Annotated in this window: 56 protein-coding genes, 1 tRNA gene and 3 pseudogenes (1 of these 60 only partly in view); 28 read left to right on the forward strand and 32 right to left on the reverse strand. The window is 63.5% G+C overall.

All coding sequences use genetic code 11. The features are described 5' to 3' along the window. Positions 1-143: 143 nt before the first annotated feature. Positions 144-1,223, forward strand: a complete 1,080-nt coding sequence (locus WD767_19300; GenBank protein MEX2618239.1) for a tetratricopeptide repeat protein — start codon at positions 144-146, stop codon at positions 1,221-1,223. Between the two features lie 148 nt (positions 1,224-1,371). Here the strand turns inward: WD767_19300 and WD767_19305 are convergent, their stop codons facing one another. The 7 genes from WD767_19305 to WD767_19335 all read right to left on the reverse strand — a co-directional run bounded on the left by WD767_19305 (position 1,372) and on the right by WD767_19335 (position 8,598). Further along, positions 1,372-2,070, reverse strand: coding sequence for a hypothetical protein (locus WD767_19305; protein MEX2618240.1), 699 nt, complete (start codon positions 2,068-2,070; stop codon positions 1,372-1,374). A 255-nt stretch (positions 2,071-2,325) separates the two neighbouring features. After that, on the reverse strand, positions 2,326-3,468 hold the full coding sequence (locus WD767_19310; GenBank protein ID MEX2618241.1) for a thiolase: 1,143 nt from the start codon (positions 3,466-3,468) through the stop codon (positions 2,326-2,328). A gap of 3 nt (positions 3,469-3,471) precedes the next feature. Then, complete coding sequence (locus WD767_19315; GenBank protein ID MEX2618242.1) at positions 3,472-3,882, reverse strand: Zn-ribbon domain-containing OB-fold protein; 411 nt, start codon at positions 3,880-3,882, stop codon at positions 3,472-3,474. A gap of 25 nt (positions 3,883-3,907) precedes the next feature. Then, positions 3,908-4,759 (reverse strand): MaoC/PaaZ C-terminal domain-containing protein, encoded by an 852-nt coding sequence (locus tag WD767_19320; GenBank protein MEX2618243.1) that lies wholly within the window; start codon positions 4,757-4,759, stop codon positions 3,908-3,910. Between the two features lie 229 nt (positions 4,760-4,988). Continuing rightward, positions 4,989-5,828 carry a TauD/TfdA family dioxygenase gene (locus WD767_19325; GenBank protein ID MEX2618244.1) on the reverse strand — a complete coding sequence of 280 codons (840 nt, stop codon included), beginning with the start codon at positions 5,826-5,828 and terminating at the stop codon, positions 4,989-4,991. Positions 5,829-5,881: 53 nt separating this feature from the next. Next, positions 5,882-7,021 (reverse strand): MaoC family dehydratase N-terminal domain-containing protein, encoded by a 1,140-nt coding sequence (locus tag WD767_19330; GenBank protein ID MEX2618245.1) that lies wholly within the window; start codon positions 7,019-7,021, stop codon positions 5,882-5,884. A 32-nt stretch (positions 7,022-7,053) separates the two neighbouring features. After that, the gene (locus WD767_19335) at positions 7,054-8,598 is read right to left on the reverse strand and encodes an AMP-binding protein (protein MEX2618246.1); all 1,545 of its coding nucleotides are present in this window, start codon (positions 8,596-8,598) and stop codon (positions 7,054-7,056) included. A gap of 129 nt (positions 8,599-8,727) precedes the next feature. Here WD767_19335 and WD767_19340 point away from each other — a divergent pair, with 129 nt between their 5' ends. Next, positions 8,728-9,507, forward strand: coding sequence for an IclR family transcriptional regulator (locus WD767_19340; protein MEX2618247.1), 780 nt, complete (start codon positions 8,728-8,730; stop codon positions 9,505-9,507). 199 nt (positions 9,508-9,706) lie between these two features. On the opposite strand, the gene WD767_19345 is transcribed toward WD767_19340, so the two are convergent. After that, positions 9,707-9,847 (reverse strand): hypothetical protein, encoded by a 141-nt coding sequence (locus WD767_19345; protein MEX2618248.1) that lies wholly within the window; start codon positions 9,845-9,847, stop codon positions 9,707-9,709. 130 nt (positions 9,848-9,977) lie between these two features. Here WD767_19345 and WD767_19350 point away from each other — a divergent pair, with 130 nt between their 5' ends. Together WD767_19350 and WD767_19355 are read left to right on the forward strand one after the other, a co-directional pair. Further along, positions 9,978-11,042 (forward strand): acyl-CoA dehydrogenase family protein, encoded by a 1,065-nt coding sequence (locus tag WD767_19350; GenBank protein MEX2618249.1) that lies wholly within the window; start codon positions 9,978-9,980, stop codon positions 11,040-11,042. A gap of 21 nt (positions 11,043-11,063) precedes the next feature. Next, positions 11,064-12,227, forward strand: a complete 1,164-nt coding sequence (locus WD767_19355; GenBank protein MEX2618250.1) for an acyl-CoA dehydrogenase family protein — start codon at positions 11,064-11,066, stop codon at positions 12,225-12,227. A gap of 18 nt (positions 12,228-12,245) precedes the next feature. Here WD767_19355 and WD767_19360 read toward each other — a convergent pair whose 3' ends face one another. The 3 genes from WD767_19360 to WD767_19370 all read right to left on the reverse strand — a co-directional run bounded on the left by WD767_19360 (position 12,246) and on the right by WD767_19370 (position 13,855). Then, positions 12,246-12,551, reverse strand: coding sequence for a SemiSWEET family transporter (locus WD767_19360; protein ID MEX2618251.1), 306 nt, complete (start codon positions 12,549-12,551; stop codon positions 12,246-12,248). A gap of 186 nt (positions 12,552-12,737) precedes the next feature. Further along, positions 12,738-13,343: a thiamine pyrophosphate-dependent enzyme gene (locus tag WD767_19365; protein ID MEX2618252.1), complete on the reverse strand. Its 606-nt coding sequence runs from the start codon at positions 13,341-13,343 to the stop codon at positions 12,738-12,740. Next, positions 13,343-13,855, reverse strand: a complete 513-nt coding sequence (locus WD767_19370) for a thiamine pyrophosphate-binding protein (protein MEX2618253.1) — start codon at positions 13,853-13,855, stop codon at positions 13,343-13,345. Before WD767_19370 ends, WD767_19365 begins: the two co-directional genes overlap by 1 nt. Before the next feature lie 509 nt (positions 13,856-14,364). On the opposite strand from WD767_19370, the gene WD767_19375 reads away from it, so the two are divergent. The 4 genes from WD767_19375 to WD767_19390 all read left to right on the forward strand — a co-directional run bounded on the left by WD767_19375 (position 14,365) and on the right by WD767_19390 (position 20,589). Then, a complete protein-coding gene (locus WD767_19375) occupies positions 14,365-15,180 on the forward strand; it encodes a flagellin (protein ID MEX2618254.1) in 816 nt (271 codons plus the stop codon). A 172-nt stretch (positions 15,181-15,352) separates the two neighbouring features. After that, positions 15,353-17,710, forward strand: a complete 2,358-nt coding sequence (locus WD767_19380) for an AAA family ATPase (GenBank protein ID MEX2618255.1) — start codon at positions 15,353-15,355, stop codon at positions 17,708-17,710. A 194-nt stretch (positions 17,711-17,904) separates the two neighbouring features. Beyond that, positions 17,905-18,567 (forward strand): DUF4126 domain-containing protein, encoded by a 663-nt coding sequence (locus tag WD767_19385; GenBank protein ID MEX2618256.1) that lies wholly within the window; start codon positions 17,905-17,907, stop codon positions 18,565-18,567. 90 nt (positions 18,568-18,657) lie between these two features. Further along, positions 18,658-20,589 (forward strand): PBP1A family penicillin-binding protein, encoded by a 1,932-nt coding sequence (locus WD767_19390; protein MEX2618257.1) that lies wholly within the window; start codon positions 18,658-18,660, stop codon positions 20,587-20,589. A gap of 24 nt (positions 20,590-20,613) precedes the next feature. Here the strand turns inward: WD767_19390 and WD767_19395 are convergent, their stop codons facing one another. After that, a complete protein-coding gene (locus WD767_19395) occupies positions 20,614-20,865 on the reverse strand; it encodes a DUF6460 domain-containing protein (protein MEX2618258.1) in 252 nt (83 codons plus the stop codon). A gap of 18 nt (positions 20,866-20,883) precedes the next feature. Beyond that, complete coding sequence (locus WD767_19400; GenBank protein ID MEX2618259.1) at positions 20,884-21,075, reverse strand: YqaE/Pmp3 family membrane protein; 192 nt, start codon at positions 21,073-21,075, stop codon at positions 20,884-20,886. A gap of 89 nt (positions 21,076-21,164) precedes the next feature. Here WD767_19400 and WD767_19405 point away from each other — a divergent pair, with 89 nt between their 5' ends. After that, positions 21,165-21,980, forward strand: a complete 816-nt coding sequence (locus tag WD767_19405; protein MEX2618260.1) for a mechanosensitive ion channel family protein — start codon at positions 21,165-21,167, stop codon at positions 21,978-21,980. A 341-nt stretch (positions 21,981-22,321) separates the two neighbouring features. Here WD767_19405 and WD767_19410 read toward each other — a convergent pair. Beyond that, a pseudogene (locus WD767_19410) lies at positions 22,322-22,801 on the reverse strand (transposase). A 226-nt stretch (positions 22,802-23,027) separates the two neighbouring features. On the opposite strand from WD767_19410, the gene WD767_19415 reads away from it, so the two are divergent. Genes WD767_19415 through dgcA form a run of 3 tightly spaced genes read left to right on the forward strand, consistent with a single transcriptional unit; the run spans position 23,028 to position 26,307 of the window. Further along, positions 23,028-24,281: an adenylate/guanylate cyclase domain-containing protein gene (locus tag WD767_19415; protein MEX2618261.1), complete on the forward strand. Its 1,254-nt coding sequence runs from the start codon at positions 23,028-23,030 to the stop codon at positions 24,279-24,281. Positions 24,282-24,324: 43 nt separating this feature from the next. Beyond that, entirely contained in the window at positions 24,325-25,323 is a 999-nt protein-coding gene (dgcN, locus tag WD767_19420; protein MEX2618262.1) for an N-acetyltransferase DgcN, read from the forward strand. A 3-nt stretch (positions 25,324-25,326) separates the two neighbouring features. Further along, the gene (gene dgcA, locus WD767_19425) at positions 25,327-26,307 is read left to right on the forward strand and encodes an N-acetyl-D-Glu racemase DgcA (protein MEX2618263.1); all 981 of its coding nucleotides are present in this window, start codon (positions 25,327-25,329) and stop codon (positions 26,305-26,307) included. 1 nt (position 26,308) lies between these two features. Here dgcA and WD767_19430 read toward each other — a convergent pair whose 3' ends face one another. From WD767_19430 to WD767_19440, 3 genes are all read right to left on the reverse strand, one after another. Beyond that, positions 26,309-27,499 (reverse strand): aminotransferase class V-fold PLP-dependent enzyme, encoded by a 1,191-nt coding sequence (locus WD767_19430; GenBank protein MEX2618264.1) that lies wholly within the window; start codon positions 27,497-27,499, stop codon positions 26,309-26,311. Positions 27,500-27,508: 9 nt separating this feature from the next. Next, positions 27,509-28,603, reverse strand: coding sequence for a HAMP domain-containing sensor histidine kinase (locus WD767_19435; protein ID MEX2618265.1), 1,095 nt, complete (start codon positions 28,601-28,603; stop codon positions 27,509-27,511). A gap of 147 nt (positions 28,604-28,750) precedes the next feature. Then, complete coding sequence (locus WD767_19440; GenBank protein MEX2618266.1) at positions 28,751-29,542, reverse strand: transglycosylase SLT domain-containing protein; 792 nt, start codon at positions 29,540-29,542, stop codon at positions 28,751-28,753. A gap of 176 nt (positions 29,543-29,718) precedes the next feature. Between WD767_19440 and WD767_19445 the strand changes: the two genes are divergently transcribed. The 4 genes and pseudogenes from WD767_19445 (at position 29,719) to WD767_19460 (ending at position 31,715) form a co-directional block, all read left to right on the forward strand. Next, a complete protein-coding gene (locus WD767_19445) occupies positions 29,719-30,108 on the forward strand; it encodes a response regulator (protein MEX2618267.1) in 390 nt (129 codons plus the stop codon). Positions 30,109-30,167: 59 nt separating this feature from the next. Then, positions 30,168-30,242: transfer RNA gene (locus WD767_19450), tRNA-Val, on the forward strand. A gap of 374 nt (positions 30,243-30,616) precedes the next feature. Then, positions 30,617-31,252 carry a glutathione S-transferase family protein gene (locus WD767_19455; GenBank protein MEX2618268.1) on the forward strand — a complete coding sequence of 212 codons (636 nt, stop codon included), beginning with the start codon at positions 30,617-30,619 and terminating at the stop codon, positions 31,250-31,252. A gap of 214 nt (positions 31,253-31,466) precedes the next feature. Beyond that, a pseudogene (locus tag WD767_19460) lies at positions 31,467-31,715 on the forward strand (transposase). Positions 31,716-31,719: 4 nt separating this feature from the next. On the opposite strand, the gene phnE (WD767_19465) reads toward WD767_19460, so the two are convergent. The 5 genes and pseudogenes from phnE (WD767_19465) to WD767_19485 form a co-directional block, all read right to left on the reverse strand. Beyond that, positions 31,720-32,595, reverse strand: coding sequence for a phosphonate ABC transporter, permease protein PhnE (phnE, locus tag WD767_19465; protein MEX2618269.1), 876 nt, complete (start codon positions 32,593-32,595; stop codon positions 31,720-31,722). After that, a complete protein-coding gene (gene phnE / locus WD767_19470; GenBank protein MEX2618270.1) occupies positions 32,592-33,464 on the reverse strand; it encodes a phosphonate ABC transporter, permease protein PhnE in 873 nt (290 codons plus the stop codon). The genes phnE (WD767_19465) and phnE (WD767_19470) overlap by 4 nt, the downstream gene beginning before the upstream one ends. 100 nt (positions 33,465-33,564) lie before the next feature. Next, positions 33,565-34,482, reverse strand: coding sequence for a phosphonate ABC transporter substrate-binding protein (gene phnD / locus WD767_19475; protein ID MEX2618271.1), 918 nt, complete (start codon positions 34,480-34,482; stop codon positions 33,565-33,567). A gap of 51 nt (positions 34,483-34,533) precedes the next feature. Beyond that, positions 34,534-35,364, reverse strand: coding sequence for a phosphonate ABC transporter ATP-binding protein (gene phnC, locus WD767_19480; GenBank protein ID MEX2618272.1), 831 nt, complete (start codon positions 35,362-35,364; stop codon positions 34,534-34,536). Positions 35,365-35,729: 365 nt separating this feature from the next. Then, a pseudogene (locus WD767_19485) lies at positions 35,730-36,101 on the reverse strand (DDE-type integrase/transposase/recombinase). A gap of 204 nt (positions 36,102-36,305) precedes the next feature. On the opposite strand from WD767_19485, the gene phnG reads away from it, so the two are divergent. The 9 genes from phnG to WD767_19530 are packed head-to-tail and all read left to right on the forward strand — an operon-like array spanning position 36,306 to position 43,252. Continuing rightward, the gene (gene phnG, locus WD767_19490; protein ID MEX2618273.1) at positions 36,306-36,764 is read left to right on the forward strand and encodes a phosphonate C-P lyase system protein PhnG; all 459 of its coding nucleotides are present in this window, start codon (positions 36,306-36,308) and stop codon (positions 36,762-36,764) included. 2 nt (positions 36,765-36,766) lie between these two features. Further along, positions 36,767-37,360, forward strand: a complete 594-nt coding sequence (gene phnH / locus WD767_19495) for a phosphonate C-P lyase system protein PhnH (GenBank protein MEX2618274.1) — start codon at positions 36,767-36,769, stop codon at positions 37,358-37,360. A gap of 3 nt (positions 37,361-37,363) precedes the next feature. Beyond that, on the forward strand, positions 37,364-38,482 hold the full coding sequence (locus WD767_19500; GenBank protein ID MEX2618275.1) for a carbon-phosphorus lyase complex subunit PhnI: 1,119 nt from the start codon (positions 37,364-37,366) through the stop codon (positions 38,480-38,482). Next, positions 38,466-39,344, forward strand: a complete 879-nt coding sequence (locus tag WD767_19505) for an alpha-D-ribose 1-methylphosphonate 5-phosphate C-P-lyase PhnJ (protein MEX2618276.1) — start codon at positions 38,466-38,468, stop codon at positions 39,342-39,344. Before WD767_19500 ends, WD767_19505 begins: the two co-directional genes overlap by 17 nt. Then, positions 39,341-40,123, forward strand: coding sequence for a phosphonate C-P lyase system protein PhnK (gene phnK, locus WD767_19510; GenBank protein ID MEX2618277.1), 783 nt, complete (start codon positions 39,341-39,343; stop codon positions 40,121-40,123). Before WD767_19505 ends, phnK begins: the two co-directional genes overlap by 4 nt. Before the next feature lie 7 nt (positions 40,124-40,130). After that, positions 40,131-40,829, forward strand: coding sequence for a phosphonate C-P lyase system protein PhnL (gene phnL, locus WD767_19515; protein MEX2618278.1), 699 nt, complete (start codon positions 40,131-40,133; stop codon positions 40,827-40,829). Then, complete coding sequence (locus tag WD767_19520) at positions 40,826-41,974, forward strand: alpha-D-ribose 1-methylphosphonate 5-triphosphate diphosphatase (GenBank protein MEX2618279.1); 1,149 nt, start codon at positions 40,826-40,828, stop codon at positions 41,972-41,974. The genes phnL and WD767_19520 overlap by 4 nt, the downstream gene beginning before the upstream one ends. A 16-nt stretch (positions 41,975-41,990) precedes the next feature. Next, a complete protein-coding gene (locus WD767_19525; GenBank protein MEX2618280.1) occupies positions 41,991-42,554 on the forward strand; it encodes a phosphonate degradation HD-domain oxygenase in 564 nt (187 codons plus the stop codon). Then, complete coding sequence (locus WD767_19530; protein ID MEX2618281.1) at positions 42,551-43,252, forward strand: DUF1045 domain-containing protein; 702 nt, start codon at positions 42,551-42,553, stop codon at positions 43,250-43,252. The genes WD767_19525 and WD767_19530 overlap by 4 nt, the downstream gene beginning before the upstream one ends. 6 nt (positions 43,253-43,258) lie before the next feature. Here WD767_19530 and phnE (WD767_19535) read toward each other — a convergent pair whose 3' ends face one another. The 7 genes from phnE (WD767_19535) to WD767_19565 all read right to left on the reverse strand — a co-directional run bounded on the left by phnE (WD767_19535) (position 43,259) and on the right by WD767_19565 (position 49,507). After that, entirely contained in the window at positions 43,259-44,062 is an 804-nt protein-coding gene (gene phnE / locus WD767_19535; GenBank protein ID MEX2618282.1) for a phosphonate ABC transporter, permease protein PhnE, read from the reverse strand. 73 nt (positions 44,063-44,135) lie between these two features. Beyond that, positions 44,136-45,140, reverse strand: coding sequence for a phosphonate ABC transporter substrate-binding protein (phnD, locus tag WD767_19540; protein ID MEX2618283.1), 1,005 nt, complete (start codon positions 45,138-45,140; stop codon positions 44,136-44,138). A 54-nt stretch (positions 45,141-45,194) separates the two neighbouring features. Continuing rightward, positions 45,195-46,040, reverse strand: coding sequence for a phosphonate ABC transporter ATP-binding protein (gene phnC / locus WD767_19545; GenBank protein MEX2618284.1), 846 nt, complete (start codon positions 46,038-46,040; stop codon positions 45,195-45,197). 439 nt (positions 46,041-46,479) lie between these two features. Further along, positions 46,480-46,695, reverse strand: a complete 216-nt coding sequence (locus tag WD767_19550; GenBank protein ID MEX2618285.1) for a hypothetical protein — start codon at positions 46,693-46,695, stop codon at positions 46,480-46,482. Between the two features lie 297 nt (positions 46,696-46,992). Beyond that, complete coding sequence (locus WD767_19555) at positions 46,993-48,519, reverse strand: HAMP domain-containing sensor histidine kinase (GenBank protein ID MEX2618286.1); 1,527 nt, start codon at positions 48,517-48,519, stop codon at positions 46,993-46,995. Positions 48,520-48,528: 9 nt separating this feature from the next. Continuing rightward, positions 48,529-49,269: a response regulator transcription factor gene (locus WD767_19560; protein ID MEX2618287.1), complete on the reverse strand. Its 741-nt coding sequence runs from the start codon at positions 49,267-49,269 to the stop codon at positions 48,529-48,531. Continuing rightward, positions 49,250-49,507 (reverse strand): hypothetical protein, encoded by a 258-nt coding sequence (locus WD767_19565; protein ID MEX2618288.1) that lies wholly within the window; start codon positions 49,505-49,507, stop codon positions 49,250-49,252. The genes WD767_19560 and WD767_19565 overlap by 20 nt, the downstream gene beginning before the upstream one ends. Positions 49,508-49,962: 455 nt before the next feature. Between WD767_19565 and WD767_19570 the strand changes: the two genes are divergently transcribed. After that, entirely contained in the window at positions 49,963-52,212 is a 2,250-nt protein-coding gene (locus tag WD767_19570; protein ID MEX2618289.1) for a cyclic nucleotide-binding domain-containing protein, read from the forward strand. A 79-nt stretch (positions 52,213-52,291) separates the two neighbouring features. Here the strand turns inward: WD767_19570 and WD767_19575 are convergent, their stop codons facing one another. The 3 genes from WD767_19575 to WD767_19585 all read right to left on the reverse strand — a co-directional run bounded on the left by WD767_19575 (position 52,292) and on the right by WD767_19585 (position 54,673). After that, positions 52,292-52,822, reverse strand: coding sequence for a helix-turn-helix transcriptional regulator (locus WD767_19575; protein ID MEX2618290.1), 531 nt, complete (start codon positions 52,820-52,822; stop codon positions 52,292-52,294). 177 nt (positions 52,823-52,999) lie between these two features. Next, positions 53,000-53,596: a DJ-1/PfpI family protein gene (locus tag WD767_19580; GenBank protein ID MEX2618291.1), complete on the reverse strand. Its 597-nt coding sequence runs from the start codon at positions 53,594-53,596 to the stop codon at positions 53,000-53,002. 48 nt (positions 53,597-53,644) lie between these two features. After that, positions 53,645-54,673 carry a GlxA family transcriptional regulator gene (locus tag WD767_19585; protein ID MEX2618292.1) on the reverse strand — a complete coding sequence of 343 codons (1,029 nt, stop codon included), beginning with the start codon at positions 54,671-54,673 and terminating at the stop codon, positions 53,645-53,647. 139 nt (positions 54,674-54,812) lie between these two features. Here WD767_19585 and WD767_19590 point away from each other — a divergent pair, with 139 nt between their 5' ends. Together WD767_19590 and WD767_19595 are read left to right on the forward strand one after the other, a co-directional pair. After that, the gene (locus WD767_19590) at positions 54,813-55,715 is read left to right on the forward strand and encodes a cyclase family protein (GenBank protein ID MEX2618293.1); all 903 of its coding nucleotides are present in this window, start codon (positions 54,813-54,815) and stop codon (positions 55,713-55,715) included. Positions 55,716-55,855: 140 nt separating this feature from the next. After that, positions 55,856-56,403, forward strand: the beginning of a protein-coding gene (locus tag WD767_19595) for a S41 family peptidase (protein MEX2618294.1). The gene runs 718 nt beyond the window's last position; 548 of the gene's 1,266 nt are visible here — the first part of the coding sequence; it begins with the start codon at positions 55,856-55,858; the stop codon falls past the right edge of the window.

Consider the following 56,403-nt stretch of genomic DNA (forward strand, 5'->3'; position numbering starts at 1 on the left):
GGCATTCCGCGCCGAAATCCTCGCACGTTAACGATTCATGATTGTACCCTGCCGGCGCCGGCGCTGCCCCTTGCATGAAATCCGGCGGTGCGTATTCTTGACGGGGGAGCGGGCGCAAGACTGGTCGGAAGGATACACAGACAATGCCACGATGCCATGCCCGACTCGCCGCCGCCGTTGCGATCCTGCTGCTGGCGGGCGGCTGCGCCGTCATTCCCAACCCTTTCGCCGCGACCGACGATGCCGGACCGTCGGCCCGGGCCGTCGAGGCGCGTCGTTTCATGGATGGGGACGGCGTCCCCCGGGACGAGGCGCGCGGCGCGGCGCTGCTGCGGCAGGCCGCCGGGGAGGGTGACAGCGAGGCGCAATTCCTCCTGGCGCTTGCGTACCGGTCGGGCCGGGGCGTTCCCGCCGACGACACCCGGGCGGCGCGCTGGTTTGAACGGGCCGCGGCGCAGGGGCACAGCCAGGCGCAATTCCTGCTCGGCCTCGCATATCTGCGCGGGGGCGGCGTGCCCGCCGACCCATCGCGCGCGGCAGGCCTGTTTCGGCAATCGGCGGACCAGGGAAACGCCGGCGCGCAATACAATCTGGGGCTTGCCTATCTGAAGGGCCGCGGCGTGGCGCACGACGACGCGACGGCCCTCGACTGGCTCGAACGCGCGGCGGAACAGGGTCACGCCGAAGCCCAGTACGTATCGGGGTCGATGTACCAGACCGGCCGCGGTACCGTTGAAAACCGGGGCTGGGCGACGCGATGGTTCGCGCGCGCGGCGGCGCAGGGTGTTGCCGATGCCGCTTACATGACCGGGTTGGCCTGGGCCGCCGGGTCGGGGCTCCCGAGGGACCTGGAACGGGCCTATGTCTGGCTGGACCGCGCCGCGCGCAAGGGCAATGACAAGGCGGGGCCGATACGCGACAGGATCGCTGTAAAACTGAATGCCGCCGCCCGGGCCAGGGCAATCGCCGCCGCCGCCGACTGGACGCCGCTGGCCCTGCAGGCGGACCGGGTGCGTCTGGATGATGGCCCCACGGTCATGTTCGTCCAGCATGCGCTGAACACGCGGGGCTTCGAGTCCGGTCCCGTGGACGGCATTGCCGGGCCGCGCACCATGCGCGCCATTGCTGCTTATCGCCGCGCCGCGAAGATTGGGACCGGGACCGGGATCGACCCGGATCTGCTCACGCACCTGCGGGACGAACCGGCTGATTCCCGACGTTAAAGCAAATCGTGATTAATCGGAATCACCCGGGTGATTCCGATTAATCACGTGAATTTGCTTTTAATTTAAAGGGATAGATCAGATCATGGCTGCCGGATCGCCAGAGGCGATTCCCGTAAACTGTGATCTGATCCAGGCCTGGTGGCTTCTATTGTGTCGCGCCGGTCGATTCCGCATCCGGGTCAGTCGTGTCCGTATCGGCGGCCGCGGTATTCTCGCCCGTCGTCGCGTCGTCCTCGGGATCGGTGGTTTCGACACCCAGCAGGGAATTGACTTCGGACACCACGTCCTCGTCAACCGATTTGTTCCCGAACTCACTGAGCGCGGCAACTGCTTCTTCCGTGGTCATGCCGGCCTCGACGTCGGCCGCGTAAGCGCCCAGCAAACCGACAATTGAGTTCGGCGCCGCGTTCGCCAGCGCGGTCGGCGAGGCATGCGCCGCGTTCAGATTGCCGAGGGAACTGGCATGTGCACCTTGTTGGCCGGCGTTCTGACCGGCCCCGGCCGAAGCCGAAAGCCCTTGTCCAGAGGTTTCTCCCGGGCCGGACTGACCCGCGTGACCACTGCTGTTGCCGTGGCCAGATGCGCTGCTGCCGCCGGCGCCGCCGCCACTGTTTCCGCCACCGCCATCACTACCGCCGCCGCCGCCATTGCCGCCGCCATTGCCGCCACCGTTTCCGCCGCCGCCGCCGTTGCCTCCACCGCCGCCGCCGCCTCCGCCTCCTTGGGCCAGGGCCGCATTATCCGCAGGTATCAGGCTGCCATCAATTTGGACGGGCAGCGCCACGAGGCCGAATGCCAGAATTGCCGTGATGGCGGTGGTACGCAGTAAATGATCCTTACGCATGGTTCTGACTCCTTGGGTTGCACGCGGAAGCCTGCCCGTTCCCGGTACCCAGCATACACATTCCCGGTCCCGAAATTGTGACAAATTCATGGCATCGGCATTTCGCATCCCGACAAGGCAAATATGCCTCAATAATCAACCGCTCCAGCTTTTCGCCGCCGTGTGAACCTGATCGGGCGTCCTCGATGCAGCGAAAATACAAGTTCCGTTTCGCAATTGCCTTGTCGTCTCATGCCGCTCCCGCACTCCCTTGCGTCAGGGCGCCTCGTTGGAGAACACGATGGTGCCGCTGGCGGCGAACATGCCGCCGACGCCGTGGCAGACGGACAGCTTCGCGCCCGCCACCTGCGCCGGGGCCGTGCCGCGGATCTGGCGGACGCTTTCCTGCAGCGCGAACATGCCGTACATGCCCGTGTGGCAGTAGCTGAGCCCGCCGCCATTGGTGTTCATCGGCAGCCTGCCGCCGGGGGCGGTGTTGCGCGCGCGGATGAAGCCCGCCGCCTCGCCCGGTTCGCAGAAGCCGAGGTCCTCCAGCCCGAAGACCGGCAGATGCGCGAAGGCGTCATAGATCATCAGGTGATCGACATCGCCGTGCGCGATGCCGGCCTCGTCGAAGGCCTTTTTACCCGCGACCCGGAAGGCGCGCGACGAGGTGAAGCTTTCCATCTGCGACACCATCGGCGTTTCCACGCTTTCCCCGGTGCCGAGGATATAGACCGGCCTGGTCGGGAAATCTTTGGCCCGCTCCGCCGAGGTGAGGATCAGCGCGCCGCCGCCGTCGCTGACCAGGCAGCATTGCAGCAGCCGGAACGGGTAGGCGATCATGCGGCTGTCCAGCACTTCCTGCACGCTGGTGGGCTCGCGGAAGGTCGCGCGCGGGTTCATCGCCGCCCATTCGCGCTGGATCACGGCGACGGTGGCGAAGTCCTCATGCGTCGCGCCCGTTTCCTTCATGTAGCGCATCACCGGCATGGGGAACATGGTCGGCGGGCCCATCGGGCCGTAGGGGAATTCGAACTGGCCGATCAGGCTGGAGGGCGGCGGCACCGGCCGGGCGCGGCCGATCTGCGAGCGCCCGCTTTCCCCGTGCGTGATCAGCACCGTGCTGCACAGCCCCTCGTTGATCGCGGCGGCGGCGTGGCGGACATGCAGCATGAACGAACAGCCGCCGACGGCGGTGCCGTCCACCCAGGTCGGCGTGATGCCCAGGTAATGCGCGACCTCCACCGGCGTCTGCCCGGCGCAGGCGACGCCGTCGATGTCCTTCGCGGTCAGCCCGCAATCGGCCATGGCGTTCAGCGCGCAGTCCGCATGCAGCTGGATCTGCGACATGTCGGGGATCCTGCCCAGCCCGGTGGTTTCGGCGGCGCCGACGACGGCAACGGATTTCTGTTTCATGGATCAGGCTCCCACGGGGCGGAATTGCGGAATGGAGATATCGTCGGTCGCGGTGACGAAGGTGACCTCCAGCGGCATGTCGAGGGTCAGCGCCTCGGGCGTCTGCGGACAGTCGACCAGGTTGGACATCATGCGCGGCCCTTCCTCAAGCTGCACCACGGCGATGATATAGGGCGCCTCGAATCCCTTCGGCGCGCGGTGGTTGATGACATAGCTGAACAGCGTGCCCCTGCCGCTGGCGGTGAACCACGCCACATCGCGCGACGAACAGGCGGGGCAGAACGGCCGCGCCGGGAAATAGACATGGCCGCAGCCGCCGCAGCGCTGCAACCGCAACTCGCCCGCCTTCGCGCCGTCCCAGTAGGGCTGGGTCTCCGGCGTCGGCTGGGGCAGGGGCCGTTCGTATTCGCTCATGGTCGTTTCTCCTGTTTTGGCCGGTTCAGGCCAGCGTGCATTTGCCGTTGCGGATGACCGTGACGTCGCGTTCCTTCAGGCGGCACTGGAAGGACACGATGTTGCCGTCGCGCCACATGTCGGTGACGATGGTTTCTCCGGGATAGACGGGCGCGGAAAAGCGCACGTCCAGCCCGCGGATCATGGTGTGGTCGTAATCGCAAACCGTCTGCAGGATCGCCTTGCAGGCGGTGCCGTAGGTGCACAGCCCGTGCAGGATCGGCACCGGGAAGCCGACGCGTTTCGCCAGCGCCGGGTCGGAATGCAGCGGGTTGCGGTCGCCGTTCAGCCGGTACAGCAGCGCCTGGTCGGGCCTTGTTTCCAGCGCGCAGGTGAAATCCGGCGCGCGGTCGGGCATGGTGTGGGGTTCCGGGGTCGGTGCGGTCGAACCGCCGAACCCGCCATCGCCGCGGCAGAACGAGGCGCTGAGCGTGGTGAACAGCGGCTTATCGTCATCCGCCGTGCGGACCTTCGTTTCGACATAGACCAGCGCGCCGCGCCCTTCGCCCTTGTCATAGGCTTCCACGACGCGCGCATCGGCGATCAGCTCGCCTTCCGGCGGCAGGGGACGGTCGAGGGTAATGCTCATTTCGCCATGCACGACCATCGCGCGGTTATAACCGCTCTCCGCCATGATCGGCACCCGGGCCAGCACGCTGGCCATGGAGGCCACGGTCTTCAGCGGTTCGCGCTCGAACACATAGGCCAGTTCGATCTCGTCCAGCGGATCGCGCCCCATGCCGATGCCCAGCGCGTACAGCATGGTTTCCCGGTCGGTGTAGGAAAACCGGTTGCCCTGCGATGTCAGCGACATCACGTGGTCGTAGTTCATGGCCATGCGGCGTATCCCCCTGTTGTGCGGGTCCGATTGTCGGCGGATGGGGCGGGTCAGCGCAAGGGGCAGAACGCAACCTGTCATCCCGGCCCCCGAGCCGGGATCCATGCTGCGACCACTCCTTCGACGCCAGAGTCGCGGCGCCGTTCATGGATCCCGCATCAAGTGCGGGATGACTGGAGGGTGTGCGGGATTACGGTGGCGGGTTTTTTTGACAGGCGACCCGAAAACGTCAGGACGTTTCCTGGCCGGCGAAGGTGATGCGGTGCAACACGCGCTTGTAGCCGTGGTAGTCGTTGATCGGGTTGTGCAGGGCGCAGCGGTTGTCCCACAGCGCGACCGAACCGACCGCCCAGCGGAAGCGGCAGGTGAATTCGGGCCGGGTCTGGTGTTCGAACAGGTAGTCGAGCAGCGGCCTGCTTTCCGCCTCGGTCCAGCCCTTGAAGCAGGTGGTATGGGCGAAGCTGACATACAGCGCCTTGCGCCCGGTTTCGGGATGGATGCGGACCACCGGGTGTTCGGCCACGCGGGCGACCTTCGCGTCTTCCTTCGGCGAATCCGCGGCGCGCGCGGCGCGCGTGTCCACCACCCGCCCCTTGTGCGACGAGTAGATGCCGGTCAGCGGGTCCAGCACCGCCTTCAACCCGTCCGACAGGGTTTCGTAGGCGCGATAGCAGTTCGCGAACAGGGTGTCGCCGCCATAGGGCGGCAGTTCCAGCGCGTAGAGCATCGAGGCCATGGGCGGGCGCTGCTGGTAGGTCGTGTCGGTGTGCCACAGCCCGCCGAAATTCACCGTTTCATGCGCCAGCTTGACCACCGGGGTGATTTCCGGGAAATCGGGCAGCCCCCGGATGAACGGGTATTCCACCGGCTCGCCGAAACGCTTCGCCAGCGCCAGCTGCTGCGCCGGGGTTATCGTCTGGTCGCGGAAGAAGATCACCAGATTGTCCAGCCAGGCGCGGCGGATTTCGGCGATGGTGTCGTCCGGCAGGTCGCGCGACAGGTCGGCGCCGAAAATCTCCGCGCCGAGCGCGCCGCTGATCGGCCGCACCTCGATTTGCCTGTAGGTCATTCGGACACCCCCTCCTGTTACGGCGTAACGGCGATTTGTGACATTACCCTGGTTTACTGGCGATGCGGCAATTCGACCACGGCGGAACCCATGGCCGACAGTTCATCGTCCTGGTTCACCGCGCGCTGCGAAATCTCGACGAGGTGTTTGCCGCCCTCGACGAATTTGCGGCTGACCGTGCCGTCGATCAGGATGACATCGCCTTCCGGATTGTGGCGGCGGACCTGGCATTTCGCCTTCTGCAGGAAGCCGTCATCGCCCATCCAGTTGGTGATGTGATGGGTCAGCCAGGAGCAGCGTTCCGGCCCGTAATCATAGGCGCCCGGCACGCCGACCTTGTGGGCGAATTCCTCTTCCCAATGGACGCGCTCGGGACAGTCGGGGATGCCGCGGCGGTTCTTGATGCCGAGCCCCGGATGGCTGGAAGCCTGCCGCCAGGCCAGCTTGTTGGCGCGGATATACAGCCCGCCCCAGCCCTGCGCATAGGCGATGAAGCCGGTGACGGTCATCGGGCCCTTGACCATCGTCGGCAGTGCCTCGCCTTCGCGCACGTCGTCCCAGTAGCGGGGTTCGGCGCCGCGGATTTCCTCTTCCTCGTAGTAGCGGTAATAGCTGTCCAGCTCCTCCTGGCTATAGACGCGCAGCGGGCCGGCCTTGACCTCGCTGTATTTCGTGCCTTTCTCGCGGGCGATGTCGCGGTCGGTGCGGAAACACCAGCTGTCGGCCTCGGCCAGCAGGTCGCCGTCATCGCCGTAGAAGTTCACGTGGTAGATCTGCTGGACCGTGCGGCCGGCGAAACGGGTGTCGTGCTCGATCAGATCCTTCAGCCAGGCCTCGGTGCGGATTTCGGTATTGCGCGCGACGGGCTTGCGCCAGTGCCATTCCGCGCCGGCCCACATGGCGTGCACGCCGGGCATGCCGCCGACATAGCCGGAGATGATGCGGTTGGTCGCGAACAGGAAGCTCGGCGGCGCGATCACGTTGCCGTATTTCGTCTGCGCGGCATAGTCCGGATCGCACCACAGCGGGTTGTCGTCGCCGATGCCGTGGGCGTAGTGGCGGATGTTGTCGCGCGTTGCCTCGTAGCACCAGGGCTCGGCGGTTTTCCCGATCTTCACCCCGATGCGTTCGCGCAGCGCCGCCAGCCCTTCCTCGGTGATCTTCGGGAATTCTTCCACTGTATCCGTGCTCATCTGGTGCTCCTTGCAAATAGGGATGGCGGCGTTCAGGCGTCCCGTGCCGCGTCGCGCAGCGCCTTGCGGTTGACCTTGCCGGCCGGGGTTTTGGGCAGGGCGTCGACAAATTCGATCTGCCGGGGATATTCATGGCGGCTCAGGTTCGCGCGGACGAGGTCCTGGATTTCCGCTTCCAGCCCGCTCGCGGGGTCGCCTTTCCGCACGATATAGGCCCGGACGACCTGGCCACGGGTGTCGTCCGGCACGCCGATCACGGCGGCTTCGGCGACCCGGTCATGCTTCAGGATCGCATCCTCGATCTCGACGGCGCTCATGGTCCAGCCGGCGGAGATGATGACATCGTCGGCCCGCCCGGCGTGGTAGAAATAACCGTCGGCATCGGTCCGCCCCAGGTCTTTGGTCGGGAACCAGCCATCGCGCCGGCGCACGACCAACTCGCCCGTCCGTCCCGGCGGCAGCGGTTTGCCGTCCGGCCCGTGCACTTCGACCGCGACGCCAGGCACGGGTTTGCCCAGCGATCCGGCGCGCACTTCCAGGTCCGCGGCGCCAGGGTAATTGGCCAGGATGACGCCGACCTCCGTCGTGCCGTACATGCTGCATACTTTCGCGCCGAACAGGGCTTCGACGAAACCAGCGGTCTCGCTGTCGATCGGCTCGCCGGTGAAGGAAAGCTTCTCGATGCTGTAGGTGTAATCCCCCGCATGGCCCGAATTGCGCATCATCCGGTAATGTGTCGCCGCGGCGGAAAGGTTCGTGATCCCGAAATCCTGCAGCGCCCGCAGCAGGCGCACGGCGTCGAACCTGCCGCTGAACGTGCCGGTGGAAACGCCCAGCGCCAGCGGCGCCAAGGTTCCGTGCCACAGCCCGTGCCCCCAGGCCGGCGATGACGGGCAGAAGAACCGGTCGCCGGGCCGGATGCCGGTCGCGTACAGCGCGGCGATCATCAGGGTCACAATGGACCGGTGCGAATGCCGCACGGCTTCGGGCAGGTTGCGCGTGGTGCCCGATGTATATTGCAGCACGGCCAGGTCGTCGCCGGCGGTCCGCCATTTGAAACTGTCGTCGAACCCATTCAGCGATTGCAGAAAGGCCGCGTCCGCCACGACGATTTCGGGGCCGCCGTCATATAGCGCGTCCTCTGCTTTTTCCACATTCGTGACGATCAGCCTGGGCCGGCAGTCGTCCGCGCGCAGGCGTATGCCGTCCGGCCCGAACAGCGTGAACATCGGCACCGCCACCGCGCCCGCCTTCATCGCGCCGAACATGGCGATATAGAACGCCAGCGACGGTTCCAGCATCACGGCGATGCGGTCGCCATGCTCGATGTTGCGCGATTGCAGGTAATGGGCAAACCGGGCGGAACCGGCGGCGAGTTCGGCGAAGCCGATGATCTCGTCCGCGCCGTCGGCATGGGCGATGCGCAGCGCCGTGCCGCCGGAGGCAACATGCCGGTCGACGCATTCATGCGCGATGTTCAGCCGTTCCCGCGCGCCGTCGAACAGGTCCCACAGCCGCTGGCGGGAAAAATGCGCCTGCGCGTCACTGTAGGACGTGTAATCGGTCAGCCTCGCCACGGATTCCCTCCTTCCGGCGTTGCTGCTCGCCGCCACGCGCCGGATTTTCCCATCCTATGAGGTTGGCATTATCATTGTCAATATGAGTATATTATTGTATATAGACAATAATAGAGACGGACCCCGCCTATGGCAGAACGACAGTCTTCCCCATCGACCCATCGGCGGGTGCCGGCCGTGACCCGGGCTATCGGGATATTGCGGCGGCTTGGAGCCTCATCCGAGCCCGTGGGAGTCAACCAGATGGCGCGGGACCTGGGCCTTGTGCCGAGCACTTGCCTGCATATTCTCCGGGTTCTCGTCGATGAGGGGCTGGTCGCCTTCGACGATCATTCGAAGCGCTATGCCGTCGATATCGGCATCCTGCCCATCGCCCGCAGCGCCATCCAGCGCAACAGCTTCGCGACCGTCATCCAGCCGATGCTCACCGGGCTTTCGACCGGTTTCGGCGTGACGGCGATCGCGACCCAGCTGGTCGACCGGCGCCATATGGTGGTGCTGGCGCTGTCCCAGGCGCGGCAGCCCTTCCGGCTTTCGGTCGACCTTGGCAGCCGGTTTCCCGCGCTGATCAGCGCGACGGGGCGCTGCGTCGCCGCCTTCGGCAGTATCGATGAGGCAACCCTGCGCGGCTGGTTCGACAGGCTGAAATGGGACAACCCGCCGACATTCGAATCCTGGCAGGCGCAGCTGGAACAGACCCGCCGGGACGGCTACGGGATCGACCGGGGGGAGTATATCAGCGGCGTGACGATTGTCGCCGTGCCGTTCTTCGACGCCGAAGGGGCGGTGTCGCGCAGCATGGTCGCCATCGATATCACGGAAAAAATGGACGCGCTCGGCGTGGACAGAATTGCCGGCGAAATGCTCCGCATGCGCGACCGGGCGGCCGGATACCTGATCGGCGACTGAATGTCCTGACAGGTTCCACGTTCGTCTTCACATTCAATACCTGTCATCCCGCACTTGATGCGGGATCCAGAAACGGTGACGCCTGAATGGCATCGAAGGTGCGGTCATGGCATGGATCCCGCATCAAGTGCGGGATGACAGTTGGGGGCGCGGGATGGCTTGGTGGGGGGCAGGATGGCATTGGTCGTCGTTGTATCCGCTACTGGAACGTGATGCCGTAGATCGCGGCGGGCAGCCATGTGGCCAGCGCCGGATACAGCGCGAGGATGCCGAAGACCAGCGAGGAGATCTTCATCGTGCTCTGCATCACCTCAATCAGGATGCCGGTGCGCAACGACATAGAAAAGACAATCCGGATGGTAGTGGCGCAAGGGTATTGTCTCCGATGCTGCGGGATATTATTGCATTACTGTCATTTCCCGGCTGACGAGACAGCAGCCGTGGACCAGGATCAGGGGAACCCAGCGGGCATGGAAGACACCGACTCAATCATTATCGATACCGCGACACGGATATTTCAGGATCTCGGTGCGCCGCGGACGATCCTCAATGCGCGCGATGAAAGCTGGAAGCAGGCGTTGTGGGATACGCTGGAGGAAGCGGGCCTGACCCAGGCCTGGACGCCGGACGACCTCGGCGGCGCCGGCGCGGACATCGCCGATGGCTTCGATGTGTTGCGGGTCGCCGGCGAATACGCGGTTTCGATCCCGCTGGCGGAAACCCTGCTGGCGGGATGGCTTCTGGCGCGGGCGGATATCGTTGTGCCGCAGGGGCCGATGACCGTCGCGCCGGCGCGGCGCGGCGAGCGGATCGAACTGGACGCCGACGGCGCACTGCGCGGCACCGCCCGGAAAATTCCCTTTGCCCGTGATGCCGGGGGCATCGCGGTTCTGGCGCGCCGGGGAAACGATGCCGTGGTCGCGCTGGTGGACTGCGCCGATTGCGCCATCGCCGCCGGGAAGAATCTGGCGGGCGATGCACTGGACACGGTCTGTTTCGACGGGGTCATCCCCCAAATTGTTGAACTCGCGCCGGACGGTATAGACGAGGACGCGCTGTTCCAGATGGGGGCGGCTGCCCGCACGGCGCAGATCGCCGGCGGTTTGCGGGGCATCCTCGACATGTCGGTGGACTATGCGCAGGAACGGGTGGCCTTCGGGCGGCCCATCGGCAAATTCCAGGCGGTGCAGCATAACCTCGCGCGGCTGGGCGGTGAGACCGCCGCCGCCATCGCCGCCGTCGGCGCCGTCGCGGACCGGCTGGGCCGCAGCGCATCGTTCGACGACCAGGTGCTGTTCGAAGTGGCCGCCGCGAAAACCCGCGTAGGCGAAGCCGCCGGCGAAGGGGCGGCAATCGGGCATCAGGTGCATGGCGCCATCGGTTTTACCGACGAGCATATCCTGCACCGCTATACGATGCGGCTGTGGTCGTGGCGCGAGGATTTCGGCAGCGAAAGCGTCTGGGCCGTGCGACTGGGTGAAATGGTGGCGGCGCGCGGCGCGGACGCCCTGTGGCCCATGGTTACGGCGCAGTAGCGGGAAGGGAATCAAGACATCATGGCAAGCGCAATCGAATTCGATCCGATCCGCCTTCCCCCCGAAGCCGAGGCGCTGCGCCTTGAAGTTCGCGCGTTCCTGGACGAACAGATCGCCGAGGGGACATTCGACCCGAACACGGCGCCGAAAACCGACGGCTTCAGCCGCGAATTCAGCCGCAAGCTGGGGGCGAAGGGCTGGATCGGCATGACCTGGCCGAAAAAATACGGCGGCCATGAACGCAGTTTCCTGGAGCGCTACGTCGTGACCGAGGAATTGCGGGCGGTCGCCGCGCCCACAAGAGCGCATTTTACCGCTGACCGGCAGAGCGGCCCGGTGCTGCTGAAATACGCGCCGGAGGAAATCAAGCTGGATGTCCTGCCGCGGATCACGCGCGGCGAATGCTGTTTCTGCATCGGGATGAGCGAGCCGAATACCGGTTCGGACCTGTTCGCCGCCAGCGCGCGGGCCACGAAGGCCGATGGCGGCTGGCTGCTGAACGGCGCGAAGATATGGACGACCAATGCGCATCATGCCGAATACATGATCGGCCTGTTCCGTACATCGCCCGCGACGACGGAAAACCGTCGGCACGGGCTGACGCAGTTTCTGGTCGATATGAAGAACACGCCGGGTATCGCCGTGAACCCGATCCGGTTCATGAACGGCATGCATGATTTCAACGAGGTCGTGTTCGAGGACGCCTTCATTTCCGACAATCATGTGCTCGGCGAAATCGACTCCGCCTGGAAACAGGCGACGACCGAACTGGCCTATGAACGCAGCGGGCCGGAGCGGTTCCTCGAGACCCTGTATACGCTGGTCGAACTGGTACGCGCGCTGGGCGACCGGCCCGATACGCGCGGCGCCGAGGGAGTCGGGCGACTCGTTGCGCAACTGCATACGATGCGGCGTATGTCCGTGTCGGTGAACGGCATGCTGCAGGCCGGCAAGGAGCCGATGCTGGAAGGCTCCATCGTCAAGGAACTCGGCACCAACTGGGAACAGGCATTGCCGGGCAGGGTGCGGGAACTCGCGGCCTTCATCGATGAGGAAACGGGCAACCGCGCGACGCTGGACGACCTGCTGCAGCATGCGATCCTGATCGCGCCGAAACTGACGCTGCAGGGCGGGACGACGGAAATCCTGCGCGGCATCGTCGCCCGCGGCCTCGGCCTCCGATAGAATCAGGGCGAAGCGCCGCTATTCCGGGTCAAGGGCGTCGGCGACGGCTTCGCGCTTCCGGCGCGGCAGCAGGGTCATCAGGAGGATAAAGGCGGACAGGCTGGCGCAGATCGTGTTGGTGACGATGATTGGCCAGGCGCCGATCATTGTCCCGTAGCCTGTCCACAGCATAAAGCCGCTGACGGTCAGGACATACATCCCGATGGAAATATCGGCCGTTTCACGCGTCCGGATGATCTTGACAGCCTGGGGGACGAAACTGGTAACCGACGCCGCCGTCGCCAGCCAGCCCAGAACGGCCGCGAAGCCCGAACCTTCCATCATGCTGCCTCTTTCCAACTGCCATTTGCGTTCCTGACCGGTTTGTGCCCGCGCGGATCCAGCCACGGGATAAACACCGGCCGCCGCAAGCGGTTCCGCCGGCCGGCATTGCAGGACGACCGGGAACCATTCCGCCCGCTAACGCGGTGCGGGGGCGTCGTGCGCCGGCCTGACCTCTGCCGCCGGGCGCTAACCCCGATAGCCCCCGACCGCCGCCTGGTCGCCCAGCAGCGCGATCCGGAACCGGTCCTTGGCATACGCCCCGTCGAGCGGCGGTTTGAGGCTCACCAGTTCTTCATGCATGATCTTGACCGCGTGGCATTGCGGCCCCGTTTCATGATAGATCGACCGGATCAGCGCCTTCAGTTCGGCATCGGTCCGCACCGTTCCCGTTCTGGGGATACCCGTCGCTGCCGCTACGGCGGCAAGGTCGGTCGACCCGGCGGTATGGGTTGGCTGACCGCCGGTTTCGCCGAACATTTCATTGTCCAGCACGACAATGGACAGGTTGCGGGGCGCAACCCGCGCAATCGTCGCCAGCGATCCCATGCCCATCAGCATGTCGCCGTCGCCGGTGATGACCAGCACCTGCTTGTCCGGCTGCGTCGTGGCGAGGCCAAGGCCGATCATCGCCGTCAGGCCCATGCCGCCGATCAGGCTGAAATTGAGCGGATTGTCGCCCGCCGCCGTCACATCCCAGGCGGAGGAACCGAGCCCGGCGACGACCAGTGTATCGGGGGTGCGTGGCGCGAGCAGCACCGCCACGACATCCCGCCTGTGCAATTGCCCCGCCATCAGAACGACTTCGCGCCGATCAGGCGCTGCGACAGCAATACTGCCGTCTGATTGTTCGTGTCGAAAGCGATCCGGGCAGCGGCATCGACGGTGCTGCCGACCTCCTCGGCCGTATCGGCTCGGTACAGTGCGACGCCCATGGCTTCCAGCGCCCTGGGCGCGCCGCGTCCCGCGGGGATCTGCCAGGGATTGCCTTCGCCCCATTCGCCGCGCATCGACACGATGGTCAGCAGCGGCATGCGGCAGGCCGCCGGCAGCGCCAGCGCATTGATGGTGTTGCCGACGCCGCTGCTCTGCATCAGCAGCACGCCCCGCTGCCCGCCAAGCCAGGCGCCGGCCAGCAGGCCGACCCCTTCCTCCTCCGTCGTCAGCGTCGTGACGGACATGTCGTTATGCCCGTTGCAGAGCTTGATCAGCCGGTCGTGTCCCGCATCGGGGACATGGCATACCTGCGTCACGCCCTTTTCGCGCAATACATCGAATATTGCGGTGGGCCAGTCGATTTGCTGCACGTTTGTGGTTTCTCCAAATTTGCTGTTGCAGAGGTGACGATGCCAAATTCTGCCGCCGACGACAAGGAAGCGCGAATTGCGTGATTCGTCCAGACACCAGAAAACGAGTCTCGATCCCTGTTTTAACGCAAGGGTGCCCCGAATTGGGCGCGACTCGAAAGCAGGGTCGATTTCCTGTCGCCAGTTTGACTATGCAGGTAGTGGAATGCCGGTCGGAACAGCCGGGGTCGGGCGGCGATTCGCGGTTTCCGTCCGCCATGTTCTTCCCCGGTTTTCGGAAGCAATGCCAAGGCCTTGGACGGGATCCAATGCATATCGAGGCGCTCGCCGGCGCAAAGGTTTACAGAACCGGATACAATTTTATCGGTATTTGTCCTGTAAAGGTTAACGATTATCTTTAAGTTTCAATAGTTTACAGTTGATTTCCGGCGTGGGGTGTATATATTGTTTCCGCGTGACCGTTAACATTGGGAGCGAGCCGGAGAATACCGGGTCGGGTGCTGACGAAAATGGCAGAACAAATCGGATTATCCAGCGCCGTTCGTGCGAACCTTTTCAGCCTGCAACAGACGTCGCAGCAGGGGGCGCAGACGGACAATCGCCTTTCGTCCGGTCTGCGGGTCCGTGATCCGCTGGACGGGGCGAGCGAGTTTTTCGCCGCGCAGTCGCTCAGCAACCGGGCGCAGGATCTGTCCGGCACCAAGGACGGGGTCGACCAGGCGATCAGCACGATTCAGGCGGCCACCAACGGGCTGGACGCTATCGGCGAACTGACCCGGCAGGCGGAAGGGCTGGCGCGCGCGGCGCGGAACACCGGCAACCCCGATGAGCGCGCGGCGCTGGCCGGCCAGTTCAACGAGTTGCGCAACCAGATCGACGGCCTGGCGCGGGATTCCGGCTTCAACGGGACCAACCTGGTCCAGGAATCCCCGGACGATCTGGAAGTCTCGCTGAATGAAGACGGTTCCAGCAGCCTGACGATCCAGGGCGCGGATTCCTCCAGCGCCGGTCTCGGGATCAATGCAACGACATTCGCCACGGACGCCGACATCGATGCGGCGCTTGCCCAGACACAGGCGGCGCAGGCCAGTGTGCGGACCAGTACGGCTGCCCTGGGGGCCAGCACCTCGGCGCTTCAGACGCGGCTCGATTTCACCCGTGATCTGACCAATACGCTGGAATCGGGCGCGGCCAGGCTGACCGAGGCGGACCTGACCGAGGAAGCGGCGAACCGGCTGGCGATCGATACGCGCCAGCAGATCGGTATCAACGCCCTCAGCCTGGCGGGGCAGAGCCAGACGGCGATCCTCGGCCTGTTCGGCTAGATCAGATCGTGGTTTGTTGGAATCGCCTTTGGCGATCCAACAATCGCGTGAATCTGATCTACCTTATTGAAACTAGAGCACATCAGAAGGCGGTTTCCTGGTATCGTCTTCGGCAATTCCCAGCTTGCCGGATTTGCTTTAAACACGGGTTCCACATGAAGGGGACCCGACCATGCCTGCCAGACAACTCGACGCCGCCGATATCGCATTTCCAGCCATTTCCCTCGGCGGGGCGGCCGTCGGCGATGTCTTTTCCCTGTCGAGTCATTCCCGCGCCCGTCAGGCGCTGGAATTCGGGCTGAATGTCGCCGACCTCGGGTTCAATGTTTTCGTTGTCGGCGAGGACCGCAGCGGCCGCATGACCGCGACGATGAAATATCTTGAATCCTTCGTCGAGGGTACCGGCCCGGCGGGTGACTGGATCTATCTGAACAATTTCCGGCGCAGCTACCGACCGATCCCGCTTTCCCTGCCGGCGGGGGGCGGGCGGCGGTTCCGCGACCGGATCGCCCTGCTGGTGCACCAACTTCAGGAAGGGCTGGCGACGGCGCTTGGCGGCGATGCCTTCCAGGCCGAAGTCAGGGCGGAAGGCGGCCGGCTGCAGCAATCCGTGGGCGCGGAAATGGATACCCTGCGGGCCCAGGCGCGCGCGCAGGGTATCGATATTGTGCAGACGCCCCAGGGACCTTCCATCGTTTCCGTGGATGCCGAGGGCAATCAGGTCCCGCCGGATACATTGAGCGCCGAGGAGCGGGGGCGCCGCCAGGAAGCGGCCCGTGAGATCGGCGAGCGGATGGCGGCCGTCAACCGCCGGGCGGTCCAGCAACAGGCCGCGCTCGGCGCCCGGATGACGGAACTCTATCGGCAGGCCGCGAACAACGCGATTGCGCCGCTGTTCGACGCGGTGCAGGAGGAACTGGGCGGCTATACGGGCGCGGTCCGCTGGCTGGTCCAAATGCATGAGGACGTGCTGGAAAACCTGGCGATCTTCGGTGTCCATGGCGATGAGGAGCAAAGGCGCGAGAACCCGGAAAGCCGGTATGCGGTCAACCTGTTTGTCGATCACAGCGACGACAGCAATTCCGGCGTGCTGCTGGAAGCCAACCCGACCTATGAAAATCTATTCGGTCGGATCGAGTACCGGCCGACGGAGGGCGGTCTCAATACCGATTTTTCGATGATCCGGGCCGGGTCGCTGCACCGCGCCAATGGCGGTATTCTGGTGCTGCGCGCCGATGCGCTGGCGCGTAACCCGATCAGCTGGGATTACCTGAAGGCGGCACTGCGGGACCGGGAGATCAGGATCGAGGAATTGCAGCGTACCGGCAGTACGCCACTTGCGGGCGCGCCGCAGCCAAAGGCGATTCCGCTCGACCTGAAGGTTGTGATCATCGGCGCGCCGCACTGGTATTACAGTTTCTTTTCAGTCGACCCGGATTTTCAGACCTATTTCAAGATCAAGGCGGAAATCGATGCCGACATGGACGTGACGCCGGAGAACGCGGCCAGTTACGCGGCACTGATCCGGAATATCGCGCGGGATCATCGCGGATTCGAGTGCGACGATGTGGCAGTCCAGCGGCTGCTCGGTATCGCATCGCGCTGGGCCGCCAACCGTGGGAAGCTGACGGCGCGGTTCGAGATGGTCGACGACGTGGTCATCGAAGCGGTCGAACTGGCGCACAAGGCCGGGCAGGAACGGCTCACGCTGGAGATGGTCATGCTGGCCCTGGAAAACCGCCGCCGCCGCAACGCGCGGGTGGAGGACCGGATGCAGGAATCGATCCGGGACGGCCATTTAATGATCGCCACCGAGGGTCGGACGACAGGGCAGGTCAACGGGCTGACCGTGCGCCAGATGGGCGACCACGCCTTTGGCGGGCCGTCGCGAATCACGGCGCGGGCCTCGGTCGGGCGCTTGGGGGTGATTAATATCGAACGCAGCGTCGCCATGGGCGGGCCGATCCAGCAGAAGGGCGTCATGGTGCTGCAGGGGTTCCTGTCCGGGCACTTCGCCAGGCGCTTTCCGTTATCCTTCAACTGTTCCATTACCTTCGAGCAGAATTACGGCGGGGTCGAGGGCGACAGCGCCTCCCTGGCGGAACTGCTGGCGATTCTCTCGGACCTGTCGGGCCTGCCGCTGCGACAGGACCTTGCGATTACCGGGTCGATCAACCAGCGCGGCGAGGCGCAGGCCATCGGCGGGGCGCATCACAAGATCGAAGGCTTTTTCCGGACCTGCCGGGAGAACGGCGCGCTGACCGGGACGCAGGGCGTCATCGTGCCCGCATCCAACGAACAGAACCTGATCCTGCGGGACGATGTCGCGGCGGCGGTCGCGGCCGGCGAATTCCATATCTGGAGCGTGCGCACGATCGACGAGGCGTCGGCGCTGTTCATGGATACGCCGGCGGGGGAGGCGGATGCGGAAGGCAGATACCCGCCGGACAGTATCTTCGGCCGGGTCGTGACGCAGTTGGAAAACTTCGACCGCGCCCTGTTCGACCGGGAAAGCCGTATCCGGTCCTGAGCCATTCACGGCCCGAGCGGTGGCGGGCGGGACCGGTAACCGCGATACCGCCGAATCAGGCGTCCCGGGAAACGATATTGCGGCGCCGTAGAAATCGGTTGCCGTTTCATGCGGAATTGCCCATTTATGGGCTATCTGTGTGTCCCGCGCGCCAGCTGCAATGCGGGACAGACGCGGGATCTCGGGGGCCGGTTTTGGACGCACTTTCGATCATCACACTGGCAATGGGGGCCGCCTGGGCCAGCGGGATCAACCTTTATGCGACTGTCCTGGTCCTGGGCCTGCTGGGCTCGACCGGTCTGGTCGACCTGCCCGCCGGGCTGGACCCGCTGAGCAGCCCCGTGGTTCTGGTCATTGCCGGTGCCGTCTACATTATCGAATTCTTTGCGGACAAGATTCCGGGCGTCGATAGCCTGTGGGACGGGGTGCATACCTTTATCCGCATTCCGGCCGGCGCCCTGATGGCCGCGGGCGCCACGGCCGGACTGGGCGAGGATTACATGGTGGCGCTGGCGCTGCTGGGGGGCGCCGCTGTCGCCGCCGGCAGCCACGCCACGAAGGCCGGCAGCCGTGCGGTGATCAATACCTCGCCCGAACCGTTCAGCAACTGGGCCGCGTCGATTTTCGAGGATGTCGCTGTTGTCGCCGGACTGTCGCTCGCGGTATTCCAGCCGACAGTGTTCCTCGGTTTCCTGTTCGTCTTCATTCTGATTGCCATGTGGCTCCTGCCGAAAATATGGCGCGGTATCCGGCAGATTTATCGCCGCTTCGCGGGTGCCGGCGCGGGCAGCGGAAATGACCTGCAGCCCGCATCGAAAGGGTTCACCCTGTCGCCCCTGAAACGCGACGGGGAATGAGCGCCCGGTTTGGCAAAGACACCGAAAAAGAAACCTGCGAAATCTGCGAAAACGAAGCAGAAAGCACCGCCGGTTCGCAAGCGTTCCCTGATGCGCCGCCTTGCCAGCCTGCTGGCGACCGCGTTCATTTCGCTTGGCGTCATCTGGGCGGCGCTGTTCCTGCTCATGGCGCCGGAAATGCCCGAAACCGCCGATCTGTGGCGGGTCAAGCAAAGCCCCGGCATCACCGTGCTGGCCGCCGATGGCGGCGTCCTGGAACAGCGTGGCGCGTTCAACGGGGTGCTGATCGACGTCTCCCAGATGCCGCCCCACCTGCCGCGCGCGGTGATCGCGACGGAAGACCGGCGCTTTTACCATCATTTCGGCATGGATATCATCGGCTTCGGCCGCGCGATGCTGGCCAATTTCCAAGCCGGCCGGGTTGTCCAGGGCGGCAGCACGATCTCACAGCAACTGGCCAAGAACCTGTTCCTGACGCCCGACCGAACGGTGCTGCGCAAGATTCGCGAACTGATGCTGTCGCTGTGGCTCGAGGCGCGGCTGACCAAGGACGATATCCTGACCCTGTATCTTAACCGGGTTTACCTGGGGGCGGGCGCCTATGGCGTCGAAGCCGCGGCGCAGCGGTATTTCGGTAAATCCGCCCGTCAGGTGAACCTGCAGGAAGCGGCGATGCTGGCCGGACTGCTGAAGGCGCCGTCGCGCTATGCGCCCACCAACGACCTGAAACTGTCGCGCGACCGCGCGGCGCAGGTGCTGCAGAACATGGTTGCTGCCGGCTATATCGACGAGAAACAGGCGGCCGCGGCGCGCAAGGCGCCGGCCCGGCTGATGGAGCAGTCCCGCACGGCCAGTTCCCGCTATTTCGTCGACTGGGTGGAGGAACGGCTGCCGCTCCTCATCGGCAATCGCGATGAAGACCTCATCGTGCTGTCGACCTTCGATCCCAGGCTGCAACGCCTGGCGGAAGCATCCGTGAACCGTTTGCTGGCGAAGGAAGGCAAGCGACGGGGCGTGGGGCAGGGCGCCGTGGTCATGCTGGGCCATCGCGGCGCGGTGCGGGTCATGGTCGGCGGCCAGTCCTATGCGGGCAGCCAGTTCAATCGCGCGGTTCAGGCGCAGCGCCAGCCCGGTTCCGCCTTCAAGCCATTTGTCTATCTGGCCGGACTGGAAGCCGGGTTGCGGCCGGATACGGTCCTGCGCGATTCGCCGGTCACGGTGGACGGCTGGACCCCGGGTAATTTCTCTAACAAATATCTGGGGGATATCACGCTGCGCGACGCGCTGGCCAGGTCGGTCAACACGGTCACGGTGAAGGTCGCCAGCAAGGCCGGCCGGAACAGGGTCGTCGATACCGCGCGGCGGCTCGGCATTACCTCGCCGATAACGCCGCATGCGTCGAGTTCCCTGGGTGTGTCGGAGGTCAGCCTGCTGGAGTTGACCTCGGCATATGCGCCCTTTGCCAATGGCGGCCAGGCAATCGTGCCGCATGGCATCCTGGAGGTGCGGACCCGCGACGGTTCGGTCATTTACCGCCGTGATGATACGGATCTGGGGCATGTCATCGCGCCGGCCTATCTGGACGCCATGAACGGGATGCTGCGGGAGGTCGTGACGCGGGGCACCGGCCGCGCCGCGGCGCTGGCCGATCGCCCCGTCGCGGGCAAGACCGGCACCAGCCAGAATCACCGCGACGCCTGGTTTGTCGGCTATTCGGCGGATTTCGTCACCGGCGTCTGGCTCGGTAACGACAACGATTCGCCGACAAAGCGCGTGACCGGCGGGCAGCTGCCCGCGGCGCTGTGGCAGGATATCATGGCGCAGGCATCGAAAGGCCTGCCGGCGCGGCCGATACCGACTGCCCCGGCGGCAATTGCCCGAACGCAGCGCCCGGCGGCGCCCGCGCCCGCCGGAGAAGGGCTGACTATAAAACGCTTCGTTGAAGGCATCGCCGGCATACTGGCGAACCTGCCGTACAAGCCATTGCCGCCGGAAGACTTTATCAATCCGGATTCTGATTAGATCGGGTTTCGATCATGATCTGATCTAGCGGCTGCCGCGCATATACCGCCAGATATAGACGATCAGCCAGATCGGAATGACGACAACCGCGCCGAGCAGGACATAGGTGAAGGCCCAGCCGAACAGGTCCACGCCCATATCGAACAGCTTTATCGCGCCATCGCGCATGGAAACCAGGATATTCTGCGGGTCGATATTGAGCCCTGCCAGAATCAGCCCGACGACGAGGGACAGTACCAGCAGCCTGATGACGGTACCCCCGGTGATTCGCGGCATTGCCATATTCCGGTCCGGTTAGTGGGAAGCCTTCAGCGCGTCTATCTTCCTGTCCGTATTGTACTGGCTGAGCGAATAGACCGCCCAGATCGCCGCGGGAATCCAGCCGATCACGGTCAGCTGGAGGATGAGGCAGATGATCCCGGCAAGGGGCCGTCCGATGGTGAAAAACAGCAGCCATGGCAGCACCAGTGCAATAAGAATCCGCATGAAGTTTCCTCTGTTTCAGCGTCGTTATTATGGCAATCTGCCATAATGTGACAGCGAAGTGAAACACCGAAGCGCAGGGGGGGGGTCGAATGGAGGTGGATATCGAATCGCTGACCGGGCTGATCGAGAAGGGTATGGAATTCGCTATCGCCTACGGGTTCCGGATCCTCGGCGCTCTGGTCGTCCTCGCGGTCGGGCTCATTGTTTCGAACTGGCTCGCGGGGCGGGTCCTGCGGCTGTGCGAACGCAAGGCGATGGACATTACTTTTTCCCGTTTCATCGCCAATCTGGTCCGCATTGTCCTGATTGTCTTCACGATCATCATCACGCTGGGCAATTTCGGCATCACCATCGCCCCGTTCATCGCATTGGCGGGTGCGGGCGCCTTCGGCGCAACCCTGGCGCTGCAGGGATTGCTGTCCAATTACGCCGCCGGACTCGCGATCATCGTTACCCGCCCCTTCGTTGTCGGTAATACCATCGCCGTGAAGGGCGTCAGCGGCGTTGTCGAGGAAGTGAAAATGGCCGCGACCTATCTGCGGGGCGAGGACGGTGAACGCATCACCATTCCGAACAAGGAAATCGTCGGGGAAATCCTGGTCAATTCAGACGCCAATCGCATCGTCGAATCGGTCATTTATGTGGACATCGACGCGGACACAAGCCGGGCGACGGACATCATCCGCCGTGTCATCGCGGAGCATGTGACGATGATCAATGCGTCGGCGCCGCAGGTCGGTATTCACGATTTCGATTATGGCGCCATCGCGCTCGGCCTGCGCTACTGGGTGCCGAGCAAGACCTATTTCCAGAACCGCTACGCGGTAAACGGCGCCATAAAACAGGCGCTGGAGGCGGCCGGGATCAAGCTGCTGGTCCCGGCGTTTCCCGCCCGACCCCGCTAGATCAGATCACGGTTGGTCGGAATCACCTCTGGCGATCCAACCAACCATGTGAAGGTTCTTCCGTAACGGGCGTTCGTTTGTCAATCCCTCGCAACAACGATCTTCTCACCGGGCTCTCTCTTCTGTCCGCAGTCGACACAATGGTCGCTGCATGATGGGGTTGGAAGAACCGGGCCGCCCAATCTATTTTAAACGTGCCTGGCTGTGCTGGCCGCACTTAGCACCTTCCCGATCTGACCCGATCCCGCGTCCCGGTGAAGGGGCCCTGTTTTCCGGGGGCGAACGTCCCGGAAAATCCTTGTTTGCTCCTTTTTTATCTATCCTCCCGCACGGTCATGCCGGCGCGTCGTTTTGCCCACCTTCAGCCCGAAACCCCGAAGGATGCCCCGGATACTCATCTCAACATCGTGCCGCTTCACCTGCGGCAGCTTGCGCGCCGCCAGAAGCGCGCGCGTCTCCTGCGACTTGCAGTGCACCGGACGGAACCAGCCAAGACGCAACAACTGCGCGATACCCCGCGCATCCTTGCGGCCCGTCTTCACCGGCATCGTCTTGAAAGCCGTGCGAACAGGGCGCGTCTCCAGCAACACAACCGCGAAACCGGCGTCCCGGAGCCCCGCATAAAGCCATTGCGACAACGGACCCGCTTCCAGTCCAACGCGAACCACCGAACCCTCAAGGCCGGAAAGCCAGGCGATCAGCGGTTCCGGATCACTAAAAACCTTGCCTTCCTGCAAAACCGCACCCGATCCGTCAACAACACATATACTTGATGCTTCCAGCGAGACGTCTATTCCGACATAATTCTCCATGGTCATCCCTCCCTGGATGCTTGGGGCAGGCCCAATGCCTGACTCCGTTCAACATCATCATTGTGAGGGATGACCACTACGATACTCAAACCTGGCCAGAAGCCCGTTACACCATCTATATCTTCAACAAGATAGATCAGATTCACGTGTTTGTTGGATCGCCAGAGGTGATTCCAAAAAACCATGATCTGATCTACCCGCCGAATAGGACGGGTTTCCGGGAAGGTGGAATGCCGTGCCGTCAGACGAAATCCTCATAGCGCCGGAATGGGAGGCCGACGGTGCGCGGGTCCAGGCGCTGAGCGACTGGCTGGTGCAACAGGGGCTGCGCGGTTCGCCGCTGGAGGATGTTCTTGAGGGGTTCTGCAAAGGTCTGTGCGGCCTCGGCATCCCGCTGTGGCGCTGCTTTATATCCATGCGCACGCTGCATCCCAGCTTCACTTCCATATCGTTCCGCTGGCGCATCGACGAGGGCGTGGTGCGCGAAGCCATCGCCTACTCGCTGCTGGAGACCGATGACTGGATTCAAAGCCCGTTCCACCACATGCTGGAAACCGACAGCTACACGTTGCGGCGGTCCCTGGCAGGTCCCGATGCCGTGATCGATTTTCCGGTTCTTGGAACTTTTCGCGATCAGGGCGCGACGGATTATGTCGCCCGGATCCTGCCGTTCGGCGATGAAGGCGTCATTGACGGTCGGACCGGGCTGGCTATTTCCTGGGCGACAACCCGGGCGGGCGGCTTCTTCGATGTGGAAATCGCGGTCATGGATCGCCTTCTGGCGCGTCTCGCGCTGACCGTGAAGACGATCCTTGGCACCGAAATCACCCGCAACGTTGCCGACACCTATATCGGACGGGATGCCGGAACGCGCATCCTGCGCGGGGAAATCCGGCGCGGCGTCGTCGATGTCATCCATGCGGTGGTCTTCTTCGCCGACCTGCGCGGCTTCACGGCGCTGACCGACACCCTGCCGCGCGACGAACTGGTGCCCATGCTCGACGATTATCTGGATTGCATGGCCAGCCCCATCGTCTCCCATGGTGGGGAAGTCCTGAAATATCTGGGTGACGGGTTGCTGGCGACCTTCGATCTGTCCGCGACGGGGCGGGATTCGATCTGCCGGGTATCGCTGGATGCGGCTGTCGAGGCGCTGCAATGGACCGAGACTCTGAATACGGCCCGGCGTGCGGAAGGCAAGCCAACGACGCAACTCGATATCGCGCTGCATCTCGGCGATGTACTTTACGGTAATGTGGGGGCCAAGGATCGCCTCGACTTCACCGTTATCGGCCCCGCGGTAAACGAGGCAAGCCGAATCGAGAGTCTGTGCGACTCCCTTGACCGGCACCTTCTGGTCTCCGAAAGTTTCGCGCGCGCGGCGACGCAGTGCACCAGGCGTCTTGTTTCGGTGGGATGGCATCGGTTGCGGGGAATTGACCGGGCGCAGGAAATTTTCTCGCTCAACCTGCCAGAAGCGGTAGCATAGGCACCGGGACACCCTTGTAAGCAACAGGCTGGAGTATCGTATCGTGAGTATTGCCAATCCCTATCTCATGTTCCTCGGCGATGCGCCGGATCAGCTCGCGGCGAAAACGGCCGACGGCGTTGCCAAATGGCGCCCCGAATGGTGCCTGGGGCAGTTGCGGCTGGAAGGCTGCAAGGCGGATATCGGGCTGACCGACATGACGCTGGAAGAGGCAGCGGCGGCCGGCGCCAGGACCCTGATCGTCGGGGTGGCCAATCAGGGCGGCTTCCTGCCGGAAAGCTGGGTTGCGACGCTGGAACGCGCGCTCGACCTCGGCATGGATATCGCCAGCGGGCTGCATATGCGCCTGACCGATTTGCCGGGGCTCGGCGCGAAGGCCTCGGCGCTGGGCCGCACCCTGTATGATGCACGCCATCCGACCCGCGAATTCAGCGTCGGCAAGGGAAAGAAGCGATCCGGCAAACGGCTGCTTACCGTCGGCACGGATGTATCGGTCGGCAAGATGTTCACCTCGCTTGCCATCGAAAAGGAAATGCGGGCGCGCGGCATGAAGGCGGATTTCCGTGCGACCGGGCAGACCGGCATCTTCATCGCCGGGACGGGTGTATCGGTCGACGCGGTCGTCGCCGATTTCATTTCCGGCGCCGCGGAGTGGCTGTCGCCGGATAACGATGCGGATCACTGGGATATCGTCGAAGGGCAGGGCTCGCTGTTCCATGTCTCCTATGCCGGGGTGACGCTGGGCCTGCTGCATGGGTCGCAGCCGGATGTCGTCGTGCTGTGCCACGAACCGACACGCCCGCATATGCGCGGCACGCCGCAGATTCCGATGCCGGACCTGCAGGCGGTCATCGACGCCAATATTACCGCCGGCCGGCTGACCAATCCGGATATCCGCTGCATCGGCGTCTCGATGAATACCTTCGGATTGCCGGTCGATGCGGCGGACGCGCTGCTGCGGGAAACCGAGGCCAGGCTCGGCCTCCCCTGTGTCGATGCTTTCCGGCAGGGCGCCGGACGGCTGGTCGATGCGCTGGACTGAACGATGCGCCGCCTGACAATTCGCCATGAATCCTGGCCGCTGGCCAGGGCGCTGACCATTTCGCGCGGCAGCCGGGCCAGTGCGGAAGTCGTCGTGGTGGAAATCGTCGACGGCGATGTCACCGGACGGGGCGAATGCATGCCCTACGCGCATTACGGCGAAACGGTCGAGGGGGTTATTGCCGAAATCGAGGCGCTGCGGGAATACCTGGAAGGCGACCTGAATATCATGACGCTGCAGGTCGCGATGGCGCCGGGTGCGGCCCGCAATGCGGTTGACTGCGCGCTGTGGGACCTGACCGCGAAACAGGCGGGAAAGCCGGCCTGGGCGCTGGCCCGGCTGGACGCGCCGCAGCCGCTGGTCACCGCCTATACGCTGGGGGTCGATACGCCCGACGCCATGGCCGCGGCGGCGCGGGAAATCGCCTGGCGACCGCTGATCAAGCTGAAGGTGACCGGCGAAGGCGATATCGACAGGATCGCGGCGGTGCGCGCGGCGGCGCCGCAATCACGGCTGATCGTCGACGCCAATGAGGGCTGGACCTCCGATATGGTCGAACCGTTCAGTACCGAACTGGCGAAACTGGACGTTGTGCTGATCGAACAGCCGCTGCCGGCGCATGCGGATGGCGCGCTGGCGGACATGCCGCATCCGGTGCCGATCTGCGCCGATGAGTCCTGCCATTCGCGCGACGGGCTGGAAGAACTGGCCGGCCTGTATGACATGGTCAATATCAAGCTGGACAAGACCGGCGGGCTGACCGAGGCGCTGGCGCTGCGGGCGGCGGCGCGCGAACTGGGGCTTGGCGTGATGGTCGGCTGCATGGTCGCGACATCGCTGGCCATGGCGCCGGCCGTTCTGGTCGGGCAGGGGGCGGAAGTCATCGATCTCGACGGCCCGCTGTTGCTGGCTAAGGACAGGCCGGGCGGTCTGGTTTATGACGGCAGCACTGTGATGCCGCCCGATCCGGCGTTATGGGGTTAGGTCAGATTCGTGGGCCGCGCCCCAGCGACTCGATGGCGGCGCAGAAGCGGTCCACTTCCGCATCCGTATTATAGTAATGCACCGAGGCGCGGACGACCGTTTCCAGGCCCCGTTCGGTCATGTCCAGCAGGGTCGAGCCGCGGCTGGAGACCGTGACGTTGATGCGTTGCGCCGCCAAGGCCTGTTTGACGGCCTCGGCTTCGTGTGTCTCCATCGTGAAACTGACGATGCCGCATTTCTCCCGGCCCTTGTCGCGTAGAACGGCGTCGGGGATCGCCGAAAGGCCCGCCCGCAGGCGCGTTGCCCGCGCGTATATTGCGTCGCGGATCGCCGGCAGACCCAGCGCCAGCGCATAGTCGATCGCCGCGCCGAGGCCGAGCCGTCCGGCGACATATGACTCCCAGTTCTCGAAGCGGCGCGCATCCGGCCGGATCGCGTAACTGTCCGGGCCCGTCCATTCCGCGGCATGCAGGTCGAGAAAGGGTGGTTCCAGCCTGTCGATCCAGTTGCGCCGGACCCATAGAAACCCGGTCCCGCGAGGGCCGCGCAGATATTTGCGGCCGGTCGCTGACAGCATATCGCAGCCGATTTCATCCACATTGACGGGAATCTGCCCGATCGACTGGCAGGCATCCAGCAGAAAGGGAATGCCATGCGCCCGGGCGACCCTGCCGACATCCGCCGCCGGGTTCACCAGCCCTCCGTTGGTCGGGATATGGGTAATCGCGATCAGTTTTGTCCGCGCGTCGACAAGGCTTTCCAGCGCGTCTATCGATATCTGCCCGTCCGCATCGTCCGGGACGGGGACGATTTCGGCGCCGTGCCGCCTGGCAACCTGCAGATAGGCGATATAATTGGATACATATTCGGACTGCGCTGTCAGGATTCGGTCTCCCGGTTTCCAGTCGAATCCGTAGAACGCCATATCCCAGGCCCGGGTCGCATTTTCGATGAAGGCGATTTCATCCGCCGCGCCGCCAACCAGCCGTGCCGCCGACACGTAGGCCCGGGACAGGGCGTCCCGCGCTTCCGACGCCGCCTCGTAAGCGCCGGTGGCGGCTTCGCGCCGCAAATGGCCGATCACCGTCTCCAGCACCGGAGCCGGTGAAAGTGCGGCGCCGGCATTGTTGAAATGCAGGACGGATTCGCATCCCGGCGTATCCGTGCGGGCGCGGTGGATATCGACTGGCATGGCGTATCGTTATCCGGCAGCGGGTTTGGATTCAAGGACGGATGCCGGAAACCGGATGGTGATCTTCGTACCCATTCCGGGCGTGCTGTCGATCAGGACTTCGGCATTGTGCATTTCCGCCAGCGACTTCACCAGCGGCAGCCCGAGGCCCGCGCCATTCGCCTGGGAGGGTCTGCCGGTTTCGATCTGCACGAACGGTGTGAATATCCGTTGCAGGTCCGGCTCCGCGATGCCGATACCGGTATCGGTGACGGAAAGATCGAGGCCGCCGGATTGATTGCAGGTCGCGCGGACGGTGATGCAGCCGCCGGGATCGGTAAATTTCACCGCGTTCGACAGCAGGTTCAGGATGATCTGCTTGATGCTGCGTTCCTCGCCGTTCAGCAGCGGCAGGTCGTCATCCGGTTCGAGCCGGAGCGCCAGACCGGCGCTTTCGGCGCGGCGCTCGATCATGCGGGTCGCGGAGACAATGGTATTGGCGATGTCCATGACTTCCGGCTGCAGGTCGCGGCGGCCGACTTCGAGTTTGGACAGGTCCAGTATATCTTCGATGATCGCCAGCAGGTGCCTTCCGCTGTCGTGGATGTCGGTGACGAAGTCCTGATAGCGCGGACTGCCCAGCGGGCCGAACAACTCGTCACGCAATACCTCCGCAAAGCCGATGACCGCGTTCAGCGGGGTCCGCAGTTCGTGGGTCATATTAGCCAGAAATTGCGATTTTGCCCGGTCGGCCAGCAGGGCCATGTCGCGGGCGTTGACCAGCGTGCCCTCGGACTGTTTCAGGTCGGTAATGTCGGTCAACTGAACGATTGTGCATCCGTTCACGTCGCGCTGGACGCCAACCCGAAGCCACCGCGACCTGATCTTGTGATCCGATCTGCCCTCCCCGCCACTGTCGAGATTTGGAAACGTCTTCGCCAGTCCGGTCAGGGTGGCTGGCAATCCGTTCGTCGCCGGCAGGTCGAGCAGGCGTCGGGCCGCGTCATTGCCGTATTCCAGGACGCCGTCCGGACTGAAAATCAGGACACCTGTGGTCAGTATCCCGAGCGCCGCTTCGGCCTGCCGGGCGGGGCTCTCGACGGCCTGTTCCTTGTTGTCGGGCATCGGGGAATCGTCCAGAATATGCCTGCTTCGGAAACTGGCTTCCGATCCGGGTATGAACAAAATACCGTGCGAGATTAGACAGTTTGCCCGGAAATGTATACGCGAAGCGCCGAAACGTCTGTCGGTGTCCCTTCCGTAGCGACGGCGCTACCGGGGACTGAAAGCCCGGGCGCGGGCATCCCTTGCAACCTGCTGCCAGGCGCGATAGCTGCGCGGCGGCCACACGATGTTTTGCGGCAGCGCCGATGGCGGGGACGGTACGGCATTGTTCGCGCTTTCGGCGTTATTCCGGGAGGCGATCCGCTGCGCCTGCCGCGCTTCGGCGAGCTGCCGGTTTTTCGCCAGTTGTATCCGGCGGTCCCGCGCGCGGATGTCCCGCCAGGCGCTGTATACTTTCTTGCCGTAATACGCCTGTCGTTCCGCATCGGACGAATGATAGAAGCGTACGGCCCGCGACCAGGACCGCCGGCTCAAACGAAGTTCGTTCAGGAACGTCGCGGCATAGGCCACATTGCTGGCGGGTTCGAATGCCTCATGCAGCGAATCGAACGCGTCCGGATGGTACCCCATGTTGATCTGCATGCAGCCGATATCGATATTGGTCACGCCGGCGCGGCGCAGCGCCTCGACCGCCTGAATGGCGCTCTGCCGGTCCGGATAGAATTTTCCTTCCCCCTGCGCCATTACCGTCCAGGGCCAGGCAAAGTTTTCCTGTGTTTCCGGGTCCCACCGTCCTGATTCGGTGGTGGCGATGGCGTAAAGCAGGCGCGAGGGGATATTGTGGTGCCGTTCTTCGTCCCGTGTCGCCTGGTCGCAAAGCGCACTGTCGTCGCCGGCTGCGGGGGCGGCGCCCGGCAGAATCAGGAGAATTGCCACCATGGCGGCGCCGGCCATCTGCCGGAAACGGATATTTGCGGGGTATTGATTTGACTGTTTCATGGCCTCCGTTACCTAGCAAATGCCGTGCCATGGAACATCCGGCCCGCCCAGGTGTCCGGAAGGATAAATTTCGCCGTTAACGCCTTTTATTTACGAATTGGCAATTGATCCTTCTGTATCAGAATACTTTCGGACCGTTGCGCAGCAGCGCCTGCGGGGCAGAAAGAGCGAACGGGATGACAGCAGACCCAGACAAGCCGGCGGCCCGTATTCTGATAGCGGAAGACGACGACGCCATGCGCATGTTCCTGATGAGCGCGTTGAGCCGGGCCGGGCACGACGTCAGCGCCCTGCCCAGTGGCGAATCCGCGGTGACCTGCGCGGAACTGGGCAGCTACGACCTGCTGCTGACCGATATCGATATGCCGGGCATGAATGGCGTCGAACTGGCGCGCCTGATGATGGCGGATTCGCCGAAACTGCAGGTGATGTTCGTCACCGGATACGCCGATACGGCGTTACAGGCGACCGATGTCATTTCACGGGGCGCCCGGGTGCTGTCCAAACCGTTTGCCCTTTCGGAACTCGTCAGCCGTGTCCGGAAGATGATCGCGGCGACGGCATGAAAATCGGGCACGGGAACACTTGCAATCGCGGTCTAAATCGATATAACCGCATCAGGATCGGGCGCGTAGCTCAGCGGGAGAGCACTACGGTGACATCGTAGGGGTCGAAGGTTCAATCCCTTCCGCGCCCACCATTCAACCCCTTGGTTTTCCGAGGGGGTTTTCTTTTTCCATCATTGATACTATGGGCTGTTCTATTCAGGGCCCCGATGGGGCACTAATAGTGCAGAATTTTCTGCCCTATTCTGGCCAGAGCGGGGATTTGCGTCACGGATAACGTTCCGTTCTGCCGCGAGTCGTGAGCGAGGTTTAGTGTCCACTTCGGATGTTCAAGAAGAACTTACACCAAGGGTCGTTCCAAGAGGCCGATATAACGGCGGACAATGGGCATCGCGCGGGATACGACGATGAATGAACGGACCCGCTTGCCGCAACGGTCCCAGCGCTGCAATGATGGCCCCGGGCGGTCCGCGCGCCAGACCGAGAGTCCATTGGAGCATCAAGAAACATGAAGGTTGCGACGAACAGAACGCTGAAAATGTGGGGCCATCGCGGGTCGAGTTGCTGCCAGAAGGTGCTGTGGAGTGCCGCCGAGCTGGGGCTGAATGTTGCGCTTACCGATACCGGCGGCGGCTATGGCGGTCTGGGAACGCCGGAATACATCGCACGTAACCCGAACCGGGTGGTACCGACCATCGACGATGACGGCTTTGTGCTGTGGGAATCCTCGGCCATCTTGCTTTATCTCGCAACTGCCTACGGTCGCGGTACGCTGGAACCGGACGATGCCCGCAGCCGCGGCGAGGCCTATCGCTGGACGGTATGGCAGGACAGCACGCTGCGACCGAAGCTGTTGCCGCTGAACCATTCCTGGATCGTGGTAGAGAACCCTATGCACCGGCATCTCGACGAACTGGAGGAGAAGCGCAAGGCAATGCTGCCGACATGGATGATCCTGGAGAAGCATCTCGCCGGACGCGACTTTGTGGCCGGTGACCGGTTTTCCTTCGGCGACATTGCGACCGGCGTCATGGCGTTCTGGTGGTACCGCATGCCAATCGACCCTTTTGATCTTCCGAATATCGAAGCCTGGTATGCTCGCCTGAACGAGCGCCCCGCCTTCCGCGCGCAAGTGTTGCGGTAGCGGTGATCCCATGCAGGTGCGCCCGGTAGAATCAGCCATTGCGCCCCAAGCGTGAACGGGCCTGCCGGCCTCAGCCAATCAGGCCGACGGGTCTTGCACCGACGACAACTGGAGCAGTTGCATGATTGCCGCGAAATTATTCGATAAGCAGCCAGGTGTCTGTGCCAAATACCGGTGCGAGACGGCTCGCATTCGGGGATAGGCCAAACTGCCTTTAGCCAACGCGGCGCTGTCTTCGCTGGATGAGGACTTTGCGGCGCTCTACCCACGCCGGTTTGGCCGGCCCTCGGTCCCGCCGGAGCGGTTGCTGCGGGCGATGCTGTTGCAGGCGTTCTACGGCATCCGTTCGGAGCGCCAGTTGATGGAGCGTATCGAGTTCGACCTTCTGTTCCGCTGGTTTGTCGGATTGGGTGTCGATGAGGCCGTCTGGGACCATTCGAGTTTCAGCACGAACCGGGACCGGCATGCTATTTTCCGAAGCCCGCCGTGTCGGAGCGGACGCCGATCAGGCGCTGGCGCAGCATTTTCGAGAGATGGTCGATTCCGGCGACTGTCACGAGAATGAGGATGAGGATGAAACTGGTCTCCTCCCACTGGTGCGCGCGGATGCGGTCGGAAAGCTGGAACCCGATTCCGCCCGCGCCGACGATGCCGAGGATGGTCGCGGAGCGGACGTTCGATTCGAACATGTACAGCGCGCTCGACAGGAACATCGGCAGGACCTGCGGCAGAACCGCGAAGCGCAGCGTCTGAATCTGTCCCGCGCCGGCGGAGCGCACCCCGTCGAGAGGCTTCCTGTCGACGTTCTCGATGGATTCGGAGAACAGCTTGGAGAGCGTGCCGGTATCGGAAATGAAGATGGCCATGATACCCGCGAGCGGTCCGAGCCCGACCGCGCGTACGAAGATCAGCGCCCAGATGAGCTGGTCGACGCCGCGCAGGCTGTCCATGAAGCGGCGGACGCCGAACCGCGGCACGCGGAATGGAAACGTGTTCCGGGCGGCGAGAATGGACAGTGGCACCGCGACGATCGCCGCCAGCAGCGTTCCGATGAACGCCATGGCGAGCGTTTCAAGAAGCGCCCAGAAGATGTCACCGGGGGCATCGCCGATGCTGGGCGGGAACATCTGGACCACGACAGTACCGAGCCCGCTGGCCCCCTCTGCAAAGCGGGCGGGAGAAAAATCGAAGAGAATCAGGCAATAGAGGGTTAGCGCCCCAAGGCCCAGCCAGATCGCGAAGCTGGTCGCGCGCTGCGAGGGAGACTGTGCGAAGGCGTCGGGAAGGCGTGACTGCTGGCGCGCGATATACCGTTCGTCGACGGTGTCCAGTCGCGGAATCATATGAGGCTCTCCCTTCCGATAAGCCGGTGTCGCATCCTGCCGCAGCCGATGTCGATCAGCGTGACGACTGCGACGATCATGATCACGATCGCACTGATATCCTCGTAGTAGAGCGAGCGGACGGCGATGATCAGTTCGCTCCCGATCCCGCCGGCGCCGACGAATCCGAGTACAGCGGCCGTCCGCACATTGATCTCGAAGCGCCACAGCACGTAGGAGGCGTAGTTCGGCAGAACCTGGGGAAGGACGGCGAAGCGCATCGTCTGCACCCATCCAGCGCCGAGCGAGCGCAGCCCCTCGACCGGGCGCAGGTCGATGTTTTCATTGGCCTCGCTGAACAACTTAACGTGCGCGCCGAGCGAATGGATCGCCATCGCGAGGATGCCGGGCAGCGGCCCGAGACCAAAGGCGAAGACGAAGATGAGGGCGAACACCAGGTCGGGGATGGTGCGGCAGAACTCGCCGATGCGCCGTGCGAGAACGTAGCTCCAGCGGTTGGGCGCCAGATTGCGCGAGGCATGGAAGCAGAGAAACAATGCGCCGACCGATCCCATCGTGGTCGCAATATAGGCCATCATTACGGTTTCGAGGAGCAGGGTCAGCCACTTCCCGATACCGTAAAACCAGACTGCGATATCCTCGCCCAGGCTTTCCCAGCGCAGTAGCGGCAGGGTGCGACCTACATATTCCGCGAGCTTGGGAGCGCCCTGGATGAGGGAGATCGGGTCGAACTGCCCGACATAGGCGGCGCCCGCGGCGACGACGGCGAATAGGATCCCGCCGACCGCGGTCTGGATGCGGCGCTGCCGGCGGAACTCCAGGTACTGGCGTTCGAACAGCGGCAGTGCGTCGCCGGATACTGAAATCATCCCTGTTGGGTCCTCTCCGTTCATTCGGTCTTGCAATAAGGTCGCCCTCCCACCTGCGGCGGGAGGGCGTGTCACGCGGTTTCGGAGAAATGCGTTCGACCTAGTTGAGGCGGCGATTCGCCCGGTTGGCTTCGGCGATGGAGACGAAGGTTTTGTACATGTCGTGACCCACAGCCTCGAAACCGCTGGTCTTGCCCTGCGCGGCTGCCTCGGCCATTTCCATGTTCTCCTTCGTGAGCCCGACGAACATGTCCAGCAGGTCCTTCTTCATGTCCGCCGGAATGTTCTTCGGCACCGCCCAGAGAGGATTGGCGATCAGCGGCGATTCCCAGACGATCCGGACGTCCTCGAGCTTCAGCATCCCGCGGTCCATCATGATGCGGAACTGGCCGGACTGGTGACCGGGAGAGGTCCACGTGAAGGCGGAATCGAAGTTGCCTTTCAGGACGCCGATCACGCTTTGCTCGTGACCGCCGGAAAACAGCGTCCGTCCGAAATATTTCTGCGGGTCGATGCCGGCGTCGCGCAACGACGCGTTCGGAACGAGGAAGCCCGACGTTGAGTTCGGATCCGCCCAGGCCAGCGTCTTGCCCTTCAGATCCTCGATCGACTTGTAGGGACTGTCGGACTTCACGATGAGTACGGAATGGTATCCCTTGCCGCCGTTCGGCTCTACGTTCATCGCCAGCGGTTCGATCCCGCCGTCGCTGTCGATATAGCCGGCGGCGTAGGCAGCGCCGCCCATGCGGGCGAGATGGATGTGCCCGGCGGATAGCGCCTGCACGATCCCGGCATAGTCGGAGGCGGTGAACACCTCGACCTTCACATCGAACTTCTTCTCGAGATAGTCGGCGAACGGCTTGTAGCGCGTTACCGTGGCGCCCTGGCTCTCGACGGTGACCGAGCCGAGCTTGATGGTCTTGTATTCCTTGCGCCAGTCGGCGGCGGCTCCGGTGGCGGTGGCCGCGGCAAGCAGGGCTGCGGCGGCGAGCGGTGCGAGTGTGCGTTTCAGCAACATGGCGTCTGGTTCTCCTGGTGGATTGAAGGCAGGGGTGACTGGTTTGCGGGGTCAGGCGGTGACGTAGGCGGGCGGCAGCGCCGGTTCGGGCCAGCCCGAAACCGAGGTCACGCCCTCGTCGAAGCCGGCCTCGCTGTCGGAAACCTGGTAAATCTCGCGCACCGCCGCGGCGGTCAGGGCGTCCGGCGCCCCGTCGAACACGACGCGCCCGTGCGCCATGCCGACAACGCGGTCGCAATACTGCCGGGCGGTATCGAGGGTGTGCAGGTTGCAGAGGACGGTGATCCCGTCCTCGACATTGATCGACTTGAGCGCGTCCATGACGTGCGCCGCGTTGCGCGGGTCGAGCGACGCGATGGGCTCGTCGGCGAGCATAATCGACGGCTGCTGCATCAGCGCCCGGGCGATGGCCACGCGCTGTTGCTGGCCGCCGGATAGGGTTTCCGCCCGCTGCATCGCATGCGGCAGCAGGTCGAGCCGGTCGAGCGCCTCGACCGCCAGTGCCCGCTCTGCACGGGAGAAGCGCTTGAACAGCGACGGTACGGTACGGTGCATGTTGATGCGCCCGAGAAGCACGTTCGTGAGGACGTCAAGCCGGGGCACAAGATTGAACTGCTGGAAGATCATCGCGCAGCTTGCCCGCCACGCGAGCAGTTCGCGCCCGCGCATCGTGTCGACACGGCGACCGCCGAAGCAGATCTCGCCGCCGGTCGGATCGGTCATCCGGTTGATCAGCCGCAGCAGCGTCGACTTGCCGGCGCCCGAACGGCCGATCACGCCGATCATCTGCCCCTTGGGGACGGTCAGCGACACGGCATCCACCGCGTTCGTCCTGCCGTAGGTTTTTGTCAGTCCGTCAAGTCGAAGCGCTTCGTTCGTCATCCGGAGACCTCTCTGCAATCTGCCTGTTTCCCGGCAAGGCGACATTGCCGCCCAGCAGGATTTATTACTGAGAGTAAATGGCGGCTCCGTGTGACGGCACACTTACGGATGCGTGAACATTTTGTGAATACGTATCCGTTACGCAGCAGGCGCTCGACGTTTCTCGGGCATTTGAAGGACCGAACGGTCGAACGGGAAACCCGGAAGGCGCAACTGGAACAGGCCGCGATCGCTCAACCCGACCCCGCCCCTGCGTATCCATCCCAACCTGCATCGGATCTATGCGGCGAAGGTCGCGAAGCTGGAAAAAAGGGTGCTGTCAGACCAATGCGAACCAGTCTCCAAATTTGCGAGCGATGCCGGCATTATGCCGCGAGTTGCCGCCATTCGGCCAGTACAGCGAAACGGCCCTGCTTATAGGTTTCGCGGGCAGTCAGGTGGCGCTCAAGGTTGAAGTGGTTGTGGATCGAGGCGTGGACGGCGGCTAATTTCTGCAGGGTCCTGATATCCCGGAACCGGGCCATGGCACCCTCCCGTCGTTGGAAAGGCTGGTGTGAATTCTCGGCCCGATTATTGAGCCATCTGCCACATTCCTGGCGGCCTGAAACGCCGATGACTTTCATCGCCGCCCGGTACGATCGAAACCGGTCGGTTACAATTGCCTCGGGGCAACCGTATCGTTTCATCACCCGCTTCAGAAACTTGAGCGCAGCCAACCTTCGGTTTCTACGCCGTGTTGCGGCGTCCTTGGGGATAATTTGTTTCACCATGGTGACGGTGAAATTGCAACGCTACCAATGATCAACGCCGCGACCGTCATAAAAGTTTCATCCAACCGTCAAATACATGACACCCCGCCCCCCCATGGTGCCCATCCTGCTGATCGGGAGCGTCCCCGCGGTTCCGATACGCATCATATCTGACAGCGAGACCGCGCCCGCATGGAGACCCGGAATATTCGCCAGGAATGGCTTGCCGTATTGAGCACGGCCGACCGCGACGACCTGGAGCGGTTCTGGCGGAACCTGGATGCCGGGCATGCCTTCCGCAACCTGCGCAATCCCGAATCCGGCCTGACCATGATCCGGGGCCGCGCCGATGGGTCCGGTCGACCCTTCAACATGGGCGAGGCGACGATCAGCCGCTGCGTGGTCGCCACGGTGGATTCGGCCAGCCGTTCGGAGATCATGGGCGTCGGCTATGTGCTGGGCCGGGACCGCCGCCACGCGGAACTGACCGCCCGCTTCGACGCCCTGTTCCAGGATTCGGCGCAGGGATCGGCTGCCCGTGACAGCGTCCTGCCGGCCCTGAAAGACAAACGCCGCAAGGCCGCAGAGGCCGCGTCCCGCAAGACCGACGCCACCCGCGTTGAATTCTTCACCATGGTGCGCGGAGAATAAAATTGTCCACGGCGCTGCATACACCCCTGCCCGGCCTCGCCGATCCCGTTTTCGACTCCCAGTCGATTTTCCGCACCGTGCTGCAGGCGCTGTCGCGGCCCGGGCGAATCTACCGGATGCCGGTCGATCTTCCTGCGCCGGAAGGACTCGCCGGCGCCGGCATCTGCCTGTGCCTGCTGGACCGGGACACGTCCCTGTGGCTCGATGCGCCATTGCGCACGCCGGCGATTGAATCTTTCCTGCGCTTCCATACCGGCTGCACGATTACCGGGGATCCGGAAACGGCCGGTTTCGCCATCATGGCTTCCCTGCCGGACAGGGCGGAAATCGCCAGGTTCAATGCCGGCACGCCGGAATATCCGGACCGTTCCACAACGATTATCGTCCAGACCGAAGGCCTGCGTGACGACCGGGGCGCCCGGCTGAGCGGCCCCGGAATCGAACGCGAGCACCGGCTGGATGTCGCTGGCGCCGCCCCGGCGTTCTGGGCCGCCGTGCGCGCCAGCAATGCGCAATTTCCCCTGGGTGTCGATTTCCTGTTTGTCGCCGGTGACCGCCTTGCCGGGCTGCCGCGATCCATCCTGGTGGAGGGCTGATTCATGTACGTGGCGGTAAAGGGCGGCGAAAAGGCCATCGACAACGCACACCGGCTGCTGGCCGAGGAACGGCGCGGCGACCCGGCGGTACCGGCGCTTTCCATCGACCAGATCCGCCAGCAGATGACCCTGGCGGTCGACCGGGTGATGACGGAAGGCTCGCTCTACGATCCCGAACTGGCGGCGCTTGCCATCAAGCAGGCGCGCGGCGACCTGATCGAGGCGATCTTCCTGCTGCGCGCCTACCGGACGACCCTGCCGCGTCTGGCGGTCAGCGAACCGGTCGATACCGCCGCGATGGATATACGCCGCCGCATTTCGGCGACCTTCAAGGACGTGCCGGGCGGCCAGGTGCTGGGACCGACCTTCGACTATACCCACCGGCTGCTCGACTTCGCGCTGGCGGCGGAGGGCGAACCGCAGGCATCCGACATCCCGGCGGTCGAACGGGCGGAACGCGGCCCGATGCCGCGCGTGTCCGAATTGCTGGATCGCGACGGGCTGATCGAACCGGCGGAACCCGATGACGGCGCGGCGCCGGTCGGCGACCTGACGCAGGAGCCGCTGACCTTTCCGGCCGGGCGGGACCTGCGATTGCAGGCGCTGGCGCGTGGCGATGAAGGCTTCCTGTTGTCTCTGGGCTATTCGACGCAGCGCGGCTATGGCCGGACCCATCCCTTCGCCGGCGAAATCCGCATGGGCGAGGTCTCGGTCGAAATCATTCCCGACGAGTTGGGCTTTCCGGTCACCGTCGGGGAAATCACGCTGACCGAATGCGAGATGATCAGCCAGTTCCAGGGATCGAAGGAACAGCCGCCGCAATTCACGCGCGGCTACGGGCTGGCCTTCGGGTTCAGCGAACGCAAGACCATGGCCATGGCGCTGGTCGACCGCGCCCTGCGCAGCCGTGAACTGGGCGAGGAATCCGATGACGCCCCGGCGCAGGATATCGAATTCGTGCTGTCGCATGCGGATAATGTGGAAGCTTCCGGCTTCGTCCAGCACCTGAAACTGCCCCATTACGTCGATTTCCAGTCCGAACTGGAACTGGTCCGCAAGCTGCGGCGCGAAATCGCGGAACACCGCGAATCCGAGGAACCCGGCTATGCCGCAGCAGACTGAATCGCCGGATACGGCGCGCGCCGACGGCGCGTATAATTTCGCCTATCTGGACGAACAGACCAAGCGGATGATCCGCCGGGCGATCCTGAAAGCGGTCGCCGTGCCCGGTTACCAGGTTCCCTTCGCCAGCCGCGAAATGCCGATGCCCTACGGCTGGGGCACCGGCGGTATCCAGGTCACCGCCTCGATCATCGGGTCGGACGACACGCTGAAGGTCATCGACCAGGGCGCGGACGACACGACCAATGCGGTCAGCATCCGCAAGTTCTTCGTCCGCACGACGGATGTGGACACGACAGAACGGACGGAAGACGCAACCATCATCCAGACCCGGCACCGCATCCCGGAAACGCCGCTGAAGGAAAACCAGATCCTGGTGTATCAGGTGCCGATTCCCGAACCGCTGCGGTTTCTGGAACCGCGCGAAACGGAAACGCGCCGCATGCATGCGCTGGAGGAATACGGGCTGATGCATGTCAAGCTGTACGAGGATATCGCGCGTTTCGGCCATATCGCGACAACCTATGCCTATCCGGTGCAGGTGAACGGCCGCTATGTCACCGATCCCTCGCCGACGCCGAAATTCGACAATCCGAAGATGGACCGCATGCCGGCGCTGCAGCTGTTCGGCGCCGGGCGCGAGAAACGCATCTACGCCATCCCGCCCTATACCGGGGTGAAGAGCCTCGACTTCGACGATTACCCCTTCGAACTGCCGGAATGGGAGGAGGCCTGCGCGATGTGCGGCTCCCGCCATACCTTCCTGGACGAGGTCATCCTCGACGATGCGGGCGAGCGCATGTTCGTGTGCTCCGATACCGATTACTGCGCGCGCATGCAAATCCCGGGGGCGGCGGAATGAGCGCGCCCGCGGCGCCGATCCTGAAGGTGGCCGATATCGGCGTGTCCTATGGCAGGATCCGCGGCTGCGCGAATGTCGGTTTCGAGCTGTATCCGGGCGAGGTGCTGGGCATCGTCGGCGAATCGGGCTCCGGCAAGACCACCCTGCTGAAATCGCTTTCCGCGCAACTGCCGCCGGATAGCGGCTCGGTCATCTACCAGAACCGACAGGACGACGACGTCGATATCTATGCCATGAGCGAACCGGAACGACGCTTCCTGATGCGCACCGACTGGGCCTTCGTGCACCAGAACCCGCGCGACGGGTTGCGCATGAATGTCAGCGCCGGGGCCAATGTGGGCGAACGGCTGATGGCGATCGGACGGCGGCATTACGGCGAAATCCGCGCGGAGGGCGATGACTGGCTGCGGCGGGTCGAGGTCGATACCGCCCGCATCGACGACCTGCCGCGCACATTTTCCGGCGGCATGCAGCAGCGATTGCAGATCGCGCGGAACCTGGTCACGGGGCCGCGCCTTGCCTTCATGGACGAACCCACCGGCGGGCTGGATGTTTCCGTCCAGGCGCGGCTGCTGGACCTGATCCGCAATCTGGTCACGGATCTGGGGCTGGCGGTCGTGATCGTCACACATGACCTGGCGGTCGCCCGCCTGCTGGCGCACCGGTTGATGGTCATGAAACAGGGGTGCGTGGTGGAAACGGGCCTGACCGACCAGGTCCTGGACGATCCGCAGCATCCCTATTCGCAGCTTCTCGTTTCCTCGATCCTGCAGACGTGAGAACCCCATGACCGCGCTGATCGCCGCCGAGAACATTTCCAAGACCTTTACCCTGCACATGCAGGGCGGGCTGCGGATACCGGTCCTGTCGGGGCTCGATTTCACCATTGACGCCGGCGAATGCGTGGCGCTGGCCGGCCCGTCCGGCAGCGGCAAGAGCACATTCATGCGGATGATCTACGCCAATTACACCTGTTCGCGGGGTAATATCTGGGTCCGGCATGACGGCGCCCGCATCGACATGGCGCATGCCAGCCCGCACCAGGTTATCGATATACGGCGCCGGACGATGGGTTATGTCAGCCAGTTCCTGCGCGTCGTCCCGCGCATCCCGACCATCGACATCGTCGCGGAGCCGCTGGTCGTCACGGGCTGCCCGAAAGCGGAGGCGACGGCGCGGGCCGCCGGGCTGCTGCGCCGGCTGAACATTCCCGAAACCCTGTGGCCGCTGTCGCCGGTGACGTTTTCCGGCGGGGAGCAGCAGCGGGTCAATATCGCGCGCGGCTTTGCCCATCCCTATCCGATCATGCTGCTGGATGAACCGACCGCCAGCCTGGATGCGGATAACCGCGCGGTCGTGCTGCAATTGATCGGCGAGGCCCGCGCCCGCGGCGCCGCGATCATCGGCATTTTCCATGACCTCGAATCTCGCCGCGCCGTCTGTACGCGCAGTTTCGACATTTCCCGATATCAGGTGGCCGCATGATGGAAAACGTCTTCACGAATGCCCGCGTCGTCCTGGCCGACCATGTGCTGGAACCGGGTACCGTGGTCACCGGTCGCGACGGCCGGATCCGCGACGTCGCGCCGGGCAACAGCGCCGCCGCCGGCGCCATCGACTGCAACGGCGATTACCTGATTCCCGGACTGGTCGAGTTGCACACGGACAACCTGGAAAAACACGCGACGCCGCGCCCGAAAACCGAATGGCCCGCGATTGCCGCCGTCATCGCCCATGACAGCCAGCTGGCGGTATCCGGCATCACGACTGTTTTCGACGCCATCGCGCTGGGCTCGGTGCAGCAATCCAACGCGCGGGTCCAGCAATTGGAGCGCATGGTCGACGGCATTTCCGAGGCGCGCGACAAGGGGTTGCTGCGCGCCGATCACCTGCTTCACCTGCGCTGCGAGATTTCCTACCCGAACCTGAAAGAGATTTTCGACCCGCTGGTTTCGCATCCGCTGCTACGGCTGGTTTCGGTCATGGACCATACGCCGGGGCAGCGGCAGTTCGTTTCCGAAGCGCATTACCGGACCTACTATCAGGGGAAGTTCGGCCTGTCCGACCCGGAGATGGACGCCTTTACCGAAGACCGCAAGCGCGACCATGAACGCTATGGCGAAGCGCACCGGCGGCATGTGGTGTCGACCTGCCGGCAACGGCATATCAGCCTGGCCAGCCATGACGACGCCACCCGCGAACATGTCGATGCGGCGGTCGCCGACGGCATGTCCATCGCCGAATTCCCGACCACCATCGAAGCCGCCAGGGCCTCGCACGCCGCGGGCATGAAGGTCATGATGGGCGGCCCGAACCTGGTGCGGGGAAAGTCCCATTCCGGCAATGTATCGGCGGGCGAACTGGCCAAAGCCGGCGTGCTCGACATCGTTTCCAGCGATTATATTCCAAGCAGCATGCTGCATGCCGCGTTCAAGCTGGGCGAGGAAATGTGCAACGCGGACCTGCCCGGGGCGATCCGGACCGTCAGCAGGACCCCCGCGAACGCGGCGGGGTTGACCGATCGGGGCGAAATCGCGGTCGGCAAACGCGCCGATCTTGTCCGCGTCAGGCACACCCCGTATCATCCACTGGTCAACGGCGTGTGGCGGGAAGGACACCGAATTGCCTGACCCCGGAAAATCCTCCGTGTCGCCGGCCCGGGAAATCGGCGCGATCATGGCCGGGAAGGGCGCGAACCGGTATGGCGACGAAGCGATCAGCCAGCTTGACCACGCGCTGCAATGCGCCGCGCTGGCGGAGAATTCCGGCGCCTCGCCGGCGATGATTGCGGCCTGTCTGCTGCACGATATCGGCCACATGGTCGACAATCGTTTCGAAGGCGCCGCCAGGCAGGGAGTCGACCGCCGGCATGAAAAGATCGGCGCCGCCTTTCTGCGCCAGTGGTTCGGCCCCGGCGTCACCGAACCGGTCATCCTGCATGTGCCGGCGAAACGGTATATCTGCGCCGTCGATTCCGACTATGCCGACACCCTGTCGCCGGCGTCCGTCCGGAGCCTCGAACTGCAGGGCGGCCCGTTCGATTGCGACGACGCAAGACGCTTTATCCGTCAGGCCTATGCGCAGGATGCCGTCCAGCTTCGGCGCTGGGACGACGAGGCCAAGACGCCGGAAGCAGCCACGCCGCCGCTGGACCATTTCCTCTGCTATGTTGAGGTGGCCCTGAAGTCCTCCCATCGGGACAATCCGTGACCGCGCGATACGCGATCTATTATATCCCCGGCAGGGACTCGGCGCTGGAACGGTTCGGACGGTCATGGCTCGGCTGGGATGTGTGGCGGGCGGAACCGGTCCCGCTGACCCCGCTGGCCGGGTTCGACGCGGCGGAACGCAGCGCCCTTGTCCGGACACCCCGGCAATACGGCTTTCACGCCACGCTGAAGGCCCCGATGGCGCTGGCCCCCGGGATGGCGGCCGAGGACCTGCTTGCCGCCGCCCGCAGGTTCGCGACCCGGACCGCCCCCGGACCGGCGCTGGACCTGAAACTCGCAACCATCGGACGCTTCCTCGCGCTGACGCCGGCCGCGCCATCCCCGGCGCTGAACGCCCTGGCGGCCACCTGTGTGACGGTGTTCGATGAATTCCGGAAACCGCTGCAACCGGCCGACCGGGGGCGCCGCAGGCCGGAATCCCTGACGGCGCGGCAGCGGGAATACCTGGACCGCTGGGGCTATCCCTATGTGCTGGACGAATTCCGCTTCCACTTGACCCTGTCCGGCGCGGCGGCGCCCGATGTTCTGGACCGCCTGCGCGATGGACTTGCGCCATTGCTGCAACCTGTCCTGGCCGGTCCGTCCGGGCTCGACGCCCTCGCCGTTGCCGTGCAGCCGGCCCGGGACGGCCCGTTTCGGGTGCTCGAATACCTGCCGCTGTCCGGCGACCAGGCCTGAGCGGGGTCAGGTCACCATCTTGCGCAGGCGCTGCGAGAGTATGTCGAGCAGGTTGACGGAAACGACGATTATGATAATCACGGCCGCCGTTTCGGTGTAATAGAATCCCCGGATGTATTCCCACAGCAGGGTGCCGATACCGCCGGCGCCGACGATGCCCAGCACGGTCGCGGAGCGGACATTGGATTCGAAGCGGTATAGCGAGTAGGAAATCCACAGCGGCAGGACCTGCGGGATGACGCCGTAGATCACTTCCTCCAGTTTCGATGCGCCGGTCGCCCGGATGCCTTCGACCGGATGCGGATCGATCGATTCAATCGCCTCGGAAAACAGCTTGGCCAGGACGCCGGTGGTGTGGATCCACAGCGCCAGCACGCCGGCGAATGGCCCCAGCCCGACCGCGACCACGAAGAGCATGGCGAAGACCATTTCATTGATGGCGCGGAAAGCATCCATCATGCGGCGCATCGGCTGGTATATCCACGGCGGCGCGATGTTTTCGGCCGACAGGATTCCGCAGGGAATGGCGCAGACGATGGCGAGCGCCGTTCCCCACACGGCCAGTTGCACCGTGATCAGCATTTCACCCAGATATATCCGCCATTCGGTGAAATCCGGCGGGAAGAATCCCTCTGCGAATTGCAGCATGTTTGCGGAATCGCGGATCAGGTCGAGGGGGCGGATATCGGCGCCTTCCCATGACCCGATCAGGACGAAGGCCAGCACGGCCCATAACAGTATATTGCCGATGCTGCGTTTCAGTTCCCGGCGCGGCGGCGCAAGATCCATGGTCGTGGCGGCTGTGTTCATGTAGTGCATTCCCGTCGTAAAAAAATGGCGGCGTCCGATTATCTCAGACGCCGCCCCAGTCGGTGCTGCGGTCTTAAAATCCTTTGACCATCTGCGCGACGAGATCGAGTTCCCTGTCGATCATCTCAAGCTTCGCGGCCTTGTCGCTGGCATTGCCGGCTTCCACTGTCAGCCTGTCCTTGAACAGCGCAAGCTGGCGGATCGGAAGAAGCTGCGTGTTATTGCTTTCCAGAAAATGGCCGAAGCCATCGCTCATCCCGCCGAGAACCCTGTTCGCTTCCGCGATCTGTTCCGGTGTGCCAAATCGGCCATAACCCAGGAAGAAACCCTTGATTCGGCTTCTCAGTTCCTTGGACAGGTCGCGGCGATAGACTATCGGATCGTTGGGGATCAGCGGCGATGTCCATATCACCTTGATTTTCGCGGCTGCTTCCGGCGCCTTCATCGTCGAGCGGTTGATCTGTTCGGAATTGTTCGCGGCGGCGTCAACCTGACCGTTCGCGACCGCCATCAGGTTGGTTTCGTGGTTGGCGTTGCGGACCGTCTTGAAGCATTTTTTCGGGTCGATGCCGTTCTGCGCGAAGGCGTAATAGCTGGGCACCAGGAAGCCGGAGGTGGAATTGGGATCGCCGATTCCGAAATCGAGGGACTTGTCGCAGGATCCGAACAGGTCCTGCAGATTGTTGATCCTGTCGTTATTCGCCTGGGTGATGATATGCGAATAATAGCCCTCCGTGCCGTCCTGCTGCTTCGACGTCTGGGCGAAGACCTCGCCGCCGGCGCGGTCGACGGCTTCCATGCCGGACTTGTTGCCGTGCCAGGCCACATGCACCTTGCCGAAGCGCATCCCTTCGATGATGCCGGCGTAGTCCGGCGCGAAGAAGGCGTTTACCTTCATGCCGAGCTGATTTTCCATGGCTTCCAGGAAGGGCAGCCACTGCGCCTTCAGGTTGGAGGTGGATTCGGTCGAGATAATGCCGAAATTCAGTTCCTTGGGATCGCCGTCCAGGGGTTTGAAGTCGGCCTGGGCCGTGCCGGCCAGCAGGACCGAGGTCGCCACGATTGCGGCGTGTGCCATCTGTTTCATCATCGTCGGTCAGTTCCTTGTGGTGGTTGGAAAAAGAAAATCCGTTCAGGCGGAAATCGCGATCAGGTCCCTGCCGGATGCCGGCATGGGGACGTGCCGGGGCGCCACTCCGGCGGCTTCCGCATGGCCGAGCAGTTCGTCGCAATCGTCGCCGTAGAGCGTGCGCAGGATGTCCGTCGTCAGCGCGCTGCTGGGCCCGTCATAGACAACGGCGCCGTCACGCAGCGCGACGGTGCGCCGGCAGAACCGCACAGCGTAGTCCACCTGGTGGAGCGATACGAGTATCGTCCGGCCGTCGGTTTCATTGATATCGAGCAGGACCTCCATGACCCGTTTGGAAGAGGCCGGGTCGAGCGACGCGATCGGTTCATCGGCGAGGATGATATCGGCGCCCTGGACCAGCGCCCGCGCAATGGCGGCGCGCTGCTGCTGGCCGCCAGACAGAGTCGATGCCCGCTGCGCGGCGGCGCCGGCGATACCGACCCGGGCCAGCGCCCGCATCGCCGCGCGCTTTTCCCGGTTATTGAACAGGCCCAGCGCGCCGCGCCAGCCCGGCATCTGCCCCAGCACGCCCGTCAGCACATTGGTCAGGACCGACAGGCGGGAGACGAGATTGAACTGCTGAAACACCACGCCGATGCGGACCCGCACCTGCCGCGCGTCCCGGGTGACCCTGCCGCCGGACTGCATATTGGCGCCGAAGACGCGGATATCGCCGCTGTCCGCCGCGATCAGCCCGCCGATATGGCGCAGCAACGTGGATTTCCCCGAACCCGACGCGCCGATCAGGGCAACCATTTCCCCCGCGTGGATTCGCATATCCACGTTCCGCAGCGCCCGGGTTTTCCTGTTGAACGTTTTGTTGAGACCGGAAACTTCAATCGCTGCCATGATACGCTTTGCTCGCCGGAAATCAGTGTCAGGCGCCATCATTGTCGCGGACGGTGACTCTTTCGTGACAGTGGGATGACAATTTTCCTGACATCCGCCCGGAAGGGCAGGGCAGCGGGTTCCGCTTTTGCTACAGCGGGACAGTGATTGCGCTACAGTCGCGGCGTTTGTTTCATCCACGCAACGGGTCGCGAATGTTGAAGCCGGTTCGCCCCGATGCTCGCCGCAGCGTCACACAGGGCCGGTTCGATACGAACGATCCCGGCCTGAGCGGCGCTGGTCTGCCATTGCAACGCATTCAACAACACGAGGTGACCCATGAACGCGACGAAGCTCAGACGTACCCTGAAATCAGGCGGCCATGTGTTCGGCTGCATGCTGTTGCCGGGACACCCCAACATGAACCGCCCCGGGATTGCCGGAGGCCGTTTGGTTTAAGTTATGCGGCCACGGCGGCTCGTCCAGCAAGGCATGGTAGCGTTTTTCGGTTTTGCTTCCCTGTTTTGGTGTCCTGAAATTCGAAAATCGATTCATCAAGCCGGACTTCATCAACTTTCAGCGCCATGATTTCGCTGAGTTGCGCGCCTGTAAGTGCCAAGAGGCGATAGGCGTTTAAAGCAACCGCGGTTTTCCCCTCGGCTTGCATCGCGTCCATTGCGTCTGCAAGGGCCTTGTATTCGTCAGGGCGCAAGTATCGATCTGGCCCGCAAACCCGGACACAACGCCGCATTTCTCTGTGCTCCAGCAATAATTTCAGGTGATTTCGTACCTGGCGGCAACGGGCAGGGTGGGCGACGCTGGGGATCAGTTACCTGTTCGTCGGCCATGACCTGCATGTCGTCCGCCTCCTCTGCGACCGGGTCATCGCGATCGCCGCGGTGCCGACGCCACCGGAACTCAGCTGCAAACCCGCCGCCGAGTAAGGTGTCGCCGAAACGCCGTGGTTTCGGGGTCAGTCCGTTCGCGGCGGTCGGTTGTCACGGGGAAAGCGGGCGATTACCCGTAGTCCGCCGCCGTCGCGGTTCTCCGCTGCCACGCTGCCGCCGATCGCCTCCGCGTTGCGGCGTACGATCCATAGCCCGATTCCGAAATGGGTGTCGTATTTTCGCGTATCTGCGGGCGCGGCATCCGCATCGGGACGGTGCGAATAATAGCGCTCGAAGATGCGTTCCAGGCGGTCGGGCAATACACCGGGGCCCTCGTCCGCGACCGACAGTTCGATGACGTTGTCATCCCGCCGCAATCGCAGCTTCACCATGCCTTCCGGCGGCGTGAAACTTGCCGCGTTCTCGATCAGGTTCTCCACGATGGTTTCAAACAGCTCTATGCTGCCGCTCGACACGAGGGCCGGATCGATATCGGCCTGCAGCACCTGCCCCTGTTCCGTCATCGATGCCGCGAATTCGCGGCAGAGCGACTGGCAGAGAGCCGAGAGGTCCACCGGGTCGCGGGGCGGGTTCAGTAACCCGGCGGCAGCCTGATCCATGCGGCGCGCGGCGATCACCAGCGTATCCAGCCGGTCAACGGAGCGTTCGATCAACTCCAGCGCCCGACGGCTGCGTTCGTCCATGCGGGGAACGTTTCGTTTCAGCGGCTCCAGCGACTGAGAAATAACAGCCAGCGGGGTCTTCAGCGCATGGGCGTTTTCCTCCGCCGCCTGAACGATGGCGCTGGCTATCGCGCGTAGTCCGGACACCAGCCTGTCAAACTCCTCTGCAACGCCATCGAGTTCGGGAATGCGGTTCTGGCGGGCGAAGGACTTGCCATCACCGCCGGAGGTGCGGATTTCCGCTGCGAGCCTGCGAAAGCGCCGCAGGTTGCGCATGACGCGGGCAAACAGCCAGACGACGACGGCCGCCATGAGGGCGTAAACCAGTGCGGCGATCTGAACCTGCGGCGTGGTCCAGAAGGGACGCTGGGCTTGCGCCATGGGCGAGTCGGCCAGCGACTGCGCGGTGATCACGACCCAGCAGCCGGATTCCAGGTTACGGGGCGTGATGGAGGTCGTGATTTCAACCTCGCCGCGCGGGTTCGTGTAGTTCCGGGCCGTCGTGTAATCGGCGGTACAGGAATTGTCCAGCCGGTCGAAGACGCCGCTGCGTGCGAGTTCCGCGCGCTCCGTTTCGAGGTATTCCGGTGGAACGGGCGGCGCCGAGGCGATGTAATAAAAACGCTCCGCCGAGGTGGTGCCGCGCGGCCTGAACAGGATCTTGACTTTTTTTCCCGGCGATGCAAAGCGGGCGAGGACGTCTGATAATGCGCCGGGCGCACCGGGGTCAAACGCTTCCAGCGCGGGCAAAATTGCCTCGCCAACGAGTCGTCCCTGCTCGCGGACGCTTTGCAGCAGCAATTCGGCGCGCTGCCGGTCCGCGAGGCGGAATTGGGTGTACAGGATTATCGGGACCAGCAGAAAGATCGCCGTGAGCAGCGCGAATGTGGCCGTAATGGAACGCCACCTCCGGCGCTGCGAATCTGACATGGCAGCGGCCTATCCGGAATCGCCGCGCCAGCGGTAACCGTTGTCCGGATCATCCTCTATAGCGGTGCATGTCGCGTCCACGTCGCGAAACTTGCTTTGAATGCGCCTGACGCTATTGCGGATGCTGACGCGGAAGCCTTCTTCGATTGTGCGGGAATCTTCATTATGGGCCGCAGCATAAAGTTCGCGGGCCCGGATATTTGTCGATTCATGCTCGACCAGGCAGCGGACGATACCGAATTCCACGGCATCCAGCGCCACCGTCGTACCCTTCCACCGTGCGGTCATTTCACCGAGGTCGAGACGTAACGGGCCGGATTCCACATGGCGCCGGACGGGCTGCGCGCCATCGCCGCCACGCCGGTTGGCCAGGATCAGTTCCATGCGTTTCTGCAGGATAGGGAAGCTCCGCGATTTCTCCACGAAATCGACAGCGCCGGACGACAGCGCCGCCTCCTCGTAAATCTGATCGCTTAGATGGGTCAGGAAAATCACCGGCGTATCCGTGCCGTCTCGCCGAAGCTGGCGTAACACGTCAATGCCGTTCACCTGCGGCATCTTCCAGTCCAGCAGGATCAGGTCCGGCGGCGTTCCGGCTTTGAGATACTCCAGCACGGCAATGCCGCTGTCGAAGTCGGTTACCGAAAAGCCCGCATCCTTCAGGTTCCCGATCAGCGACTCACGGAACAGTTCATCGTCATCGACGACGAAGACCCGCGGCGCGGCGTTGTCAACTGGTGTGTCGCGCATCGCGTTTCGCCTTGAGACGACCGAGACAACCGGCAGCCTCGGAACCGGAAGCCGGTTTGCCGCCGGCCGATACGCCATAGGATAATGCCCGGAAGTCTCGATCCTTCATATCCATATAAAAGAATACCTCCAGCGTACAACCGCCGCCATCGAACAGCCATACCGTGGCGGGAAGTTCGTCGCGCACCATGCTCGGTTCGCCAAGCAGGTCGCGTGTCTGTTCGCGGCTTTTGCCCACCAGGGTGGCGGGGTCGACGGCCCCGGTAGCGGCTGCGCGGGGTTGAGGACGTGCCGGCCTGACTGGCGGCGCTGCCGATGCGACTGGCGGTTCGGGGCGTATGGCAGGTGGACGGGGCATTGGCGCGGTCGGCGGCAATGCGACTGGTTCCGGCGGTACGAGGGCTATTGGCGTTCGCTCTTCTGCGGTGCTGACACATCCGGCCAGCCCCAGAACCAACAGTACAGCGATATTTCGCAACCCTGCGGTATTCATGTCCACCCTGCTTGTCGCGCAACCGGATTTAATTCATCTTATAGCCGTAGTGTCGCAGAATGCGGAACAGACTTCCAACAATATCCCGGCGCCGGGATGTGACGCGGCACGGAATTTTTCGCGGAAAAAGCCACACTCCCATAGTCTTTCAACGTAAACGGCCTAATTTTGTTCCCCCGGCCCGTCGGGCGGAAATCGGAGTGGGAAAAATCGTGGCGCGGATCGAGGTGACGGAAGTGACGCCAGGCGTCAGCTGGATTGAGGTGGCGGAAGCAAATTTGCGACTGCTGTGCGGCTGCCCGGCGGATGTGGTGAAACATTTGATGCGCAAGGACCTGATAAGGTCCTGCCGTATCGGCGCGGTATCAGCGGAAACTGGACCCAACGCCATCCTGTTGTCGGATACCATGCTGCAACAGGGCGAATTTGCCAATCTGGCGGAATTTCCGGTACTGCAGATGCTGTACAAGCAGGGCATGCTGTTGCCGGGACACCCCAACAACACGGGCGCCAAGCCCCTGCTTATAGGCATTGGCAAGCAGCTTCGCGCGCAGCTCAACTACATCTACAGGGGCAATTACGGGCTGGTGTCCGAAACGGAACTGATCGCCGCCGGGCTCGATTCGGCGGCGGCGCATGAAGCGATGCGCATCAAGCTTCATTTTGCCTTCGGCAGTATTCGCGATTCCGGCGAACTGCTGGATTGCATCGAACTCGACAATGACCGCCGGGAAATCCGCAATGGCGTCAGCATCCGGCGCACGGGGCTGAACTGTTACGACATCGATTATGGCGACGAATGTATCACTGTCGACCTGAACCAGACCGATCCCGACGGATATCATTCGCCTTATGCGCTGGGTGCGCACCGCGCGCCCCGGGAATATTTTTCCGTGGTCCATTCGGGTGAAGGCGATGGCTGGGATATCAACCGGCCGTCGATGGGGAGCCTGATCTCGTTTCAGGGGCGCTTCTATCTGGTCGACGCCGGCCCCAATCTGAGCGCCATCCTGCAATCGCTGAGCATCAGCGTGAATGAACTGGAAGGCATTTTTCATACCCATTCCCATGACGACCATTTCGCCGGGCTGACGACGCTTATCCAGGCCGATCACAAGCTTCGCTATTTCGCGGTGCCGGCGGTTCGCGCGGCGGTTACCAAGAAGCTGGCGGCGCTGACCGAAATCGAGGAATGGCAGTTTGAAACCTATTTCGATACGGTCGATCTGAAACCCGATATCTGGAACGATGTGAACGGTCTGGAAGTGATGCCGGTGATGTCGCCGCATCCGGTCGAAACATCGATTTTTCATTTCAGGGCTGAAAGTACCGAGGGATACAAAAGTTATTCCCATCTCGCCGATATCGCCGCTTTCCGCGTGCTCGACAATATGGTGACCGAGGACGCGGACAAGCCGGGACTGACACCGGACCGTAATGCCGCGATCCGCGCCAGTTACCTGTCTTTTGCCCATCTGAAGAAAATCGATATCGGCGGCGGGCTGATCCATGGCGATGCGGTCGATTTTGACCGCGATCCGTCGGACAAGGTGGTGCTGGCCCATCTGGCGCGGCCGCTGAATGTCGACGAGCGGCAGATCGGGTCCGGCGCGGATTTTGGCACCCATGACGTGCTGATCGCCGGTCGTCAGGATTACCTGCGGCGCCAGGCCTTCGGCTATCTGCGCAGTTACTATCCGGAACTGCCCAATTCGCGCCTCGAAGTGCTGATGAACAATGCGCTGATTGCGTTCAACCCGCAGGAAATCCTGATTCGCCGCGACAGGCCGGTGGACGAATTGCTGCTGATCCTGTCCGGAACGGGAGAGGCGTTCGAGGCGGGTGTGCCGCAGCCCACGCGCGTCGCCGCCGGCGAGCTGTTCGGCGAACTGGAAGCGCTTCGGGGCATTCCCTCGACACGCACGCTGCGCGCGAAGAGTTTCCTGCATGCGTTATCGATTCCGCGTGAACAGTACGCCGCCTTCATAGACCGGCACGGCCAGCGCGCCGTGGCCGAGGAACTGGCGGAGAAGCGCGACTGGCTGCGGCGCTGCTGGCTGTTTCGCGACAATCTCGGCTGTGTTGTGCTGAACCGGATCGCCATCGCCCTGTCCCGCGCGGAACTGGAGGACGGCCCCGTGCCCGAAACCGACGCGGATGCCAGCGTATTGCGGCTGGTAAAGGATGGTGTTCTCAAGCGGCTGGTCGGCGGTGCGGTGGTGGAGACATTGCAGGATGGCGATTTTTTCAACGAGGAACGCTGTTTCGCCAAAAAGGCGAACCCGTCGGAGCTCTATGCTATCGGTTCGGTGGATTTATGGGACATCGACGCGCCCTTTATTGCCGATATTCCGATTGTCCGCTGGAAGATCCTTGAACTTTCCCGCCGCCGGTTGCAGCTTACGGGCGATGCTGCGGTAACGGCCAAGGCTGTGCTGGCGGAGGTGTAAGCGCCGCGCTGAAATTCCGCTCGCGGCGCCGGTCTTATGCAATAATCCGTGATTTGCGGGGAATCGTTCTGTTTCCGGACTACTCGATCAGATCGCCGATATCGACATTCAGCGCCGCTGCGAGCAGGCGGTATACGCGCGTCGATCCGCCACGCTTCCGGGTTTCGATCTGCGACAGGTATGTGGCGTTCAGTCCTGTCCGGGCCGCGAGTTCCTTTTGCGACAGGCCCCGGTGGTTCCGGAACACTTTGAGCGGATGGTCGCCGTCGAGCAGCCGGTCCATTACCGCCAGCGGCATGGGGTCGTCGCCGCCGAACTCGCCGTCTTCCGGCATCAGCGAGTCGCCAGCCTCCCTGAACGGCGTATCGTCAAGCCATCCCTGCAGGGACGATATGGTGTCGGAATCGTGAACCCTGATGCCGTCGTTCAAATATGTATCGGTTTGGCGGGTCCCTTCGCGGGCGAGGCGCCGCAACCGGACAAATAGCGGCCAGGGCAGGACTGCGAAAGCAGGCGGGCCTGATGCCGGAACGGGGATGACCCAGTCGCCGGAATGGCCCTGCCCGGCGGTCGTCGCCCCGGATTCCGAATCGGCGTCATCGTCCATCATCACCCGAAACCCTCGCGTTGCGACAGATGTTTTGCCGTTTAATTTAGCACAATGCTATGATTATGTCGCCGGTTCGTTTGCTGGTCCGTCCGGTGGGCGCCAGATCAGGTCATGGCGGTTGGAATCGCCGTTGGCGATCCAGCCACCATGTGAATCTGATAGATCTTATCGTGCCGATCAAACGGCGGCGGTGTAGGGCGGCGCCGGATCATATTCGATGCGCTTCTGGACGGCCCGTGCGAAGGCGGGGCTGTCGGTCTGGCCGATGAGCCACAGTGACATGTCGATCCCGGCCGAGACTCCGGCGGAACTGACGACATTGCCGTCGCGCACGAAACGCATGTCGTCGACGACCTCCGCCGCGCCGCCGCGCTCGCGCAGGGTATCGACAAAGGCCCAGTGCGTTGTCACCCGTTTGCCACGGGCAGGGCCCGCTTCGATCAGCAGCATGGCCCCCGTGCAGACGCTGGTGACCCAGGTGCAGCCTGGCGCGACCCTGGCGATCCAGTCGATCACCGCCTGGTTGTTGACCTCCGTTCGGGTGCCCATGCCGCCGGGAACGAGGACGATATCCAGCGGCGGCGCGGTTTCGAAGCTGTGATCGGCTTCGATGCGCAGTCCTTTGGCGCATTTCACCATGCCGCCATGCTGGGAGACGGTCACGACCCTGCCGCTGCCGCGAACTTCGGCGGCCATGGTGAATACTTCCCATGGGCCAATGGCGTCGAGTTCTTCCACTTGATCAAAAATCAGGATACCGGTGGTATAGGTCATTCGGGGAATTCCTTCTGAGTGGACGGTTCCGACCAAACAAGATGTGATCTACAGGGCTGGAGCCCGGAAACGGCGACGATAGTCCAGCGGCGAAATCCGGAAATGCCGCTGAAACGATTTGCGCAGGCGTTCCGCATTGCCAAAACCGGCGTCATGGGCGATGGATTCCAGCCGGGCGGACGATTCTTCCAGCCGGCGGCGGCAGAAATCGAGCCGTGCCGTTTCCACGAACCTGGCGGGTGTCTGACCTGTATGACGGGTGAACAGGCGCGCAAAGTTGCGCGGACTCATGGCGGCACGGTCCGCCAAAACGGGGACGCTGAGTTCCGCGCCGAGATTTTCCAGAATCCATCGCTGCAAGGCGCCGAAGGGGCTGTCTTCGCCGCTTTGCGCCGCCAGTGTGGCGCTGAACTGCGATTGTCCGCCAGGTCGCTTCAGATACATCACCTTGTCACGGGCAATGGCGAGGGCCAATGCGCGATCGTAGTCCTCCTCTACCAGCGCCAGCGCCAGATCCATGCCGGCCGTTACGCCGGCGGAGCTGTATACGTGCCTGTCCCGGACATGGATGGCGTCCGGTTCCACGCTGATCGCCGGGTAGCGATGCGCCAGTTGCGCACAATGGCGCCAGTGGGTTGTCGCCCGCCTGCCGTTGAGGACGCCGGCTTCCGCCAGCAGAAAGGCGCCGGTGCAGACCGAGGCGATGCGTCTCACCCTGCCCGCCGCACGGGCAATCCAGTCGATCAGCCTACGGTCGCCCAGTATTTGCTGCACGCCTGTTCCGCCAGCGATCAGGAGGGTATCGATTCTCGCGAGGTCCGCTGTCTCGATTGTCTGGTCCGGAATGATTTTGATGCCACAGGACGTGGTGACCGGAGTGAGGTCCGCCGCCAGCAGCGTTGTTGCATAGAGGTCTGGCGCCATGCCATCCGCCGCGAGGATCTGCGATGCCGTGGCGAAGACGGAAAGCGGTCCCGTGACATCGATAATCTGTGCGTCCGGGAAGCAGAACATGGCGATCCGGCGGGATTTGATTTTCTGCGCCGGAATCGGGAGGCGTGTATCGATCTGGTTCATGTGCCGGAACGTCGCATGCCATTGTCCTGGCCGCAATGACACAGTTCGGGCATTTTCTGCCAGATGGGGCCGGTTAAAGGCCGTTTCGGGCGGCAGGCATGCGGGTGTAGGCTGGGCAAAACGGAAACTGGGGAGTTCCATGACACTTGCACATCACAGCCATGCCCGCTGGGGCGCGTCTGACCGGATCGGCGCCGCCAATCTCATGACCCCGGAAAGCCGCCTCGCCGCGCTTTCTCTGGTGACCACCGGACAGGTCTATTCACTCGGCCGGCAGATCAGCGCCGCGTCGCCGTTCCTGGCGCCGAACCAGACGCCATTCGTGTTGAGCACCGCAGCGACCTGGCGCAATACGATCAGGATGCGCCGCAAACTCGGCGCGCAAAACGACGCGGGTTCAAATCTGGAACGCATTGAAATGAATATGCATGTCGGCACGCATATTGACGCGCTGGGGCATTTTTCCATCGGCGATGAACTTTATGGCGGCCGGGATGCCTTCGAATCCGTAAGCGACCACGGGCTGGTGGATCTCGGGATCGAGAATTGCCCGCCGATCGTCGCGCCGGGCGTGTGCCTGGACCTGTCCGGATTGGACGGAGGGCCGCACCTGGGAGCGGGGCGTGCGATCACTGCCGATGATCTGGCCCGTACGGCGGATGCCGCGGGAGTCGATATCCGCGCCGGCGACGTGGTGTGCCTGCACAGCGGCTGGGGCCGGTATTACGTTACCGACAATGCCCGGTACTGCTCCGGCGAACCGGGTATAGAGGAAAGCGCCGCCCGCTGGCTGACACAGCGGGACGTGATCGCGATTGCCGCGGACAGCATGGCTGTGGAGGTGCTGCCGAACCCGCGCCATCCGAAGGTGATCATGCCGGTCCACCAGCATTGTCTTGCGGAATCCGGCGTGTATCTGATTGAAAACCTTTTCATGGACGAACTGGTTCGCGATGGGATCACGCGGTTCTGCTTCTTTCTGCTGCCAGTGCCGTTCAAGGGGGCGACGGGCAGTCCGGCGCAGCCTATCGCCATGATCTGATCTTCCGTCACTTGCCAGATTACAGGTGTCGGTAACGATTGCTCGAAAGCATGTGTCTGGTGACGTGGTGATGGTTTCAATATACTTTAACCGCCCTTTCTGGCGCATTAATATGGATGGGTACGTGAAAATTGGCGCACATGCATAAGATTTTGTCCCATGGGCTGGTTTTCGGACTGGTCGCGGTTTTTGCGGCCGGTTGCGGTCTGGCGCGCCAGCCTTCGCCCGGCGCGGAAGCAACGGCAGCGGCGGAACAGCTTGCCGGGCGATCCGGATCGGTGGTGCTGCCCGCCGGGTCCGAGTTTGCATTGTTTGCCAGGGTTTTCGATCAGGTCCGGTCATTCTATGTGGATCCCGTGGACGATGCGGCTTTATTGAAGGCTGCCGCGGCCGGCATGCGGACAAGCTTCCCCGAACCCGGCAATGTGTCCGACGCAGAACTGGTCGATGCGGCGATCAGCGGAATGCTGTCGTCGCTGGATCCTTACAGCGCCTATCTGGGCGAAAATGCATATTTCGCGCTTCAGGAGCAGACCCGCGGCCAGTTTGGCGGGATCGGCCTGCAGGTCGGCCTGGAAAACGAGATGCTGAAAGTGATTTCGCCGATCGACGGCACCCCGGCGGCCGCAGCGGGCATGCAGCCCGGCGACCTTATTACCCATGCGGACGGTTTCGTGCTGCGGGGATT

The organism is Alphaproteobacteria bacterium (assembly GCA_040905865.1).
Taxonomy (GTDB): domain Bacteria; phylum Pseudomonadota; class Alphaproteobacteria; order UBA8366.

Bases quoted from the DNA above. Each gene is read 5' to 3' on its own strand.
- WD767_19300 (MEX2618239.1), top strand. From the start codon at position 144: ATGCCACGATGCCATGCCCGACTCGCCGCCGCCGTTGCGATCCTGCTG.
- WD767_19305 (MEX2618240.1), bottom strand. From the start codon at position 2,070: ATGCGTAAGGATCATTTACTGCGTACCACCGCCATCACGGCAATTCTG.
- WD767_19310 (MEX2618241.1), bottom strand. From the start codon at position 3,468: ATGAAACAGAAATCCGTTGCCGTCGTCGGCGCCGCCGAAACCACCGGG.
- WD767_19315 (MEX2618242.1), bottom strand. From the start codon at position 3,882: ATGAGCGAATACGAACGGCCCCTGCCCCAGCCGACGCCGGAGACCCAG.
- WD767_19320 (MEX2618243.1), bottom strand. From the start codon at position 4,759: ATGGCCATGAACTACGACCACGTGATGTCGCTGACATCGCAGGGCAAC.
- WD767_19325 (MEX2618244.1), bottom strand. From the start codon at position 5,828: ATGACCTACAGGCAAATCGAGGTGCGGCCGATCAGCGGCGCGCTCGGC.
- WD767_19330 (MEX2618245.1), bottom strand. From the start codon at position 7,021: ATGAGCACGGATACAGTGGAAGAATTCCCGAAGATCACCGAGGAAGGG.
- WD767_19340 (MEX2618247.1), top strand. From the start codon at position 8,728: ATGGCAGAACGACAGTCTTCCCCATCGACCCATCGGCGGGTGCCGGCC.
- WD767_19345 (MEX2618248.1), bottom strand. From the start codon at position 9,847: ATGTCGTTGCGCACCGGCATCCTGATTGAGGTGATGCAGAGCACGATG.
- WD767_19350 (MEX2618249.1), top strand. From the start codon at position 9,978: ATGGAAGACACCGACTCAATCATTATCGATACCGCGACACGGATATTT.
- WD767_19355 (MEX2618250.1), top strand. From the start codon at position 11,064: ATGGCAAGCGCAATCGAATTCGATCCGATCCGCCTTCCCCCCGAAGCC.
- WD767_19360 (MEX2618251.1), bottom strand. From the start codon at position 12,551: ATGATGGAAGGTTCGGGCTTCGCGGCCGTTCTGGGCTGGCTGGCGACG.
- WD767_19365 (MEX2618252.1), bottom strand. From the start codon at position 13,343: ATGGCGGGGCAATTGCACAGGCGGGATGTCGTGGCGGTGCTGCTCGCG.
- WD767_19375 (MEX2618254.1), top strand. From the start codon at position 14,365: ATGGCAGAACAAATCGGATTATCCAGCGCCGTTCGTGCGAACCTTTTC.
- WD767_19380 (MEX2618255.1), top strand. From the start codon at position 15,353: ATGCCTGCCAGACAACTCGACGCCGCCGATATCGCATTTCCAGCCATT.
- WD767_19390 (MEX2618257.1), top strand. From the start codon at position 18,658: ATGCGCCGCCTTGCCAGCCTGCTGGCGACCGCGTTCATTTCGCTTGGC.
- WD767_19395 (MEX2618258.1), bottom strand. From the start codon at position 20,865: ATGCCGCGAATCACCGGGGGTACCGTCATCAGGCTGCTGGTACTGTCC.
- WD767_19400 (MEX2618259.1), bottom strand. From the start codon at position 21,075: ATGCGGATTCTTATTGCACTGGTGCTGCCATGGCTGCTGTTTTTCACC.
- WD767_19405 (MEX2618260.1), top strand. From the start codon at position 21,165: ATGGAGGTGGATATCGAATCGCTGACCGGGCTGATCGAGAAGGGTATG.
- dgcA (MEX2618263.1), top strand. From the start codon at position 25,327: ATGCGCCGCCTGACAATTCGCCATGAATCCTGGCCGCTGGCCAGGGCG.
- WD767_19430 (MEX2618264.1), bottom strand. From the start codon at position 27,499: ATGCCAGTCGATATCCACCGCGCCCGCACGGATACGCCGGGATGCGAA.
- WD767_19435 (MEX2618265.1), bottom strand. From the start codon at position 28,603: ATGCCCGACAACAAGGAACAGGCCGTCGAGAGCCCCGCCCGGCAGGCC.
- WD767_19440 (MEX2618266.1), bottom strand. From the start codon at position 29,542: ATGAAACAGTCAAATCAATACCCCGCAAATATCCGTTTCCGGCAGATG.
- WD767_19445 (MEX2618267.1), top strand. From the start codon at position 29,719: ATGACAGCAGACCCAGACAAGCCGGCGGCCCGTATTCTGATAGCGGAA.
- WD767_19455 (MEX2618268.1), top strand. From the start codon at position 30,617: ATGAAGGTTGCGACGAACAGAACGCTGAAAATGTGGGGCCATCGCGGG.
- phnE (MEX2618269.1), bottom strand. From the start codon at position 32,595: ATGATTCCGCGACTGGACACCGTCGACGAACGGTATATCGCGCGCCAG.
- phnE (MEX2618270.1), bottom strand. From the start codon at position 33,464: ATGATTTCAGTATCCGGCGACGCACTGCCGCTGTTCGAACGCCAGTAC.
- phnD (MEX2618271.1), bottom strand. From the start codon at position 34,482: ATGTTGCTGAAACGCACACTCGCACCGCTCGCCGCCGCAGCCCTGCTT.
- phnC (MEX2618272.1), bottom strand. From the start codon at position 35,364: ATGACGAACGAAGCGCTTCGACTTGACGGACTGACAAAAACCTACGGC.
- phnG (MEX2618273.1), top strand. From the start codon at position 36,306: ATGGAGACCCGGAATATTCGCCAGGAATGGCTTGCCGTATTGAGCACG.
- WD767_19500 (MEX2618275.1), top strand. From the start codon at position 37,364: ATGTACGTGGCGGTAAAGGGCGGCGAAAAGGCCATCGACAACGCACAC.
- WD767_19505 (MEX2618276.1), top strand. From the start codon at position 38,466: ATGCCGCAGCAGACTGAATCGCCGGATACGGCGCGCGCCGACGGCGCG.
- phnK (MEX2618277.1), top strand. From the start codon at position 39,341: ATGAGCGCGCCCGCGGCGCCGATCCTGAAGGTGGCCGATATCGGCGTG.
- phnL (MEX2618278.1), top strand. From the start codon at position 40,131: ATGACCGCGCTGATCGCCGCCGAGAACATTTCCAAGACCTTTACCCTG.
- WD767_19520 (MEX2618279.1), top strand. From the start codon at position 40,826: ATGATGGAAAACGTCTTCACGAATGCCCGCGTCGTCCTGGCCGACCAT.
- phnE (MEX2618282.1), bottom strand. From the start codon at position 44,062: ATGAACACAGCCGCCACGACCATGGATCTTGCGCCGCCGCGCCGGGAA.
- phnD (MEX2618283.1), bottom strand. From the start codon at position 45,140: ATGGCACACGCCGCAATCGTGGCGACCTCGGTCCTGCTGGCCGGCACG.
- phnC (MEX2618284.1), bottom strand. From the start codon at position 46,040: ATGGCAGCGATTGAAGTTTCCGGTCTCAACAAAACGTTCAACAGGAAA.
- WD767_19550 (MEX2618285.1), bottom strand. From the start codon at position 46,695: ATGGACGCGATGCAAGCCGAGGGGAAAACCGCGGTTGCTTTAAACGCC.
- WD767_19555 (MEX2618286.1), bottom strand. From the start codon at position 48,519: ATGTCAGATTCGCAGCGCCGGAGGTGGCGTTCCATTACGGCCACATTC.
- WD767_19560 (MEX2618287.1), bottom strand. From the start codon at position 49,269: ATGCGCGACACACCAGTTGACAACGCCGCGCCGCGGGTCTTCGTCGTC.
- WD767_19575 (MEX2618290.1), bottom strand. From the start codon at position 52,822: ATGATGGACGATGACGCCGATTCGGAATCCGGGGCGACGACCGCCGGG.
- WD767_19580 (MEX2618291.1), bottom strand. From the start codon at position 53,596: ATGACCTATACCACCGGTATCCTGATTTTTGATCAAGTGGAAGAACTC.
- WD767_19585 (MEX2618292.1), bottom strand. From the start codon at position 54,673: ATGAACCAGATCGATACACGCCTCCCGATTCCGGCGCAGAAAATCAAA.
- WD767_19590 (MEX2618293.1), top strand. From the start codon at position 54,813: ATGACACTTGCACATCACAGCCATGCCCGCTGGGGCGCGTCTGACCGG.